A 55848-nucleotide genomic window follows, 5' to 3' on the forward strand; every position below is an offset into this window, starting at 1 on the left:
TCCCTCAGTCGGCGCCGACGGCGACCAGATCGAACTCGATCGCCAGGACGTCCTGCACCGCCAGCGCGCCGCCGAGGATCGAGAACGGCGCGATGCCGAAATCGCTCTGGCGGATCGCCAGACTGCCGCGCGCGCGCAGCCGGCCGTCGCCGCGTTCGACGTGCAGCGGCACGGTCTGCGTGCGGCGCACGCCATGCAGCGAGATCGCCACGTCGGCGACCAGCACCGGCCAGTCGCCGTGCACGGCGAGCGAACGGATCACGACCTCCGGATAGCGCGCCGCGTCGAGGCTCTTGAGCATGTTCCGGCGCGTGCCGTCGATGTCCTGCGCCGAGCGCGCGGACGCAAAGCTGCCGCCGGTCGCGGCGCGCTGCGCGGCATCGTCGATGCGCAGCGCATCGAGCGAGAAGCGCAGCGCGAACTGCGCAGCGCCCGCCGGGCCGTCCGGCACGCGCACCGCGCCTTCGAGCTGCGGCACGGCCAGCACGTGGTTGTGCCCGAAGCGCGCGGCACTGCCGCCGCGGAACACGTAGATCGCGACCCGCGACGCGGCGGCATCGATGCGGTACAGCGTCGCGCCGTCGGCCGGCAGCGGCGCATAGGTCTCGGCCGCACCCGGCGCCTCTGCCGGCTGCGGCGCCGGCACGGCGCAGGCCGCCGCCAGCAGCAGGACGGCGCCGGCGAGCAGCGCCCGCGCGCACGCCGGCCGGCGGCGGAACGGCGACACAGGACGGCTCATCGCGAGGGCCTGAACACGTAGAGCGACAGGCACAGCGCCGCGCCGAGCCCGTAGAGCAGCCAGGTGCGGTCGACGAAGTACGGATAGACGAGCAGCGCGACACCGATCGCGATCGGCTCCCAGGCCATCTGCCGGCGCCCGTAGCGGATCGCCGCCAGCCCGATCAGGCTGAACAGGATCATCGCGAACAGGGCGGCGGGCGTGGGCATGGCGGCGCACGGGAAGCGGCGGGTCTGGGCATCATCGCACAGGCAAAAAAAAGCCCGCCAGTGGCGGGCCGGAGTCGGGCAAACAGACCTTACCAACGCACGATGCCGGTCACGCCGAAGGTGCGCGGATCGTTGAAGTTGGCGACCGTGAGGCTGCTGAAGCCGGGACCGAAGTCGATGAAGTTGGTCGGCGCGTCCTCGTCGGTGAGATTGCGGCACCACAGCGCCAGCTCGCCGGTCGCAGTACCGCCGAGCTTCACGCCACCGAGCGACACGCGCAGGTTGAGCAGGCTCGTCGCCGGCACTTCCGAATCGCCGGCGACCTGCTTGCTCGGATCGGTCGGCCGCAGCTGATAGGCGTAGGTGTAGAACGCGCCGGTGTACGAATAGTCGAGCAGCGCGCGCAGCTCGCCGAGCTGCAGGCGCACCAGACGCAGGTCGAGGTAGACGTTCGCCGAGTTCTTCGGGGCATGTACGAAGGCGCGGTTGTCGGCGACGTCCTGGCCGGCGTCGATGAACTCGTCGTACTTCGGATGCAGGTACGCGTAGTTGAAGCCGAGGCGAGAACCCGACCACAGCGCGACCTGTCCTTCCAGTTCGGCGCCGTAGATCGTCGCCTTGCCGGCGTTGCGCACGCTCGATGCCGCCGCGCCGGTGCCGAGGAAGATCGACTCCTGCAGATCGCGCGCCTTGTTGTAGTAGACGGCGGCGTTGAGCACGACGCGGCGATCCAGCCACATCGTCTTGGTGCCGAGCTCGAACGAGCGCTGCTTTTCCGGCTTGAACGGCGTCTTGGTTTCGCGCACGTTCTCGTCCGGATCGGTTGTGTATGGATTGCTGTACTCGCCGTTGAAGCCGCCGCTCTTGAAGCCTTCGGCGTAGCGGAAGTAGGCGTTCAGGTCCGGCGTGAACTGCCAGGCGACGCTCGCCATCGGCGTGGTCGCGTCGAAGGTCTTCGACGCGTTCGTGCCGTCCGGAATCAGATAGACGTCCGGCGTGCCGAGAATGCCGAACGCACGCGACAGCTCTTTCTTCTCGCTCGTGTAGCGCACGCCGGCGGTCAGCGTCAGCGGATCGATCGGCTTGTAGTCGATCTGGCCGTAGGCCGAGTACGCATGCGTCTTCGTCGAGTACCAGGAGTCGTAGTTCGACTCGAACGGAGTCCCTCCGAAGAAGTGCTGCGGATTGTTGGTTTCGCCGTCGTCGCCGAAGTAGTAGAGGCCGGCGACCCAGTTGATGCGGTCGCTGTTGCCGAGCCACTGCAGATCCTGCGAGAACTGGTGGTAGTCGGTGAAGCGCTGCGTGAAGGCGACGTCGTATGGCGAGCCGTCGAGATCGAGCGAGTCGTCCCAGTTCATGGTGCGATAGCCGCTGATCGACTTGAGCTGGTTGTGCTCGTCGAGATCCCAGCTCAGCGTGAAGGCGTGGCCCATGATGCGCGCCTTCTCGAACATCGGCGCGTTGAGATCGGCGTGATCGAGCCGGTCATGCGAGGCGTAGTCGGGCAGCGTCGGATAGAAGCCGTAGAGGTCGCTGTCGATCCGGTACAGCTGGTCCCAGTTCGGCGTCTGGTCGACGATGCTGCGATCGAAACGGTACTGGCCGAGCAGCCCGGGCGCGAAGTCCATGTCGACCGCGAGGCGCAGGCCGTTGCCGTTGCGGTCGTTGAGCGCGCTGGTCGAGCTGTCGTTGCTGGTGTGGACCCAGCCGCTGCGCTGTTCCTGGCGGGCGGCGAGCGTGACGCTGAAGATGCCCATCTTCGGCAGGTCGACCGAGGCTTTGGTCGTCACCGCGTCGTAATTGCCGATCTCCAGGCTCGCCGTGCCGCCGAACTCGCCGGACGGACGCCGCGTCACCAGATTGATGGCACCGGCCAGCGTGTTGCGCCCGTACAAGGTGCCCTGCGGGCCGCGCAGCACTTCGACGCGTTCGAGATCGACGACGTCGAACACCGAGCCCTGCGCCTTGCCGATGTAGACACCGTCGACATAGATGCCGACCGCCGGGTCCCAGTAGATTGCCGGGTTGATCTGCGACAGGCCGCGGATCGTGATCTGCGAGATTGTCGAATTCGATGCGGTCTTGCTGATCTGCAGACCCGGCGCGAGCGCCGACAGATCGGTGACGTTCTGGATGCCGCGATCCTGGATCTGCTCGGCGCCGAGCGCGGTCACCGCGAGCGGCACTTCCTGCAGCTTCTCCTCGCGGCGCTGCGCGGTGACGACGATCTCGGCGATCTTGCCGTCGTCGGCGGCCGGCGCCGGATTCGCGGGGGATGGTGGAGGTGGGGCGGCCGTCTGCTGGGCCGAGCTTGAGAGGGTGACGAACAGCGGCAGCAGGGCCGCCGCAGCGCCGAGACGGCGCGGTCGATCGATACGGACCATGACTCTCCTCGTGTGTGTCGTCGGCGCCAGCTGCGGACACTCCTGTCCACTGGCACCACCGCGCGCCGTTCGTTGCGGCAGCGCTGGCCGATGTATCGTCGGCGCAACGCGCGGTCGCAGCCTTCGTCCGTAAGGGTGAGACGCGCGACGCGCTCGCACATTCGGACGAGGATGCGCGCGGCCCGGCGATGACACGATGCCGCATCGCGTCGCGTCGCGGCGCCGGCTGGAGCCCGCTTGCGCATGACGCTTACCGGACGCGTCGCCCTGGTTACCGGCGCCTCGCGCGGCATCGGCCGCGCGATCGCGTTCCGGCTCGCCGCGCATGGCGCGGCCATCGTCGCCAGCAGCAGCGCGCGTTCCACCGACGGCCTCGCCGAAACCGTCGCCGCGATCGTCGCCGCCGGCGGCCGCGCCGAGGCCCTGTGCTGCGATCTCGGCAACGCCGGCGAGCGCGACGGACTCGTCGCACGCGCGGCCGATGCGTTCGGGCCGATCGACATCCTCGTCAACAATGCCGCGGCGATTCCGGCCTATGCGCCGCCGAGCCGCATCGCGCTCGCCGCGCGCCTCGCCGGTTTCGCCGTCAACTTCGACGCGCCGGTCGATCTGATCCAGCAGGCGCTGCCGGCGATGCGCGAGCGCCGCTGGGGGCGCATCGTCAACCTCAGCAGCGAGATGGCACGGCAGCCGCCGATTCCGTATCCCGGCCCCGCCAAGCTCGTGCACGCGCTGACGCTGTACGGCGCCAGCAAGGCGGCACTGGAGCGCTACACGCTCGGACTGGCCGCCGAGCTGCACGGCAGCGGCGTGCACGTCAACGCGCTGGCGCCGTACAAGATCGCCGTCACGCCAGGCGCAACGGACGCCGCGCGCCAGCTCGCCGCGCAGCATCCGGACTGGCTCGAAGCGCCGGAGCTGATGGCCGAAGCCGCCTATCAGCTGATCGCCAGCCCGCTCACCGGGCTGTGCATCGGCAGCCGCGCGCTGCTGCAGATGCTGCAGGCGCCGCTGCACGCGCTCGACGGCCGCACGGTGATCGGCGACGCGGGCACGCTCGCCGCCGTACCGGCCTGAGCGCGCCGCCGCCGATCGCGAATGCACGAACACCACACGAGGAGAAACGCATGTCCCGCCTGAGAAACAAGGTCGCCATCATCACCGGCGGCGCCCGCGGCATGGGCGCCGCGACCGCGCGCCTGTTCGCCGCCGAAGGGGCGAAGCTCGTCATCAGCGACGTGCTCGACGACGACGGCGCCCGGCTCGCCGCCGAGCTCGGCGAACGCGCGCTGTTCGTCCATCACGACGTCAGCGACGAGAACGCCTGGCACGGCGTGCTCGATCGCGCGGTCGCGGCTTTCGGCGGCGTCGACGTGCTCGTCAACAACGCCGGCGTGCTGCTGTTCCGCACCCTCGCCGAGACTTCGAAGGCTGACTTCGAGCGGGTCATCGACATCAATCTGGTCGGCACTTTTCTCGGAGTGAAGATCGTCGGCCAGCACATGGTCGGCCGCCGCCACGGCAGCATCGTCAACATCTCCTCGGTCGACGGCATGAAGGGCGCGAACGGCCTCGGCGCGTACGCATCGAGCAAATGGGGCATTCGCGGCCTGACGCGCGTCGCGGCGATGGAGTACGGGCACAAGGGCGTGCGCGTGAACTCGGTCCATCCCGGCGGCATCGACACGGCGATGGGCAATCCGTACGCGGAGGCGCGCGCCGAGGTCAACAAGCGCTACGCGATGGTGCCGCTGCAGCGCGTCGGCGAGCCCGACGAGGTGGCGCGCACCTCGCTGTTCCTCGCCAGCGACGAATCCTCGTATCTGTGCGGCGCCGAGATCGCCGTCGACGGCGGCATGCTGACCGGCCAGTACTACGTCGGCTTTCCCGGCGCGCCCGGCGTGTGACGGCGATGGACGTCCGGGAAATCGGCGACCGCCTGGCGATCGAGGATCTGCTGGTGCGCTACTGCTACGCGCTCGATCGCCAGGACTGGCCGGCGTTCGAGCGCCTGTTCACCGCCGACGCGCGCCTCGACTTCACGGCCTTCGGCGGTCCCCGCGGCGATCCGGCCACGCTGCGCGCGTTCCTCGAACCAATCCTGCGCAGCCTGCACGGCGCGCAGCACGCGATCTCGACGCTGTGGATCACGCTCGACGGCGACCGCGCGCGCGTGCAGACCGCGGCGCAGGTCGCGCTGACCGCGCGCACCACCGAGGGCCGCCTGCAGACCACCTTCAGCGGCCTCTGGTACCACGACACGCTGCTGCGCGGCGCCGACGGCTGGCGCATCCACGAACGCGTGCAGCAGAAGAGCTGGACGTCGACCGCCATCGCGGTCGAGCCGCCAGCCCCCTAGATCTTCCGGCCAGGAGCCGCCGATGGACCATGCATCCGAGCAGATCAGCCCGACCGCCTACGCGACCGGCTATTTCTGGTACCGGCACGGGCTGTCGCACGAGGCGTTCGCGACGGCGCGCGGACGGCGCATCGACTTCGCATTCGAACTGCTCGCGCGCACCGCCCGCCTGTTCAGCGGCTACTCGATCGAGGCGCTGATGCTGGCGCGGCACAAGGGCATCGACGCGCAGCTGGCCAAGGCCATCGAATCGGGCCGCGTCGGCCAGGTCATCGAGATCGCCGCCGGCCTGTCACCGCGCGGCTGGTCCTTCATGCGCCGCTACGGCAAGCGCCTGCGCTATCTGGAAACCGATCTGCCGGCGATGGCGGAAACCAAGGACGCGATGCTCGAAGAGGCCAGCGCACGCTCGGAACGCCACCGCGTCGTCGTGCTCGACGCGCTCGCCGACAGCGGCCCGCACTCGCTCGCCGCCGTCGCCGCCAGCCTCGATCCCAAGGTCGGCACCGCGATCATCACCGAAGGCTTGATGAACTACCTCGACGCCGACACCGCGCGCGGCGTCTGGGAGCGGATCGCCGCGACGCTGCGCGGCTTCCCGCAGGGCGTCTATCTGAGCGACCTCTACTTCCAGGAACGCAAGGTCCATCCGGCGCTCGCGGCGTTCGGCGCGCTGCTCGGCAAGTTCGTCAAGGGCCGCATGCACGTCCATTTCGAAACGCCGGCCGACGTCAGCCGCACGATGAAGGCGGCCGGCTTCACCCGCGTGCGGGCGATCAAGACCGACGCGATCGCGGCAACGCGCGAGTACGCGCAAACGCGCGGCGGCGATGCCGTGCGCGTGCTGGAAGCCTGGGTCTGAAGCGGCGAGCGGACGCGGCGCACGGCGCCGCGCCGATCAGGGACGGTCTGCAAAACGCCGTCGTCGCGAGGCCGTGCAGCGGCCACGGCGATGCAGAGACGCCACCGGCGTCATGTACCGCGGGATGACTTCATCGCCGCGGCGCCTCGCCATGCCGATGGATGCGCTTTTTCAGAGGCTTCTAGCCGAGGAACGCCTGACCGCCGTCGGCGGCGATGCTCTGGCCGTTGATGTAGGCGCAGTCGTCCGAGCACAGCGTCGCGACGAAGCGGCCGATGTCCGCTTCGCAGGAACCGACGCGGTGCATCGGCACGGTGGCGACGAAGGCCGCCGCTTCGGCCGGCCGCTCGCGCGTCCACCAGGCCATCGCCGGCGAATCGGCGAGCGGCATCAGCACGTTGGTGCGAATGCCGTCCTTGCCCCATTCGCAGGCAGCGGCGCGCGACAGCTGGCGGATCGCCTCCTTGACCGCGCCGTAGGCTCCATAGCCGCTCATGTCCCAGCGCTTGGCGGCCGGCGAGCCGAGATTGACGATGCTGCCGCCGTTCTTCTTCAGATGCGGGTACGCGAGCTTCATCAGGCGGAAGGTCGCCAGCGGGCCCGACTCCCAGCCGGCCGCAAACGCCGCCTCGTCGATCTGCTCCAGCGTGCCGAGCGGCACCTCCTGAGCGTTGTTGACGAGGATCTGCAGACCGCCGAAGGCCTCGACCGTGCGCGCGACCGCACGCTGCAGCGAGGCCGCATCCTTGACGTCGCATTCGATTGCCAGCGCCGTGCCGCCGCGGCGGCCGATCTCGGCGACCGTGCTTTCCAGCTTGGCGAGCGTGCGGCCGGTGACGGCGACGCGCGCGCCTTCGGCGGCGAGCGCGTAGGCGATGCCCTGACCGACCCCCTGCCCGGCGCCGGTGACGAGCGCCGCCTTGCCGCTGAGTCTTTTCACGATGTCCTCTCCCGAAAGTCGCCGCATGATCGGCGCGCCGCCGCGCCGCAGCCTCATGCGCGCGGATGAGCCGCGCAGGCCCGGCGCCAGCGCGGATCATCGATACGGAACACGCGCGGCCGCAGGTAATCGTCGGGATCGCGCAGGTCATCGAGCTCGGGCGGATCGTCGAGCGTCGCCAGCGCCGCGCGCCACGGCCGTTCATACGCCGCCGCGCCGCCGCCGAGAACCGGCGCCCACGCGTCGTGGTGATTCGGCAGAAAGACCTGCGGATGCACGGCGGATGCACGGCGGCGACATACAGCAGCGAGTCGCGCAGGCCGCTGGTCAGGGTGCCGAAGCCGACGATGGCGCCGAGCTGCACGTCGACGCAGTCCGGCAGCTGCGCCAGCGCCGCCCGTATCGCCGGACCGTCCGGCGCGTCGTCGCCGGTCGGGCCGGCCGAGTCGTGTCACAGCAGGCTGAAATCGCCGACGCGCAGCTGATACGCCCAGATGCCGCCGGTCGGTTCGCTGACGCCGCCGTCGTCGAGCAGGGAGGCGGCGAACATCGCAAGCTCGCGCGGATCGGTATTCAGGTGCTCGACATAGCGCAGCAGCTCCGGCCTGTAGATCAGCGGCAGACCGCCGCTGAGCAGGTCCGCCGGATCCGCCGTCGAATGGACGTGGCGGATGACCTGCAGCGGCGGCAGGTCCTGCCAGACGTGCAGGCTCTGCACCGCGCCGGGCGGCGGCGTGTCGCCGTCGCCGACGACCAGGCAGGCGAACGGAACGCTGGCCTCGAGCCGGGCGGCACGGGCACGTGCCGTCGTACAGACCGTGCGGCTGCCGATCAGCGCGGCGCCCGTCTGTCCGGCGATGTAGCCCGCATCGGCGGCGTGATCGAAATGGCCGTGGCCGACGAAGATCGCTTCGGGCCGGAGCGCAACCAGCTCCTCGCGCCCGATCGGCACCTCATCCTTCTGCAGACCGATCGACTCCCAGGCATCGAACAGGAACAGATGCCCGCTGGCGGCGACGATGAAACCCGAGACGCCGTCCCACCACAGCTTGACGGTCGCCGGATCGGCCGCGTCGGCGCCGAGGATGCGCTCGCGCGCCGCCTGCACGTCGCCGCCGGGCTGGGGCGGCGGCAGCGGCTGCCAGGCCTCGGGCGCGACGTCGCCCTGGTTCGCCGCCGGGGCGCCGGACGGAGACTCGGCGACCGAACAGGCGGCGAGCAGCAGCCGCGGCGCACGGCGGCAAGCGCCGCCGCCGTCTTCAGGCTGCGGCCTTGACGCCGTCGGCCGCGGCCGACTGCTGGGCGAGATCGCGTACGGCGAGATAGCCGAAGGTCATCGCCGGGCCGAGCGTCGAGCCGGCGCCGGCGTAAGTCGGCCCCATCACCGCGGCCGAGGTGTTGCCGATCGCATAGAGGCCCGCGATCACGCTGCCGTCCTCGCGCAGCACGCGTGCCTGCGCGTCGGTGACGAGCCCGCCCTTGGTGCCGATCTCGCCCGGCCACAGCGGCACGGCGTAGAACGGCGGCTTGACGATCGGACCGAGGCAGGTGTTCGGCTGCACCGACGGATCGCTGTAGTAGCGGTCGATCGCGGTCTCGCCCTTGTGGAACTCCGGATCGACGCCCGTTCGCGCGTACTCGTTCATCTTCGCGATCGTGCTCTTGAGGCCGGCGGCGTTGACGTCGATCTTCTGCGCCAGCGCCTCGACCGTGTCGGCGCGGTAGTAGACCTTGTCGAGCCAGTCCTTCGGCAGCTTCGAATCCGGCTCGATCTGGCCGGGCAGGAAGATGCCCATCGGATACTTGTAGCGGAAGGTCGCATCGAACACGAGCCAGCACGGCACGCAGCCGTTGCCCTTGGCGTCGTCGGCGTACATCGCGTCGCGGAAGTCCGGGTAAGCGGCCGCTTCGTTGACGAAGCGGCGGCCCTTGCGGTTGACGGCGACGCAGCCCGGCATGCCGCGCTCGACGAACAGCGTGATCTGCTGCGCCGCGCCGGGCTTGCGCACGGTCGGCGAGCCCCAGACCTTGTCCATCAGCGCGAGTCCGGCGCCAAGCGCCTGGCCGGCGCGGATGCCGTCGCCATGGTTGATCGGCGGCGCCGCGGTCCACTCCGTGGTCGTCGGCTTGGCCAGATACTGCTCGCGCATCTGCTGGTTCGACTCGAAGCCGCCGCACGCCAGGATCACGCCGCGCCGCGCGCGGTAGCGCAGCGTGCGGCCGTCCCGGCGCACGGCCACGCCGACGACGCGGCTGCCGCCGGCAGACGGTTCCTCGATCAGCGCCTCCATGCCGGTGTTCAGCTGCAACGGCACGTCGTGCTGCATCATCGCGTAGCGCAGCGCCGCGACCATGCCCTGGCCGAGCACCTGGCGGCGGTCGCGATGCGTCTTCAGACGCCAGCCGAGGTCGAGCCAGTACTTGAGCACCAGCTTCAGCGTCAGACGGACCCAGCCCGGCCCGCGCGAGAACAGCGTGTGCGCCTCGATCTGATCCATCGCGATGCGGCCCATCAGCAGCGTGCCCTTGAAGGACTCGCGCTGGCGGTCGAACTCGGCGCCGAGCCTGGCCGCGTCGAACGGATCCGGCTGCATCGAGCGCCAGCCTTCCTTGCCGCCCGGCTGGTTCGGGTAGTAGTCCGGATACTTCGGCACGTTGTGGTAGTGCACGTCGAAGGTCTTCGCCAGGTAACGGACCATTTCCGGCGCGTGCTTCAGGTAGGCCTCGATGCGCTCCTGCGGGACCGCGGAACCGATCACCGTCTTCAGGTAGGTCAGCGCCTCCTCGTACGAGTCATGGCCACCGCTGCGGGCGATATCGTCGTTGCAGGGAATCCAGATGCCGCCGCCGGACACCGCGCTGGTGCCGCCGTACTGGTCGGACTTCTCGATCACCACCGACGACAGGCCCTGGCCCTTGGCGCACAGCGCCGCCGTCATGCCGCCGCCGCCGGAGCCGACGACGATGACGTCGTATTCCTGATCCCAGCCGCCCGCTTCGTTCACGCCCATGTCGCCACCTGCCTAATTTGAAAGTCCGCGCCAGGGATGGCGCGGTCTTGAACAGGACGTTCCAATCGACGTTCCACTCACAGAAACACGTCGGTGTTGTCGCGGCCGAGCAGCACGGCGCCGTAGTTGCGGCCGAACTGGTCCGGATTGTTGGCGTAGTGCCCGCGCGCCGCGTAGATGTCGAGCAGGTAGCGATGCAGCGGGAAGTCGGTGAAGATGCCGCGCCCGCCGCAGGCCGAGAACAGCTGGTAGACGTGCTTGGCGCAACGGTCGACGACCTGCGCCGCCTGATGACGGAAGTGCACGCGCTGCGTCATGTCGCTGAGCGGTTCGCCGGCGCGCACCTTGCCCATCAGCACATCGAAGTTGCGGTGCAACACCAGCTTCATCTCGTCGATCGCCACCGCGGTCTCGGCCGCCGCGAGCTGCGCCGGCGGCTGCTCCGAAGTCTTGTTGCCCATGTCGCCGACGCGCACCTTGGCGAAGTCGATGAAGGCGTTCAGCGCGCCCTGCAGGCCGCCGATCGCCGCCGACGACACCGCGCGCACGAAGATCTGCCCGAACGGCAGCTTGTAGAGATCGGCGGTGAACGTGTGGCGGCCCGGGTTGGTGCCCATGAAACCGTCGAGCCCCTTGTGCGTGCGGTACTCCGGCACGAACGCGTCCTTGACGACGATGTCCTTCGAGCCGGTGCCCTTCAGGCCCATCGTGTGCCAGGTGTCGACGATCTCGAAATCGGACTTCGGCAGCAGGAAGGTGCGGTACTCCGGCGGCTGGCCTTCAGAGAAGATCAGGCCGCCGAGGAAGATCCAGTCGCAATGGTCGCAGCCGCTCGAAAAGCCCCAGCGGCCGGAGAAGCGGAAGCCGCCGTCGACCGGCTTGACCTGCCCTTTCGGCATGTAGGTCGAGGCGATGCGCACGCTCGTATCGTCCTTCCAGACGTCGGCCGCGGCCTGCGGATCGAACAACGCGATCTGCCAGTTGTGCACGCCGATCACAGCGTAGATCCATGCCGTCGACATGCAGCCTTCGGCGAGCGTCATGACGATGTCGTAGAAGACCTGCGGATCCATCTCGTAACCGCCGTACAGCTTCGGCTGCAGCACGCGGAAAAACCCGGCGTCCTCCATCTCGCGCACGGATTCGACCGGCACCATGCGCTGCGCTTCGGTTTGCGCCGCACGGCTGGCCAGCACCGGCACCATGTCGCGTGCGCGCTGGACGAGCACGTCGGGGCTGATGGGAACGGTCTTGGGGGCTTGGTTCTGCACGATGGATCTCCTCGTCCGCCGCGAACGTCGGCGGCTTTGTTTGCGGCTGCCTTTTTCACAGAATTCGGCGCTCCGGGCCTCGTCCGAAATGACGAGCGCGCACGGCGACGCAAGCCGCGTCAGCGCGGCTCGATGCGGACCTCGACCTGCGTCGCGCCGTCGTCGTTGTCGAGCTCCAGCAGCGCGGCGTCTGGCGCCGAGCGCACGCGCGCACCGCTGAGCTCGACGCGGTAGCCGTGCGGATAGTGCACAGCGAGCGGCACGTAGATCTGCGTCGGCCCGGCGGCCGCGCGCGGCGTGTAGCGGTACTCGAACACTGCGGTGTCCGGATCGAACGACAGCGCCTGCGGGATGCCGGCGGTGGCCTGCGGATAGGTACGCACCAGCACGCGCAGCTTGTCAGCCTTGGCGCTCGCCGGATCGGTGTCGTCGGCGAACAGGCCTTGCGCGCCGCTGCCCTGCGAGGTCGTGGTCGGATCGCGCCAGTTCTTGTACTGCCAGTACTGCCAGCCGATCAGCTGCGCGTCGGCCGCGGCGGTGGTCTGGCGGAGGATGTCGAGATCGTCGGTGGCGCCGAACTCGGTCAGCAGTTCGACGCCGTTCATGCGCTCGGCCTGGTCGCGTGCTTCGCGCAGCGAGGCGCGCGCAAAGCCCGCGCAGGTGCCGGACACCGGCAACGCGTCGAGCAGGCCGAGCTGCACGGCCTGCGTCAGCGCCGCCAGCGGACAGTAGTAGTGGAACGAATAGCCGAGCTGCGTTTCGCCGTCGACCGGCACGAAGCCCTTCGGCGTGCCGAGACTGCTGCCCTGCGGCTCCGATTCGAACCAGACGAGCTGGTGCGGATCGACGCTGCGGATGCCGGCGAGCGCGTATTCGAAGAACGGCTGCAGCTCCTTGCGATCGTGGGCGGGACAGCCGAGCAGCGGGATCAGGCAGCTCGGGTATTCGAGGCCGGCCCAGGGCTCGTTGAACAGGTTGTAGCCCATCGAGTACGGCTGGTCCTTCCAGCGTCGCGCGACCGCGACCCAGGCGTCGCGGAAGCCGTCGCGCACCGCGCCGTCGTTCTTCCACAGATTGTCGAAGGACTGCGAGACCTGCGGCGTGAAGTAGTTGAACGGAAAGCCGAGGCTCGGCGCGCCGAGCAGCGCCGTGAGATCGCCGACGACGGCGTCGACCGCCCAGGGCGGCACGCCCTCGCCCTGGTAGATCGGCCCGAGCATGTCCTGGTGAAAGTCGAACAGCATCCAGATGCGGCGCGAGGCGAGCAGCTCGACGACCCGATGCCAGGCGTCGAGATACGCGTGGTCGACGACGCCGGGCGCGTCCGGCATGACGCCGGTCCACAGCACGCCGATGCGCGCCGCGTTGAAGCCATGTTGCGCGAGCCAGTCGGCGTCGGCGGCCGTGAAGCCCTCGGCATCCGCGGGCGGTACGTACGGCGCTTCCTTCCAGACCAGGTTGACGCCGTGCAGCAGCACGACGCGGTTCTGCGCGTCGACCAGGAAGCGTCCGTCGCGCCGCAGCTGCGGCGTCGTATCCGCGCTGCTCGCGCTTTCGCGGCTGGCGCCGCAGGACAGCAAGCCGGCGCACAACGCGAGCACGGCCACGCGAGCGATGATTCGCATGCGTTCTCCCCCCTTTTTTTCGTCCTGTTTGGCGCCGCGCCGCCGGATGCGTTCGCACCGCCGCGCGGGCTGCTTTTGTCGAACGAAACGCTAGGTTTGTCAGCGCTGCGTCACTTCGTTCAAACGGGTGATGTGACCCCTGGGGCCTGTGCCCACACTGGCCGCGACGATCGCCGTCGCGGCGATGCCCTATTTCGATTGCGTTTGAGCCAAGGAGCGCCGGCAGATGGCCTGCTCGAAAGACTACAACCTCGGTGAGTTCACCTTTCCGCGCGGCTGGTTCATGGTCGCCGAATCGGCGAAGGTCACCGACAAGCCGCAGGGCGTGCATTTCCTCGGCCAGGAGTTCGCGCTGTACCGCGGCAAGGACAGCGGCAAGGTGATCCTGCTCGATGCCTACTGCCCGCACATGGGCACGCATCTGGCCCGCAACAGCACGTCCTATGTCGCGCAGGACGGCGCGGTCGAAGGCGATTCGATCCGCTGCCCGTATCACGCCTGGCGCTTCGGCCCGGACGGCAAGTGCAACCACATTCCGTACTCGACCGGACCGATTCCGCCGGCCGCGAAGGTGCGCTCGTGGCCGGTCGTCGAAAGCATGGGCGCGGTCTTCGTCTGGCACGATCCCGAAGGCGGCGAGCCCGAGTGGGACGCGCCGTTCCTGCAGGAATGGAACGACCCGGCATGGACGCACTGGACCTTCGACGATCTCGGCAAGATCGACACGCACCCGCAGGAGATCGTCGACAACATCACCGACGCCGCGCACTTCGGGCCGGTGCATGGCTCGCGCACCAAGTTCTTCGAGAACGAGTTCCGCGGCCATCTGGCGATCCAGCGCATGGGCGGCGGCCACCGCACGCTCGTCGCGCAGGGCGGCCCGATGCTCGTCACCGAGGCCGTCTACCACGGCCCGAGCATCCTGATCACGCGCATGAGCGGTCTCTACGACTCGTACATCTTCATCGCCCATACGCCGGTCGATGACGGCTCCAGCTACGTCTGGCATGCCTTGCTCGTGAAGTCGACGAGCGGCGGCGCCGCCACTGCGGCCGATCACGCGGCCGCACGCCAGTACCAGGACATGGCGCTCGCCGCGTTCGCGCAGGACTTCGAGGTGTGGAAGCACAAGCGGCCGTGCATCCAGGGCATGTTCGTGCAGGGCGACGGCGCCTTCCGCAAGCAGCGCACCTGGTACAAGCAGTTCTACAACCCGCGCGCGCAGAAGCAGGAGTTCCTCAAGCAGGTCGAGGGCATTCACGTGCCGCGCGGCATGGAGCCGGCGCCGGACGCAATGCGCGCGCAGAGCGAAGCGAGTCTGCCGATGGTCGCCAACGCCTGAGCGCAGGCCGGCGCGGCAAACGAAAAAGCCCGCGGCAGGTCCGCGGGCTTTTTCGTGGACAGCAGTGTTTCGGAGAACCGCGCACGCTGCCGGACGCGTCGGACAGCAAGGGCCGCTAGAGCTTCTGCATCGCCTGCTTGAACGCCGCCGGCATGTTGAAGTCGTACGAGCGTTTCTCGCGACGCTCGCTGATGCGCCAGCCCGCCGACGTGCGCACGTAGCGATCGAGATACCAGAGGCCGAGGAACATGGTCTCGCCTTCGCCCGCCGTGCAGTCTGCTTTCGGCAGCACCATCGGATTGAAGCAGGCGATCTTGCCGCTCGCGGTGTCGCCGTCGATCTCGAACAGGAAGTTGCCGTTGAAGTGCATGTAGCCCGGAAACACGCCGAGCGCCTGCGGCAGCCAGTCGCGGATCTGCGGGTAGCGCCCGTCGATGCCGCCCATCGCGCGGTAGTCGATGTACGCGTCCGCCGTGAACACCGTATCGAGCCGCTCGAAGGCGCGCTCGTCGATCGCGTAGGCGTAGCGCAGCACGAGCTGCTCGAGTTCGCTGCGGTCGATCAGCTGCTGCAGGGCGGCGTTCATCTCACTGCCCTCCGATGACTTCCATGTCGCCCGGCGCCCAGTACGCGCGCATCGAGCTGAACTTGCCTTCGTCGTTGAACGTCATCACGTCGATGACGCGGATGATCGCCTGTCCTTCCGGCATCTTGAGCGCGACGTCGAAGGCCATCGCCGCGGCGTTGCCGTGCGAGCCGCGGATCGGCGCGGCGAGCTTGAGCTTGGCGCCGGTCGCGATCGACATCTCGTAGAACTTGGTGATCTCCGCCTTGCCGTGCCGGGGCTTGCTGCCGACCGGGTCCTCGACGCTCGCGTCGTCGGCATACAGGGCCGCGATCGCCTGCGCATCCGAGCGGTTGAAGCCATCGATATAGGCCTGCATGGCTTCCTTCATCGTCTTTTCGCTCGGCACTGCCTGCTCTCCTGATCGCGTATGGGGTTTGGCGGGCGAACCGTGCACCGCCGGCTTCGTGGTCGCCCGAATCCGCATGCTCGCGGCACGACCGCGGCGTGCGGATCGTCCGTCCGGACGAAGCCGCTAGTAAAACCGCCTCATCGCCGTCAGCCGCGGCGCCACGGCGCTTGACGAGCCCGCGCGATGGGTCTATTCATTGCCGGCCGGCCCGTTTCGAGAATCTATTCGCAAAAGTCCCGCAAGAGGACAGGCGAGAAGCGGGCCTAACACCAAATGGAGGAGGGAACCATGGCCGTATCCGCCGAACAGATGTCCGGCATGCGCAGCGTCGCCGCCGGCAAGCGTGCCGTCATCGGCAGCCGCCCGCGCAGCGCAGAACCCGTCCCGCTCGACCAGATCGACCAGTTGCTTGGCGCGATCTACGACGGTCCGACCGAGTCGCCACCGTGGCAGACCGCGATGATGAAGCTGCGCGACATGCTGCGTGCGGCGCACGTCACGCTGATGCTGCGTCCGCCGTCGTCGGACAGCACCGGCATCATGATCAACACCGGACCGACGACGGCACAAGGCGTCGAGTCATACGAGACGCACTTCTTCGCCGCCGATCCGTTCGTGCGCCTCGCCGAAGGCGATGTGTTCTCGGCCGAGGAGCTGATCGGCCCGCAATGGATGCAGAGCCAGTACTTCCACGAGTTCCTCGAACCGATCGGCGTGCGCCATCTGCTCGGCGCCGATATCTACACGAAGGACGGCATCGAGTGCCGCTTGCGCATCACGCGCGGTCCGGACGCCGCGCCGTTCTCGCCGGAAGACAAGTCGCTGGTGCGCCTGCTGCTGCCGCACCTCAAGCGCGCGATCCAGCTGCATGCGCGCCTGGATTTTCTGGAGTGTGAACGCGCGCTGTTCGCCGGCACCGTCAACCGCATGCTGCTCGGCATGATCAGCTTCGATCAGAACGGCAACATCGTCGAGACCAACCAGGAAGCGCGGCGCATCCTCGCCGAGCGCGACGGCCTCTGGCTGTCCGGCAACAACCTCTGCATCGAAAGCAGCCAGGAAAGCCGCGACCTGCAGCGCATGCTGCGCACGGCGCTCGCCGGCACCGGCGACGCCGAAGGCCCGGGCGTCGTCGAGGCGATGGCGGTCACCCGGCCATCGGGTCGCGCCAAGCTCGGCATCCTGGTGCGCGCGATTCCGCTCGGCCGCTGGTCCGAGAGCAAGCTGCGTCCGGCCGTCGCCGTGTTCCTGCGCGATCCTGAAGCCAACGCCGCGCAGCCCTCGCAGGAACTGGTGCGTCGCCTGTTCGGACTGACGCGCATGGAAGCTTCGCTGGCGCTGCTGCTGACCGAGGGCTATACGCTCGACGAAGCCGCCGAGAAGATGAGCGTGCGCCGCAACACCGCGCGTACGCATCTGCGCTCGATCTTCTGCAAGACGGGCGTGACCCGGCAGACGATGCTGGTCCGTTTGCTGCTGAACAGCGTGCTGAGTCTCGGCTGATCCTGACAGGTCCGAGAAACCCCGACGTCCGCGTGTCAGCATTTGCCTACACGCGATGTCGGTATTTGGTCATCTTTGGCGCGCAAAAAGAACCATTACAGTGCGTTCGGGGAGCGTGGCAGACCAAGGACGGTTCAGGCCGCATGTCGGCATCCACTTCGCTCCCGCCAGGGATTGGCGTTGGCCGGCAGGACGCGGTAGTGCACGTCCTGCCGGCCAAGCGCGGCGGTGGATAGGATCGACCCACCGCCGCGCCAAGGATGGCGAATGCGGCGGCAGCCGCTGTAATGCCAGGCCCGCCAGGGCTTTCGCGCTGACGCAGTCATTCCTTCCTGCAGTCATTCTTTCCTGATGGCCTCCGGACTTCCGCAATCCGCTGCGGCCGGCTCATGCGCCGGACCGCGGTGCGGTTTCCGGCAGGCGCTCCTGAATCTCGCGCAACGAAAAGCTCACCGCCCGACGACGGCATGCGTCGCTGCCGTCATTCGTCCTCGCCCATGCCGAGTTCCTTGATCTTGCGCGTCAGCGTGTTGCGCCCCCACCCCAGTCGCTTCGCGGCCTCCTGACGCTGGCCCTTGGTGGCCGCCAGCGCGACTTCGATCATCGTCCGCTCGAACAGCGGCACCGCGGTGCCGAGCAGATCGCTGTGTCCGGACGCCAGCTCGCGCTGCGCCCAGTCGTGCAGACTCAGATTCCAGCTCGCGTCGGCGGCTGGCGGAAGCGCCGTCGCAGCGGCCGGCGCAGCCTCGGCGACGACCGGCGCCGGCGCGGGCATCGCGACCGGCACCGGCCGCGCCGACGTCGGCGCCAGAGCGGGCGTCGACGCCTGCAACAGTTCCGGCGGCAGGTCCTGCACGTGCACGTCCTGACCCGGCGCCATCACCGTCAGCCAGCGACAGATGTTCTCCAGCTGACGCACGTTGCCCGGCCACGAGAACGCCTTGAGCTTCTGCAGCACATCCGCGCGCAGGCGCTTGGGCTCGGTCTTGAGCTCCTCGGCGGCGCGCAGCAGGAACGAACGCGCGAGCTGCGGAATATCCTCCGGGCGCTCGCGCAGCGGCGGAATGCGAATGCGGATGACGTTGAGGCGGTGATACAGATCCTCGCGGAAGCGGCCCTCGCGCACCAGCGCGTCGAGATCCTGGTGGGTCGCGGCAATCACGCGCACGTCGACCTTGACCGGCGCGACGCCGCCGACGCGGTAGAACTCGCCGGTCGACAGCACGCGCAGCAGGCGCGTCTGCAGATCGGCCGGCATGTCGCCGATCTCGTCGAGGAACAGCGTACCGCCGTCGGCCTGCTCGAAACGGCCCTTGCGCTGCGTCGCGGCGCCGGTGAACGAGCCGCGCTCATGGCCGAAGAATTCGGACTCGAGCAGATCCTTCGGGATCGCCGCCGTGTTGATGGCGATGAACGGTTTGGCAGCGCGCGGACTGTTCGTGTGCAGCGCGCGCGCGACCAGTTCCTTGCCGGTTCCGGATTCGCCGGTGATCAGCACGGTGATGTGTGATTGCGACAGGCGGCCGATCGCGCGGAACACGTCCTGCATCGCCGGCGCTTCGCCGATCATCGTCGCCGGCGGCTCGGCCGGCGTCTCGTCCGGCACCTCGCGCTTGCGTGCGGCGCGGCGCACGAGGTCGGCGACGCCGTCGACGTCGAACGGCTTCGGCAGATACTCGAATGCGCCGCCCTTGTACGAGGCGACGGCTGCATCGAGGTCAGAGTGCGCGGTCATGATGATGACCGGCAGTTCGGGATGGGCAGTACGCACGCGGCCCATCAGCGTCAGGCCGTCGACGCCGGGCATGCGGATGTCGGAGATCAGCACGTCGGGCGCTGCGTCTGCCAGCGCGTCGAGCAGCTCGGCGGCGCCCGGGAAGCTGGTGACCTGCATGCCGGCGCGGCTCAACGATTTTTCAATGACCCAGCGGATCGACTCATCGTCATCGACGATCCACACGTTGAGGGCGTTCATGCGGTTTCAATCGGTAGATAGATGGAAAAGACCGTGCAACCGGGCCGCGAGCGGCACTCGATCAAGCCGCCGTGGCTGTGCACGAGATATTGCGACAGCGGCAGGCCCAGGCCGGTGCCTTCGGCCCGCGTCGTCACCATGGGATAGAAGATTTTCTCGATCATGTCGGGCGGCACGCCGGGACCGCTGTCCTCGATGTCGATCTGCACCGCGAGCTTGTGCCGCGTCGGGCCGATCGTGAGCTGGCGCCGCGTGCGCGTGCGCAGTGTGATGGTGCCCTGCGCGCCGACCGCTTGCAGAGCGTTGCGCAGAATGTTGAGGACCGCCTGGATGATCTGCTCGCGGTCGACGACCAGCTCCGGAATGCTCGGGTCGTAGTCGCGCAGCACGGCGACACCTTCCGGCGCCTCGGCCTGGACCAGACGGCGCACGTGCTCGAGCAGTTCGTGAATGTTCAGCAGCGTCTTCTGCGGCGCCCGGTTGGGGCCCAGCATGCGGTTGACCAGGTTCTGCAGGCGGTCGACCTCACGGATGATGACGCGCGTGTACTCGCGGTGCTGCGAGTCCGGGAACTCATGCTCGAGCAGCTGCGCGGCGCCACGGATGCCGCCGAGCGGATTCTTGATTTCGTGTGCGAGGCCACGGATCAGTTCGCGGCTGGCATCGAACTGCGTCTGGAACAAGCCGTCGCGCGAAATGCGCAGTTGCCTCTCGACCGGCTGCATCTCCATCAGCAGGCCCGGCTTGCGACCGACGACGAACGGCGTCGTCGTCAGATCGACCGTCACCGCGGCGCTGCCGTTGCGGGTCAGCTTGGCTTCGCGCTCGATGAAGCCGGTCGAGGTATCGAGCGCGCGACGCAGACGCAGCTCGTGCGGCGCGAAGTGCGGCACTGCTTCGGCCAGCGGCGCACCCAGCGCCAGCCGGCGCGAGACTTCGAAAAGCCCCTCGGCAGCAGAATTGATCGTCGACACGCGCAGACCTTCATCGAGGGCGATCACAGCGGTGGTCAATCCATCGATGACGTCTTCCGCTGTGACGCGGCTACGAACACCCAGTTTCATCAGGCAAGCAACGCAAGATGCAGGCCATGGCCATGATCGCGGTGCGATAGGCTTCTCGCGGCGCGGATGCGCACCATTTTAGTTCAGTACGTCTTTTTTGGTGCAGACGCGGCCAGCCTGACCTCGCCGATCTCGAAACGCCCGGTTTCCGATCGCGCTATTTCCTGCCCGCGGGCGTCGAGCAGGACCACCACCAGCTCGTGCTCGCCGGGCGGCAATGCCGCCGCCGACACGCTCAGCGCGTCGACCGGCGCCGCACTGACGGATTTTCCATCCACCTGATAGACAAGGTGAAAACCGGAGACGAGCGCCGGCATCACGCTGGCCGCGAGAACCACGGCCGGCGTCCCCGGCGCGAGTCGCTGGCCCGGCGTCGGCGATTCGATGCGGACCGAGAAGCGAGCCGCCTGGCGCAAGGCCTCGGGCGAGTAGAACGCCTTCGCCGGCTTGCTCGTGGCGCCGGACACCGGTCCAAGACGCAGCGGCCGGGCGTGCCGATCCGGTGCGCGGTCGGTGTAGTGAACGACCCCGTCGGCATCGACGTAGCGGTAGACGGCGTCTTCGGCGGCGGCCGCTACGGCGAACGCGGACAGCAGGGCGGCAACGATCGTCTTTCGCATCGATGCAGCCTACGGGGCCGCACCCGAAAAAGAAAAGCCCCCGCCGATGGCAGGGGCTTTCCGGGAGACATCCGGCGGCGGAGGACACTCGGTCCGCCGCCGGCGGGGCACGCCTTAGAGCGAGTAGTACATCTCGAACTCGATCGGGTGCGTGGTCATGCGGAAGCGCGTGACTTCCTGCATCTTCAGCTCGATGTAGGCGTCGATCAGATCGTCGGTGAAGACGCCGCCGCGGGTCAGGAACTCGCGGTTCTTGTCGAGGTGCTCCAGCGCCATGTCGAGGCTGTGGCAGACGCGCGGAATCTTCTTGTCCTCTTCCGGCGGCAGGTGGTACAGATCCTTGTCCGCGGCTTCGCCCGGGTGGATCTTGTTCTGGATGCCGTCGAGGCCGGCCATCATCATCGCCGCGAACGCGAAGTACGGGTTGGCGGTCGAGTCCGGGAAGCGGACTTCGATGCGGCGGCCCTTCGGGTTCGACACGTACGGGATACGGATCGAGGCGGAACGGTTGCGCGCCGAGTAGGCGAGCATGACCGGCGCTTCGAAGCCCGGCACCAGGCGCTTGTAGCTGTTGGTGCCCGGATTGGTGAAGGCGTTGATGGTCTTGGCGTGCTTGAGGATGCCGCCGATGTAGTACAGCGCGAGCTCCGAGAGGCCGCCGTACTTGTCGCCGGAGAACAGGTTCTTGCCATCCTTGGCCAGCGACTGGTGGACGTGCATGCCCGAGCCGTTGTCGCCGACGATCGGCTTCGGCATGAAGGTCGCCGTCTTGCCGAACTGGTGGGCGACGTTCTGGACGACGTACTTCAGCTTGAGGACTTCGTCGGCCTTCTTCACCAGCGTGCCGAACTTGACGCCGATCTCGCACTGGCCGGCGGTGGCGACTTCATGGTGATGCACTTCGGTCGGCATGCCGACGGCTTCGAGCGTCGAGCACATCGCCGAGCGGATGTCCTGCAGCGCGTCGACCGGCGGCACCGGGAAGTAGCCGCCCTTGACGCCCGGACGGTGGCCCATGTTGCCTTCCGGATAATCGCGGCCCGAGTTCCAGGCGGCTTCCGAAGAGTCGATGTTGACGAAGCAGCCCGACATGTCCGAACCGTAGCGGACGGAGTCGAAGATGAAGAATTCGTTTTCCGGGCCGAAGAAGGCGGTGTCGGCGATGCCGGTCGACTTCAGGTAGGCCTCGGCACGCTTGGCGAGCGAGCGCGGATCGCGGCCGTAGCCCTGGCCGGTGGCCGGCTCGATGATGTCGCAGGAGAGCACCAGCGTGCTGTCCTCGAAGAACGGATCGATGAACGCCGAGCCCGCGTCCGGCATCAGGATCATGTCGGATTCGTTGATGCCCTTCCAGCCGGCGATCGACGAACCGTCGAACATCTTGCCATCGGTGAACAGCTCTTCCTCGATGGTGTGCGACGGCACGGTGACGTGCTGTTCCTTGCCGCGGGTATCGCAAAAGCGGAAATCAACGAACTTGATTTCCTTCTCTTTAATGGTCTTCAGAACGTCGGCGCCCGACATGGGTCCATCTCCTTAGGGATTTCCAGAATTCAATAGCCACCGGGATTCTCGCCGCCCGGCGCGCGCCAGAATGCAGCATGAAGCATGCCAGTGGCGCGCTCGGGAATCGAAACGGGGCGCGGTATCGTACCGACTTTCCTGCGCGGCGGCTTGGCCGCCGCGACAAGCCTCAGCGTTTGCCGCCGAGGATGCGCTCGACCGCCGCGGAATGGGCCGGTTCGAGCTCGTCGCGGCTGTTCACCGTCATGCCCAGATCGCGCAGACGGCCGTCCTCGAGCGCGTAGACCCAGGCGTGCAGGCTCAGCGTCTGGCCGCGCTCCCAGGCAGCCTCGACGATCGTCGTCTGGCCGATGTGCAGGGCCTGGTGCAGCACGTTCAGCTCGACCAGACGGTCGTGCTGGGTCTTGTCGTCCGGAATCGCGTAGAGCCGCGGCGCATGGCGGTCCGCCACGTCGCGCACGTGGCGCAGCCAGTTGTCGGACAGGCCGACGCGCTCCTGGCGCAGCGCCTTGTTGACGCCGGAGCATCCGTAATGGCCGACCACCATGATGTGCTTGACCTTCAGCACCTCGACGGCGAACTGCGTGACCGTCAGGCAGTTGAAGTCAGTGTGGACGACGACATTGGCGACGTTGCGGTGCACGAAGACTTCGCCCGGCGGCAGTCCGAGGATTTCGTTGGCCGGAACGCGGGAGTCGGCGCAGCCGATCCAGAAATAGTCCGGCTGCTGCTGGTTGACCAGCCGCTTGAAGTAATCCGGGTCCTCGGCCACTCTGCTGCGGGCCCAGGCTTCGTTGTTGACGAACAGCTGGTTTAGCGTACGCATGGCGGGGCGACTATAGCGGCAAGCGTGAAAATTGGGGAGCTTGCACCGCGCCGCGTTTCACGGCATGGCCCGCGATCTGCGCCGCCCCGCCACGCGCCCGCAGGCGCCTGCGCCATCCGCCGCCGTCGCGGCGTCGGCGCTGCGTCCTCGCCGGGCTCGCCAGACCGGCGTGCCAGACCCGACTGATATACTCGCGCCCCATTTTCGAAGCGCCGCACGGGCTGCCCATGACGTTCCAGGACATCATCCTCACGCTGCAGAAATTCTGGGCCGAGCAGGGCTGCGTCATCGTGCAGCCGATGGACATGGAAATGGGCGCCGGCACCTTCCACTGGTCGACCTTCCTGCGCGCGGTCGGTCCCGAGCCGTGGAATACCGCCTATGTGCAGCCGAGCCGCCGGCCGACCGACGGCCGCTACGGCGAGAACCCGAACCGCCTGCAGCACTACTACCAGTTCCAGGTGCTGATGAAGCCGAGCCCGGCCAACATCCAGGACCTTTATCTGCAGTCGCTGAGGCTGCTCGGTTTCGATCCGCTGACCCACGACATCCGTTTCGTCGAGGACAACTGGGAGTCGCCGACGCTCGGCGCCTGGGGGCTGGGCTGGGAGGTCTGGCTGAACGGCATGGAAGTCACGCAGTTCACCTACTTCCAGCAGGTCGGCGGGCTGGAATGCCGGCCGGTCGCCGGCGAGATCACCTACGGTCTCGAACGCCTGGCGATGTACGTGCAGAAGGTCGAATCGGTCTATGACCTGGTCTGGGCGCGCGATCCGCTGACGGGTCGCGAGGTCAGCTACGGCGACGTCTACCACCAGAACGAAGTCGAGCAGAGCGCCTACAACTTCGAGTACGCCGACGTCGAGACGCTGTTCGAGCGCTTCAACAAGTGCGAGGCCGAGTGCCAGCGTCTGCTCGCGCTCGACACGCCGTTGCCGCTGCCGGCCTACGAGCGCATGGTCAACTGCTCGCACGCCTTCAACATGCTCGACGCGCGCGGCGCGATCTCGGTCACCGAGCGTCAGGCCTACATCCTGCGCGTGCGCACGCTGGCGCGCGCCTGCGCCGAGGCCTATTACCAGGCGCGCGAAAAGCTCGGCTTCCCGATGCTGGCCAAGCCGGCGCAGGCCGCATAGCCGCCGCATGATCCTGTACGGCATGTACGATTCGCCGTTCGTGCGCCGCGTGGCGGTGACGATGCGGCTGTACGGCATGCCCTACGAGCACCGACCCTGGTCGGTCGGCCGCGACCAGCTTGCGCTGCGCGAGGTCAATCCCCTCGGCCGCGTGCCGGCACTGGTCCTCGACTCCGGCGAGACGCTGGTCGATTCGAGTGCGATCCTCGACTTCCTCGACGAACAGGCCGGCGCGGCGCGCGCGCTGCTGCCGGTCGGCGGCCCCGAGCGACGTCATGCCTTGCAGCTGATCGCACTCTCGCTCGGCGCCGTCGAGAAGGGCCTGCAGGTGGTGATGGAGTACGTGTTCCGCCCCGCCGAGAAGCGCCACGAGCCCTGGCTCGCGCGTTGCCGCGCGCAGATCGACGGCGCGCTCGCCGCGCTCGAACGGCACTGCGCGGATGTCCCCGCCGGCCGCTGGCTGCTCGGCGCCATGCCGACGCAGCCGGACATCACCCTGGCCTGCGTCTACACCTATCTGCGCGAGGCGACCGGCGTCGACTTCGCGCCGTACCCGGCGCTGCGTCGTTGCGCCGAACAGACGCTGGCCTTGCCGGCGCTGCGCGAGATCTACCTGCCGTTCGACGCGCCGGTCGGCACCTGAGCCGTCGTCCCGAGCGGCGCAAAGCCGCGATCCACGAAAAAGGCCGCCGGAATCCGGCGGCCTTTTGCCATGGCGCGAACGCCGCGCTGTCTGCCGACTACAGAACCCAGACCGCGAACAGGCCGACCAGGCCCAGATGCAGGGTCCACTTGCCGATCTTGTAGCCGACCGGGCTGCGTTTCTTGAGCGCCTTCATGCGCGCCTTGTAGCCGACGATCAGGCCGCTGAAGCGGTTGCCGAAACCCGACAGGCTGCTGTCGAGGTTGTCGATGTAGAACAGGCTGTTGAAGAAGCGCGCGAAGTAGAAATAGAACGTCTGCACGACACGCAGCCGCAGCGGCCGGTCGACGTCCGTCATCAGGATCAGACGCGGCACGTCGGTATCGTTGTAGGCGGCGTGCAGGTAGGTCTCGTCGAAGATGATGCCTTCGCCGTCGCGCCAGGTGTAGGGCTCGCCGTTGACCATCAGCCCGCAGCGGTCGTCATTCGGCGTCGACAGCCCGAGCGAGTAGCGGACGCTGAACGCGAACGGGTCGTGGTGCTGCGTCAGACGCTTGCCCGGCATCAGCACGGCGAACAGCGCGAGATTCATGCCCGGCACCTGATCGATCAGCGCGCAGGTCTTCGGCGCCAGCTTGCGCGCCGACGGAATGTCGTTGTCGTAGATCTTCAGGTAGAAGCTCTTCCAGCGATTGTCCTTGTAGAAATTGCTCGCCGGCAGGTCGGTCTTCACCGCGATATGGCCCATGCCGTACAGCGCGAGCGCTTCGTCGCGAATCGTCTGCCAGTTGTCCTGCAGCAGCTTGAGCTGCGGAAAACTCGACAGCGGCGGCCGCGCCGCGGTCGACACGCGCGACAGCAGATAGGCCGGAATGTTGAGCGGCACCACGAACGTCGAGAAATCCGTCAGCTGTCGCCCCCACGACAGGTGGGCGCGGTTGCGCAGGCGCACGAACGCCAGCGACCCGACGTAGATCAGGAACATGGAAATCAGGACGGTCACGGCGCACGCTCAAGCGGGAAAGGCGGAATCATAGTGGATTCGCCGCCCGCCCAGTGCGCAGCGCACAAACCTCGATCGCGCCAGACAAACCGATACGAAAGTGCCGCCGGAATCGCTGCCGACGGCACTTCATTCGCTGGCGGGCCGCTTGCCGGGCGGAGCGCTCCGCCGGGACGTCGAAACGCCGCCCGACCCACCCCGCCGTCGAGCGCGCGGGCGCTCAGGCCAGATCGAAGCGGTCGAGGTTCATCACCTTGACCCAGGCCGCGACGAAGTCGCGCACGAACTTCTCCCGGGCATCGGCACTGGCATAGACCTCGGCCACGGCGCGCAACACCGAGTTGGAGCCGAACACCAGATCGTTGCGGGTGGCGGTGTACTTCAGCTGGCCGCTCTTGCGCTCGCGGCCCTCGAAGCGCTCGGCGTCGTCGCCGACCGGCTTCCAGACCGTGCCCATGTCGAGCAGCTTGACGAAGAAATCGTTGCTCAGTACACCGACCCGGTCGGTGAACACGCCGTGCCGACTGCCGTCGAAGTTGGCGCCCAGCACGCGCAGGCCGCCGACCAGCACGGTCAGCTCCGGCGCCGTCAGGGTCAGCTGCTGGGCCTTGTCGATCAGCAGCGTTTCGGTGGACGTCTTGCCGTCGCCCTGACCGTAGTTGCGGAAGCCGTCGGCCCGCGGTTCGAGCAGCACGAAGGATTCGACGTCGGTCTGGTCCTGTCTGGCATCGACGCGGCCCGGCGCGAACGGCACGGCCACCGGCACACCGGCCGCCTCGGCCGCCCGCTCGACACCGACCACGCCGGCCAGCACGATCACATCGGCCAGCGCAGCCTTGCCGGATGCCTGCTGGATCGCCTGCAACTTCGGCAGCGCCGCGACCGCCGTACGGTTGACCGCCCAATCCTTCTGCGGGGCCAGCGCCAGGCGCGCGCCGTTGGCGCCGCCGCGCTTGTCGCCGCCGCGGAAGGTCGAGGCCGAAGCCCAGGCCACCGACACCAGCTCGCTGACCGACAGGCCCGAGGTGGCGATCGCCGCCTTCAGCTCGGCGATGTCGGCCGCGCTCGGCGCGTGCACCGGCGCCGGCAGCGGGTCCTGCCAGATCAGGTCTTCGGCCGGCACCTCGGGGCCGAGGTAGCGCGCCTTCGGGCCCATGTCGCGGTGCGTCAGCTTGAACCAGGCCCGCGCGAACGCCTCGTTGAACGCCTGCGGATCGTTGTGGAAGCGGCGCGAAATCTTCTCGAACGCCGGATCGAAGCGCAGCGTCAGGTCGGTGACCAGCATCGTCGGCTTGCGCTTCTTGGCCGGATCGAAGGGATCGGGGATCAGCTCCGGCGCGTCCTTGGCCTCGAACTGGATCGCGCCGGCCGGGCTGCGCACCTGCACCCACTCGTACTTGAACAGGTTCTCGAAGAAGTGGTTGCTCCACTGCGTCGGCGTCTGCGTCCACACCACTTCCAGACCCGAGGTGATCGCGTCGGCGCCGGCGCCGCTGCCGTGGGCACTGCTCCAGCCCAGTCCCATCTGCTCGATCGGCGCCGCTTCCGGATCGGGACCGACCTTGGTCGTCGGGCCAGCGCCGTGGGTCTTGCCGAGCGTGTGGCCACCGGCGATCAGCGCGACGATTTCCTCGTCGTCCATCGCCATGTTGCCGAAGGTGGCGCGAATCGCCGCCGCCGCGGAAGCCGGATCGCCGCTGGCGTTCGGCCCCTCGGGGTTCACGTAGATCAGGCCCATCTCGGTGGCGGCCAGCGGATTTTTCGCCAGAACCTCCGGATCACGGTGCGACAGCCAGGCCTTCTCGTCGCCCCAGTTCACGTCGAGGTCCGGCTCCCACACGTCCTCGCGGCCGGCGGCGAAGCCGAAGGTGCGGAACCCGCTGTTTTCGAGCGCGACATTGCCGGCCAGCACGATCAGATCGGCCCAGGAAATCTTCTGGCCGTACTTCTGCTTGATCGGCCACAGCAGGCGGCGCGCCTTGTCGAGGCTGACGTTGTCCGGCCAGCTGTTGAGCGGCGCGAAGCGCTGCTGCCCGCGACCAGCGCCGCCGCGGCCGTCGACCGTGCGGTAGGTGCCGGCGCTGTGCCAGGCCATGCGAATGAACAGGCCGGCGTACGTACCCCAGTCGGCCGGCCACCAGTCCTGCGAATCGGTCAGCAGCGCCTTCAGATCCGCCTTCAGCGCGGCGTAGTCGAGCGACTTGAACGCCTCCCGATAATCGAAGCGCGCGCCGAGCGGATTGGAACGCTCCGAATGCTGATTCAGCAAATCGACGCGCAGCTGCTGGGGCCACCAGTCACGATTCGTGGTGCCGGTACCGGCGCTGTGGTGGAACGGACACTCGGCTTTGCTCGACATGTTGCTCTCCTTCAGATGTTCAAGGCTCGTAGACACCGCACCGCGGTCCGTCGCGGCGGCCGCGAACCGGCGGATGAAAATGTGCGCGGATGCGCCGGCGCCTTCAGTGCGCCATGGCCCGTACGGTCGGCGCACTGCCGCTCACGGCCACCGTCGCAGCGTCGTAGACGGCCAGCACCGCCAGCGCCAGAACCAGCGGTGCGGTGAAGCGGCGCACGCCACGCGGACGGGTCGCGGCCACCGTTGCAACCATCGTTTGCAAACTCATGATCAGGGCTCTCCGGCGAATCTGGCTTGTACGTTACGCGCAGTTTCTTGATTAATGAAATTGATTGTTTCTTTTGCGTCGATAGCAATTACCAAAGCGAAAGAAGACTTCCGCATCGCGCAAGTTGGCGAAAAAGCAGCGATCCCCGACAATTGCGGGCTCTTCAAGCCCTCGCCGCACGCCCCCCTCATGTCACGCGCCTTCCTGCTGGAACTCGGAACCGAAGATTTGCCGGCCCGCTATGTCGTACCGCTGGCCGAAGCGCTGGCGCGAGGCGTGACCGAAGGCCTCGCGCGGCGCAAGGTCGGTTTTCGCGCGCACCGCATCCTGGCGACGCCGCGCCGCATCGCCGTCATCGTCGAGGACCTCGCCGAGCGCCAGCCGGACCAGACGGTCGAGCGCCTCGGCCCGGCGCTCGCCGCCGCCTACAAGGACGGCCAGCCAACGCCCGCCGCGCTCGGCTTCGCCCGCTCCTGCGGCGTCGACTTCGCGGCGCTCGGCCAGAAGGACGGCAAGCTGCACTACGCAAAGGCCGAGCCCGGCAAGCCGACGCCGGCGCTGATCGCCGATATCTTCGAAGAGACGCTCAAGCAGATGGACGAGCTGGTGCCCAAGCGCATGCGCTGGGGCAGCAGCGACGAAACCTTCGTGCGTCCGGTGCAATGGATCTGCTGCCTGTATGGCGCCGACGTCGTGCCGCTGCAACGCTTCGGCCTCGCCAGCGGACGCCTGACGTACGGCCACCGCTTTCACGCGCCGGGCGCGATCGAGCTGTCGACGCCGGCCGACTACGAACCGCGCCTCAAGCACGCCCACGTCTGGGCCGACGTCGCCTCGCGCAAGGCCGAGATCCGCCGCCAGATCCTCGCCGAGGCCGCCAACGCCGGCGGCCACGCGCGCATCACCGACGATCTGCTCGACGAGGTCACCGCGCTGGTCGAATGGCCGGTGGCGATCACCGGCCACTTCGAAGCGCGCTTTCTGGAGCTGCCGCCCGAGGTGATCGTCGCCACCGTCGAGACCAACCAGCGCTACTTCACGGTCTTCGAGGATGCGGCGCAGACGCGGCTGACGAACGCCTTCATCACCGTCTCGAACATCGAGTCGCGCGACGTCGCGCAGGTCATCGCCGGCAACGAGCGCGTCGTACGCCCACGCCTGACGGATGCGCTGTTCTTCTGGCAGCAGGACCTCAAACTGCCGCTCGCCGCCTACGGCGAGAAGCTGGCCAGCATCACTTTCCAGAAAGAGCTGGGCAGCATCGCCGACAAGGTCACGCGCATGTGCGCGCTGGCCGTCCAAATTGCCGATCGGGTGAAGGCGACTGGCACCGCAGTGTTCCACGACCTCGATAAGGAGAGCGCGCTTATTCATAGCGCCGAGCGTGCCGCCTCGCTGTGCAAGAACGACCTCGTCACCAAGATGGTCTACGAGTTCCCGGAGCTGCAGGGCTTGATGGGCGGCTACTACGCGGAAAAATCCGGCGAAGCGCCGGCCGTCGCGCTGGCGATTCGCGAGCACTACCTGCCGACGCAGCAGGGCACGCCGATTCCGTCGAGCCGCGAAGGCCAGATCGTCGCGCTCGCCGACAAGCTCGACACGCTCGCCGGCATCTTCGCGATCGGCCAGAAACCAACGGCAAGCAAGGACCCCTACGCGCTGCGCCGCGCCGCGCTCGGCGTGCTGCGCATCTGCCTCGAGGCCGAGCTGCCGCTCGATCTGCCGTCATTGCTGCACTACGCGCTGCAACAGCAGCCGGCCGGCAAGCGCGATGCCGCAACGCTCACTGAGCTGGTGGACTTCGTGCAGGAACGCCTGCGCGCCTATCTGGTCGGCCAGAGCTTCGACGGCCGTCCGGTGACGGTCGAGATGTTCGAATCGGTGCGCGCGCTCGGCGTCACACAGCCGCTGGATTTCCTGCGCCGCCTGCGCGCGGTGCATGCCTTCGTCGCCAACGCCGCGGCACCGAACCTCGCCGCCGCCAACAAGCGCGTGCGCAACATCCTCAAGCAGGCCGGCGAAGTCGGCGACACAATTGATGCCGCCCGTTTCGAACACGCCGCCGAGCGCGCGCTGTTCGCCGGGCTCGACGACGTTCACGCCCGCAACGGGACGTCCCGCGACTATGCGCAGCAGCTCGTGAACCTGGCTTCGCTGCGCGAACCGATCGACGCCTTCTTCGACGGCGTGATGGTCAATGCCGACGATCCGGCCGTGCGCGCCAACCGCCTGGCGCTGCTGCAGCGCTTCGACGCCGCCTGCCGTTCGGTCGCCGATCTGTCGCAGCTGCCGGGCTGAGCCCGCGCGTTGCCGCGGCGTCTTCAGCTGCGCTCACACCCGACCTGCCCGTGCCGCACCGGCAAGGCAGGGGCGGGCCGTGAGCTGGTCGGGAACGCTGCGAGCGACGCCGGGCTCGACCTCCGCACGCACCTCGTCGTGGCGCGCTAGAGTGAGGCCATGAAAATCGTCATTCTCGACCGTGACGGCGTCATCAACGAAGACGCCACCGAGTACGTGAAATCGGTGGCGGAGTGGCGGCCGATTCCGGGCAGCCTCGAGGCGATCGCCAAGCTCTGCCAGGCCGGCTATCGCGTGTTCGTGGCCAGCAACCAGTCCGGCCTCGGCCAGGGCCTGTTCGACTACGACGCGTTCTGCGCGATGAACGATCGCCTGCAGCAGTTGCTCGCCGAGTTCGGCGGCCGCGTCGACGGCATCTTCTTCGCGCCGGACCATCCGCAGCGCGCGACGCCGGACCGCAAGCCGTCGCCGGGCATGCTGCTCGATCTCGCCAAGCGCCTCGGCGTCACGCTCGAACAGGTGCCGATGGTCGGCGATTCACTGCGCGACATCGAGGCCGCGCGCGCTGCCGGCGCGCGGCCGGTGCTGGTGCGCACCGGCAACGGCGGCGAGACCGAGCGTCGCAATGCCGGCCGGCTCGACGACGTCAGCGTCTACGACAATCTCGCGGCGTTCACGGTCGCCCTGCTCAGCGGCAGCGAGGCCGTCGGCCGCGCGACCGTCACTCAGCGGCCGCAGACCGCGTAGTCCTCGCGACGGCGATCGATCTCGACGCCGACGCTCTTCACGCCCGCCACCGCGCCCGGCTTGTCGATGGCCAGCTTGAGGCTGGCGATCGGATACGCCTCGAACAGCGCGCGGGCGATCTTCTCGGCAAGCGTTTCGAGCAGCGCCGGCTGCAGCGTCGCCGCGATCTTGCGCACCGCCTGCGTCACCGCGTCGTAGTCGACGGCGTCGCGCACCTGATCGCTGGCCGCCGCGTCGCGCGTGTCGACGCCCATTTCCAGCGACAGCACCAGCGGCCTCGGCAGCTGCCGCTCCCAGCCGTGGACGCCGATGATGGTCTCGAGCTCGAGGCTGCGGATGAAAACCTTGTCCATGGAATAGCCGTGTCAGGAAACGGGGGGAACGGAAGCAGAAGGCGGACGCAGCTGCGCCAGCGGCCAGCGCGGCGTCGTGAACAGGCCGGCGTCGGCGTGGCGCCCTTCGCTGCGGCGCGCCCAGCCGGCGTACGCGACCATCGCGCCGTTGTCGGTGCAGAACGCCTGGCGCGGGAAGAACAGCGCGAAGCGCTCCTGCTGGGCCAGCGCCGCGAGCTTCTCGCGCAGGCGGCGATTGGCTCCGACGCCGCCGGCGACGACGAGCTGGCCGTAGCCGGTCGCGTCCAGCGCGCGGGCGCACTTGATCGCCAGCGTGTCGGTGACCGCTTCCTGGAAGGACGCGGCGAGGTCGGCGCGATCCTGCGTAGCGAAGCCGGGCCGCGCGCCCGCGTGCGACGCCGCGTCCGCGCCACCATCGGGCTTGAGCGCCGTCAGCACCGCGGTCTTCAGGCCGCTGAAGCTGAAGTCGAGACCGGGCCGGTCGATCATCGGTCGCGGGAACTTGTAGCGCCGGCCGTCGCCCTGCTCGGCGAGGCGCGCCAGTTCCGGACCGCCGGGATACGGCAGGTCGAGCAGCTTGGCGGTCTTGTCGAAAGCTTCGCCGACCGCGTCGTCGAGGCTCTCGCCGAGCAGCTCGTACTGGCCGATGCCGCGCACGGCGACCAGCAGCGTGTGGCCGCCGGACACCAGCAGCGCGACGAACGGGAACGTCGGCCGCGACGGCTCCAGCATCGGCGCGAGCAGATGCGCTTCCATGTGATGCACCGGAATCAGCGGCAGGCCGAGCGCGAGCGCCAGACCCGAAGCGACCGCGCCGCCGACCATCAGCGCGCCGATCAGACCGGGGCCGGCGGTATAGGCGATGCCGCCGAGTTCGTCCGGCCGCAGCTGCGCCTCGCGCAGCGTTGCCGCGACCAGATCGTGAATGCGCGCCACGTGATCGCGCGACGCCAGCTCCGGCACCACGCCGCCGTATTCGGCGTGCAGGCGGATCTGGCTGTGCAGCACGTGCGCCAGCAGGCCGCGCTCGCCGTCGTAGATCGCGCAGGCGGTCTCGTCGCAGGATGTTTCGATGCCGAGGATCGGGCGATCGGCGGAAGCAGCGGCGGCAGTCACGACGGGCATCCCGTTATTGTATGCGGCGCCCACGCGTTCGTTTGCAGAGTTTTCGATCGCAAGCTAGAATCGCCGCCCCTTGCCGGGGCTTTGGCCCTTTTTTGCCCAAACATCTTTTAGCGAGAGTGATCTGAATGCCTTCCGTCCGCGTTCGCGATAACGAGCCTTTCGAAGTGGCGCTGCGCCGCTTCAAGCGCACCTGCGAAAAGGCCGGTGTGCTGACCGACCTGCGCAAGCACGAGTACTTCGAAAAGCCGAGCCAGGAGCGCAAGCGTATGCGCGCCGCGGCCGTGAAGCGTCAGGCGAAGAAGGTACAGCGCGAGTCGAACCGTCGCATCCGCCTCTACTAAGCTTTTCGCTTAGTCAGGCGGTCGCGGTTTCGCGGCACCCGATGACCCCGGCCTCAAAACCGGGGTTTCGTCGTTTGTGTCGCCCCACGCGGGTCGCGCAGCGGCCCGCCGAGTCACCCGAGGAATGCACCCCATGTCCGAACTGAAAACCCGCATCGCCGACGACGTGAAGAGCGCGATGAAGGCCGGCGAGAAGGATCGCCTGTCGGTGCTGCGCATGCTGCAGGCCGAGCTCAAGCAGCGCGAGGTCGTCGACAGCATCGAGCTGACCGACGCCGTCGTGCAGGCCGCGGTCGAGAAGATGATCAAGCAGCGCCGCGACGCCGAAAGCCAGTTCCGCAGCGGCAATCGCCCGGATCTCGCCGACAAGGAAGCGGCGGAGATTACGGTGCTGATGGCCTATCTGCCGCAGCAGCTGAGCGACGCCGAAGTCGACGCGCTGATCGTGCAGGCGATCGCCGAGACCGGCGCCGCCGGCGGCAAGGACATGGGCAAGGTGATGGGCTGGATCAAGCCCAAGGTCCAGGGCCGCACCGACATGGGCAAGCTGTCGGGCCTGATCAAGGCCAAGCTGGCCTGAGCGCCGGCATGCGAATGTCCGGCGGACATTCGCCCGCGGCACGCCCGACCCGCACGCGCGGCGCCGGCCCCTGCCCGGCGGCGCCCTGCGCGCGCGCCGGGGATGGCATCATCATCGCGACGGCAGGCAGCTGAGCGGCATGGCGCGCATCCCCGATTCCTTCATTCACGATCTGCTGGCGCGGACCGACATCGTCGAGCTGATCGGCTCGCGCGTCGACCTCAAGCGCGCCGGCAAGGAAATGAAGGGCCTGTCGCCGTTCACGAGCGAGAAGTCGCCGTCGTTCTTCGTCTCGCCGCAGAAGCAGATGTTCTTCGACTTTTCGTCCGGCAAGAACGGCACGGCGATTTCCTTCCTGATGGAGTACGACCGCCTGTCGTTCGTCGAGGCGGTCGAGGAACTCGCCAAGCGCGCCGGGCTCGAAGTCCCGCGTGAAGGCGGCTTCGAGCCGAAAGTCGTGCTCGACGGCCCGCTCGACGCGCTCGCCGCCGCCCAGCGCTTCTTCACCGAGCGCCTGCGCCAGTCGCCGCCAGCGGTCGAATATCTGAAGAAGCGCGGCGTCAGCGGCGAGACGGCGAAGCGCTTCGGCATCGGCTACGCACCGGACAGCTGGGACGCGCTGAGCCAGTTCCTGCAGAACACCCGGCACGGCATCGACGCCGGCCTGCTGATCGAGCGCGAACCGGGCTCCGGCCGCGCCTACGACCGCTTCCGCAACCGTGTGATGTTCCCGATCCGCGACACGCGCGGGCGGGTCATCGGCTTCGGCGGACGGACCCTCGCCAACGATCCGGCCAAGTATCTGAATTCGCCGGAAACGCCGCTGTTCCACAAGGGCCGCAACCTCTACGGCCTGTACGAGGCGCGCACCTCGACGACCGGCGCATTGCCGTATCTGATCGTCGTCGAAGGCTACATGGACGTGGTGATGCTCTCGCAGTACGGTATCCGCGAGGCGGTCGGCACGCTGGGCACCGCGACCACGCGCGAACATCTGCAGCTGCTGTTCAAGTCGACCAGCAAGATCGTGTTCTGCTTCGACGGCGACCGCGCCGGCCGCGCCGCGGCCTGGCGCGCGCTGGAGCAGGCCCTGCCGGAAACGCACGAGGGCCGCGAGTGCGCGTTCATGTTCATTCCGGAAGGCCACGACCCGGACACCTGGGTCCAGGAGATCGGCGCCGAGGCCTTCCGCGAGAAGATCGCCGAAGCGGCGCCGCTGTCGCAGTTCCTGCTCGACTCACTCACCAAACAGGTCAACCTCGGCTCGCTGGAAGGACGTGCGCGCCTGATCGCCCTGGCCCGCCCGCATCTCGACAAGCTGCCGGCCGGCGCGCTGCGCACCCTGCTGATCGACGAACTGGCACGCCGCGCGCGCCTCGGTCGCGACGACGTCGAGGGCATGCTCGGCGCCGCGCAGACCGGCGCCGCGCCGCCGTCGGAGGCTGCGGCCGCCGAGCCGGCGCGGGCGGCGCCCGGCGCCTCGCGACCGATCCGCCGCGCGATGCAGCTGCTGCTGGAGCGTCCGCGGCTGGCCGAACAGGTCGAGCACATCGATCTGCTGGCGCAGGCCGGCGTGCCGGGCGTCGACGTGCTGATCGAGGCGATCGACTTCTTCAACGCCCACCCGGACGCCCGCGCGGCGCAGCTGGTCGAAACCTGGAAGGACACGGCCAAGGGCCGCGGCGTGCAGAAACTGCTGGCGCAGGAAGCGCCGCTCGTCGACGAAACGATTGAAACCGAGTTTCGCGACACCATAAATCGCTTGACGTTCAGGGCGCTCGAGGCCGAGGCGACGCGCCTGCTGGAAGAATCCCGGCACCGAGAGCTGACGCGCGCGGAATTGGGGATCATCGAATCCCTGCACCGCAGCCGCCCGCCCAAATCCCGGCGATGATGGAACTCATCGTCGCCAAAACCGTCAGACTGGCCGTATAATAGCCAGTTCTCCGCCTGATCCGCCGCTCGCCGGCGCTATGTGAAGAGTCCCGCATGGCCAACACCAGCAATTCCGCCGCCAATTCCGACCGCGCCGACAAGACGGCCGCCGAGAAGCAGGCTCAGAAGCAGTCGCAGATCAAACTGCTGATCGCGCTCGGCAAGGAGAAGGGCTACCTCACCTACGCCGAAGTGGCCGACCATCTGCCGGAAATCGTCGATACCGAGCAGATCGAAGACATCATCAGCATGATTCAGGCGATGGGCATCCCGGTGCACGAGGAAGCCCCGCAGGAAGACGAACAGCTGTTCTCCGAACCGGCGGTCGTCGCGACCAACGAGGAAGAGGAAGACGCCGCCGAGGAAGCCGCGGCCGCGATCGCCGCGCTCGACGACCAGTTCGGCCGCACCACCGACCCGGTGCGCATGTACATGCGCGAGATGGGCTCGGTCGAACTGCTCGACCGCGAGGGCGAAATCCGCATCGCCAAGCGCATCGAGGAAGGCCTCAACGAGGCCATGTTCGCGATGGCTCAGTATCCGGAAACGGTCGCGATCCTGCTCGAATCGCACGAGAACGCCAAGCAGGGCAAGAAGCGCCTGGCCGACATCGTCAGCGGCTTCTTCGATCCGAATGCCGCAGAGGCCGCGCCGGAAGAACTGCCGGAAGAGGACGCCGAAGAGGAAGAAGAGGACGAGGCCGAGAACGGTGACGACGACGGCGAGGAAGAAGCCGTCGACACCGGTCCGGACCCGGTGCTGACCGCCGAGAAGTTCGCGGAACTGCAGTCGCTCTACGACCACGCCTGGGATTCGCTGCTCAAGCTCGGCGCCGGCCACCCGAAGACGCAGGCCAAGCGTGAAGCGGTGGCCAGCCACATCATGACCTTCAAGCTCTCGCCGAAGATCGTCGACGAGATCACGCAGAACCTGCGCGCGAAGATCGAGATGATCCGCGAGACCGAGAAGTCGATCATGCGCATCTGCGTGGTCGACGCCGGCATGACGCGCGAGGAATTCATCAAGATCTACCGCGAGTCCAACGGCGCGACCAGCCCGGACTGGGTGCAGAAGCTGATCCGCGCCAAGCGCAAGTACTCGTCCGAGCTGAACACCCGCCAGGAAGAGATCTATGCGCTGCAGGAACATCTGCGCAAGATGGAAGGCGACAACCTGATCTCGCTCGACGAGATCAAGGACATCAACCGCCGCATGAACGTCGGCGAAGCCAAGGCCCGCCGCGCGAAGAAGGAAATGGTCGAGGCCAACCTGCGTCTCGTCATCTCGATCGCCAAGAAGTACACGAACCGCGGCCTGCAGTTCCTCGACCTGATCCAGGAAGGCAACATCGGCCTGATGAAGGCGGTCGACAAGTTCGAATACCGCCGCGGCTACAAGTTCTCGACGTATGCGACCTGGTGGATCCGTCAGGCCATCACCCGCTCGATCGCCGATCAGGCGCGCACCATTCGCATCCCGGTGCACATGATCGAGACCATCAACAAGCTCAACCGCATTTCCCGCCAGATGCTGCAGGAGATGGGCCGCGAGCCGACGCCGGAAGAGCTGGCGAAGAAGATGGAGATGCCCGAGGACAAGATCCGCAAGGTGCTCAAGATCGCCAAGGAACCGATCTCGATGGAAACGCCGATCGGCGACGACGAGGATTCGCACCTCGGCGATTTCATCGAGGACACCGCCGCGGTTTCGCCGCAGGAAGCGGCGACCTCGCAGTCGCTGTCGGAAGCCACGCACCAGATCCTCGCGTCGCTGACGCCGCGCGAGGCCAAGGTGCTGCGCATGCGCTTCGGCATCGACATGAATACCGACCACACGCTGGAAGAGGTCGGCAAGCAGTTCGACGTCACCCGCGAGCGCATTCGCCAGATCGAAGCCAAGGCACTGCGCAAGCTGCGCCACCCGTCGCGCGCCAACTACCTGCGCAGCTTCCTCGACGAGTAAGCGCGACGCCGAGAGCGTTGCAGCGCCTGTAAACAAGAAGGCCCCGCCGAGCGGGGCCTTCTTCGTTGTCGCGGTGCGGTTTCTCAGCGCGCGCCGATCGTCAGGCGCAGTCCCAGGCGCAGGTCGTCGAGCTTCAGCTCGTCGCCGCCGTCCTTCAGGTCGGTCACACGATAGTCGGCGAACAGGCCGAACCACGAGTTGACGCTGAACGCCGCGCCGACCAGGTACTCCAGGCCGTCGCTCGAATCGCCGTCTTCCTCGACCTTGACGTAACCGACCTGCCCGTACAGCTGCAGCTGCGGCAGCGCGTCGTACTCGACGCGGCCATGCAGCCCGTAGCCGTCCGGCTTGACCTCGATGCTGCCGTAGCCGTCCGGCTTGACCTCCAGGTCCAGCGCGACGTATTCGGCCATCACACCCAGCCGCAGCGCGCCCGGCGACAGCCAGCCGGCACCGGCGCGCCATTGGTCGACGTCGATCTTGCCACCATCATCGTCGAGGGTCGCGGTCTGGTATTCGCCGCTGAGGCGGAAGCCGGAAGCGGACAGCGGCAGCTGCACCCGCACGCCGAAGCCATCACCGTCGATGTCCCCGCTGTCGCCACCGCTGTCGATCTCGAGCTTCGATTGCGCAAGGTAATAGACGTCGAAGACTTGCGACGGCGGCGGCGCGGCGGCCTGCGCGAGCGCCGGCGCCAACAGCAACGGCCATGCGGCAAACTTCACGATCTTCATGAATTCTCCCTGGCTTGTTCTTGCCTGTTTGTTGTCGTCTGTCGATGCGCCCCTCCCTGAGGAACGCCCGCAGATTCTAGTCGGCCACGCCGCGAGCCCGACGCCGAGCGGCGCACAAAAACCGCCGCAGCCGACGCAAAAGCCCCGCTCGCGGCGGGGCTGGCGGGCACGGCGCGCAAAGCGTCCGCGGCGAGTGCGTCAGTTTTCCCAGGCGTAGCCGAAGCTCAGCAGGCCGGTGAACGAGTTCGCGTGTTCACGAATGCCATTGTCGAACGACATCTCGTCGGTCCCGAGCATCCAGCGCGCATCGAAGGCCGCCACCAGATGCCGCGCGAAATGCAGCTGCACGCCGGTGCTGAGGACATAACCCAGGCTCTGTTCGTTGTCGTCGTGGTCGTGGTGATAGTCGTCCTCGTAGGAAACGTAGACGCTGGTGCCGGCCAGGGCGGCGCCGACGTAGGGCCGCAACAGGCCCTCGGGCCGCATCAGCCGCAGGCCGACGGCGGCATCGATCACCGAGAAGCTGCCGTCGTAGACACCGAGATCGGGGCGATCGAAATCGTCGGCCGAGATCTGCACGCTGCCCGTGGCGTAGAGCGGCAGCTCGCCGAGCTGCACGTCGGCGAGCACGCCGGCGGCGGCCTGGGAGCGAACGTCGTAGACCGCCCACTGGCTGCCATCGAGATGGCGCCAGCCGAGCCCGCCGCTGACCGAACCGCCCGCTTGCGCGAGCCCCGCGAGCGTCAGTGCCGACAGCGCGGCGATGAACTGCAGGTAGCGCATTTCTCCTCCCGAAGCGATGAACGTGCGCCGGCGGCGCCGCGCGAGTATAGAGACCGATGCGCGCCGCAAAAAAAGACGCGGCGCACAATGGCGCCGCGTCTTCGGGTGAAGCGCCGCTGCGAGCGGATCAGGGCTGCTGCCCGTGCCCCACCACCGACGGCGTGTAGAGCGGCCCGTCCTGGACGGAGAAGTAGTGCGCGAGCGCCTTGATGTCATCGTCGGCGAGCGAGGCGGCCTGCGCCGCCATGATCGGATTCTTGCGCGCGCCGCTCTTGTACTCATGCAGCGCGTGTTCGAGATAGTTCGCGTACTGACCGGCGAGCACCGGATAGGTCGGCGCGATCGGCTTGGCGCCACGCTCGCCGTGGCAGGACGTGCAGACGGCGGCTTTCTGCGGGGCGGCAGCATCGGCCGCGAGCGCCGGAGCAACGGGCATCAGGCCCAGCACGGCAATGGCAATCGAACGCTTCATGAGTCGACCTTTACGGATGCTTGGGCGCGGTGGCGAGGAACGCGGCGATGTCGGCGATGTCCTGATCGGACATGCTCGATGCCTGCGCGTGCATGGTGCCGTGCGGGCGGTTGCCGGACTTGTACTCCTGCAGCGCCGCCGCGAGATACTCGGCCGGCTGGCCGCCGAGCTTCGGCACGCGGTAGGTCGGATACGCGTTGTTGTACTTCGGAATGCCGTGACAGCCCATGCAGGTGTTGGCCTTGACGCGACCGGCCTCGGCATTGCCTTCCGCGGCCTGTGCGGCCGGTGCGGCGAGCGCGAGGGCGAGCGGAGCGGCGAGGGCGAGAACACCCCAACGCGCAGACTTCATGATTTGCTCTCCCCGTAACTGATGATGAAGCGGACAAGTTCAGTCTTACTTATAAGCCGCCCTATGTTCCGGAAATTGCCGGCGCCGGTCAACGCAGCATCCCGCCGCGCCGTCGCGCTGTGCCAAGTCTGGAGCAGGCCGCCGGCGAACTGCTACCCTCGCTCCCCGTCAACCCGTGAACGCCCGCCGTCGATGACCACTCCCCGCTTCCCGCAGGCCGACCGGGCATGGTGAGCCTGATGCGCCTGCCGCGCCCGGCGCGCAATCGCGCGCAGGAATTCGCCGCGGTCGATCTGGGATCGAACAGCTTCCACATGCTGGTCGCACGCAGCGACGGCGGCGAACTGCAGATCATCGACCGCCTGCGCGAACCGGTGCGCCTCGCCGCCGGTCTCGAAGCCGACCGCCGCCTGAGCCCGGTGGTCGCGGCGCGCGCCCTCGCCTGCCTGCAGCGCTTCGGCGAACGGCTGCGCGGCATCCCGTCGTCGCAGGTTCGCGCCGTCGGCACCAACACCATGCGCAAGCTCAAGACCGGCAGCGATTTCGTGCCGGCCGCCGAGGCCGCGCTCGGTCATCCGATCGAGGTCATCGCCGGGCCCGAAGAAGCGCGACTGGTCTACGGCGGCGTCATCCACGGCCGCGGCCGCGCCAGGCCGCGGCGGCTGGTGGTCGACATCGGCGGCGGCAGCACGGAACTGATCATCGGCCGCGGCGAGGAGCCGCGCCTGCTCGAATCGGTCTCGCTCGGCTGTGTCGTGCACACACAGCGCTTCTTCGCCGACGGCCGCATCACGCCGACGCGCTTCGCGCGCGCGCGACTGGCGGCCGCGCTCGAACTGGAATTTCTCGCGCAGCCGTACCGCTACGCCGGCTGGGATCTGGCGATCGGCTCATCGGGCACCATCCGCGGCATCTGGCGCGTGCTGCGGGAGCGCGGCTGGATCGACGAGGACATTACCCGCGCCGGGCTCGAACAACTGATCGAACTCGTGCAGCGCCGCCGGCACGTCGAGGAAATCGATTTCCCGGCGCTGCGCGAAGACCGCCGGCCGGTGTTCGTCGGCGGCCTCGCGGTGCTGGCCGGCGTCTTCGACACGCTGGCGGTCGAGCGCATGGAAAGCTCGGACCGCGCGCTGCGCGAGGGCCTGCTCTACGACCTGCTCGGCCGCCTCAGCAACCAGGACGTCCGCGACGCCGCCGTGCAGGCGATGGCGCGCCGCTACGGCGTCGATGCCACGCACGCGCACGATCTTGAGCGCACCGCGCTGCGCATCCTCGGCCAGGTGTCGCCGGCCTGGAAGCTGGAAGCGCCGGCGATGGCGCAGTTCCTGCGCTGGGCCGCGCAACTGCACGAGGTCGGCCTGGCGATCACGCACAATGGCTACCACAAGCACAGCGAGTACATCGTCCGCCACAGCGACATGCAGGGCTTCTCGCAGACCGACCAGCAGGTGCTCGCCGCGCTTGTGCGTCTGCACCGCGGCAAGTTCGCCGACGACGTGCTGCTGGAACTGCCGGCCAACTGGCTCGAACCGACGCGACGCCTAGCGATCGTCCTGCGCCTGGCCTACCTGCTGCACCGCTCGCGCGCGCCCGGCCTGCGCCTGCCGATTCATGTCGAGGCGACACGCAAGAGCATCGCGCTCGGCTTCACGCGCGACGGCTGGCTGGCACGGCACCCGCTGACGCAGGCCGACCTCGAACGCGAACAGGAATATCTGTCGGCCCAGCCGCTCAAGCTGCGCCTGATCTAGGCCCGCGGCCGGACCGGCCGACGCCACGGGCCGGCTCGGCGTGCGCAGCGCGCGCTACTCCTCCATCAGGCGCTGCTGGATCGGCTTGCCTTCGATCTTCTCGGCGCGCTGGTACGAGCCGTCGGCCTGCAGGAACCAGCTCTGCGCGGTGTCCTGCAGATAGCCGTGCAGGTCGCCGACGATGCGGTCGCGCAGGCGGCGATCGGCGATCGGGAACGCCACCTCGACGCGCTTGAACAGATTGCGCTCCATCCAGTCGGCGCTCGACAGGTAAAGCTCGGGCTCGCCGCCGTTGGCAAAGAAGTAGACGCGGTGATGCTCGAGGAAGCGGCCGACCACCGAACGCACCGTGATGTGCTCGGACAAGCCCTTCACGCCGGGCCGCAGCGAGCACATGCCGCGCACGATCAGGTCGACCTTCACGCCCGCCTGCGAGGCGCGGTACAGCGCCTGGATCATTTCCGATTCCACCAGTGCGTTCATCTTGGCGATGATCTGCGCCGGCTTGCCCTTCTTCGCCAGCTCGATCTCGCGCTCGATCTTGGCGTGAACCTGCTTGGCGAGCGTGAACGGCGACTGCAGCAGGCGGGTGAGCTTGGTGACCTTGCCGAGGCTGGTCAGCTGCAGGAACACCGCGTGCACGTCGTGGCAGATCGCCGGATCGGCGGTGAACAGGCCGTAGTCGGTATACATGCGCGCGGTGCGCGGATGGTAGTTGCCGGTGCCCAGATGCGCGTACTGGCGCAGCCCGCCTTCCTCGCGCCGCACCACCAGGCACATCTTGGCGTGCGTCTTGTAGCCGACCACGCCGTAGACGACGTGTGCGCCGACATCCTGCAGCTGTTCGGCGAGATCGATGTTGTTGGCCTCGTCGAAACGCGCGCGCAGTTCGACGACCACCGTCACTTCCTTGCCGTTGCTCGCCGCCTCGATCAGCGCGTCGACGATCGCCGACTTGTCGCCGGTGCGGTACAGCGTCTGCTTGATCGCCAGCACCTTCGGATCGCGTGCCGCCTGGCGCAGGAACTCGACGACCGGCGCGAACGAATCATACGGATGATGCAACAGCTGATCGCGCTCGCGGATCGCCGCGAACAGATCGGGGCCGGCGAGCGCCTTGGGCACGCGCGGCGTGAACGGCGGGTACTTGAGGTCCGCACGATCGACGAGGTCCGGAATCGCCATCAGGCGGTTGAGGTTCACCGGCCCGTTGACCTGGAACACATCGTCCGGCGTCAGCTGCGCGACGTCCATCAGGTACTGCCACATCTGCTCGGGGCAGTTGTGCGCGACTTCGAGGCGCACGATGTCGCCCCACTGGCGCTGCGAAAGCTCGCCTTCGAGCGCCTCCATCAGATCCTTGGCTTCTTCCTCATCGACCAGCAGGTCGGAGTTGCGCGTCAGGCGGAACTGATAGCAGCCGCTCGCCTCCATGCCGGGGAACAGCTCGTCGACGTAGGCGTGGATCACGCTCGACAGGAACACGAAGTCATACGGCCCGCTGCCGGCGACGTCGCGCGGAATCTGGATCAGGCGCGGCAGTGCGCGCGGCGCCTGCACCACGGCGAAGCCGGTATTGCGGCCGAACGCATCCTTGCCCGACAGCTGCACGATGAAGTTCAGCGACTTGTTGAGAATGCGCGGGAACGGATGCGCCGGGTCGAGGCCGAGCGGCGACAGCACCGGCGCCAGCTCGTTCTGGAAATAGTTGCGCAGCCAGGCATCCTGCTCGGCGCTCCACTCGCTGCGACGCACGAAGCGGATCTTTTCGCGCTCCAGCGCCGGAATCAGCACGTCGTTGAAGACGCGGTACTGCTCGGCGACCAGCGCGTGCGCACGCGTGCTGATCGCCGCCAGCGTCTCGGCCGGCGACATGCCGTCGGCGCCGCGGTTCAGCGGATTGAGCTCGGCCATCTGCTGCAGGCCGGCGACGCGAATCTCGAAGAACTCGTCGAGATTCGAGCTGGAAATGCACAGGAACTTGAGCCGCTCGAGCAGCGGCACCGTCTCGTCGAGCGCCTGCGCGAGGACGCGGCGGTTGAATTCGAGCAGCGACAGCTCGCGGTTGAGGAACAGGTCGGCGCTCTGGAAGCTCAGTTCGACGGGAAGTTCGGGCGGGGTCTTGCTCATCGGCGTTTCCGCGGTCGGGCTGCGGGGCGGCAGAGCGCCCGGATGCAGCGGGAATCGCCAGTCTAAGACAAAGAAGATGAAGGCGGCGTGACGCCGCCGCCGGCGCAAATCGTTGTTTTCCCAGCGCCGCTCAATCCTTGGCGAGCGCGCGGCGGGTCAGGCCCGGATAGCGCGCAAGCAGCCAGCGGTGCTGCATCACGTAGCGCGCGACCTTGGCGATGTCGTGAACGTAGCCGGCGTTGACGGCGCCGCCGATCGCCGCGCCGATCACCGGCACCAAGCCAAGCCCGGAGGCCGAGCGCCGGCCGAGATTGAAGCCGATGCGGTTGGCCAGCGTCTTGAGGCTGAACTGCGCCGCCTCCTTGGCGATCTGGCGTTCGGCGACGCGCTCGATGCCGTCGCGCCACGCCGCCTCCAGCAGATCCGAGGCATGCGTCAGCGCGAACCAGGCGTCGCGCTTCTCTTCGAGCGAGTTCGCCGAGGCCAGCGCGAACACGCCGATCGCCAGGCCCTTGCGCTCCTGCGCCCGCCAGTCCTCGCCGTAGCAGTAGGCGGTGCGGTGGATCGTGCGCAGCGCCACGCCGAGCAGGGCCGGAATGTCGGCCGCGATGCCCGGTGCGCCGGCGAAGCCGAACAGCGCGCCGGCGCTGCCGCCGAGCGCCATGCCGCGCCACTCGACGCGGCGCGCGAGGCGGTCGCATTCGTCGAGCGGCGCCGTGCGCAGCGCGGCCAGATCGTCGACGCCGGCGGCCTTGAGCACGTCGCGCTGCGCCGCGCTCCAGCCGGCGGCGTGATCGAGCCCGTGCAGCACGGCGCGCAGCGCGGCGACCGGGACCAGATGTTGCGCCGCGTAGGCGGCGACCCGGCTCGGCCCGGACAGCACCTGCGTGCCCCAGTCCGGGCTCGCGGCGCGCCAGCGCTCGATCGTGTCCCACTGCGCCTGTTCGTAGGCGTCCGGCTTCCTGCGCTTGCTCATGCGATCACCGTCGGCGTTTTCGCCGATTGTGCCGCGCACGGCGGTTGACCGCACGACGAGGTCTGGCCGATCCTGCATTCCATGTGCCTGATCGCCCTCGCGCTCGACGCGCATCCCCGCTATTCGCTCGTGCTCGCCGCCAATCGCGACGAGTTCCACGCCCGGCCGACGGCGCCTGCCTCGTGGTGGGACGACGCGCCGCAGATCTTCGGCGGCCGCGATCTGCAGCAGCACGGCGGCTGGCTCGCCGCGAGCCGCGACGGCCGCTGGGCAGCCGTCACCAATGTGCGCCGCATGGAGCTGCCCGACCCGGCCGCGCCGTCGCGCGGCGCGCTGATCGCCAACTACCTGCGCGCCGAGACCGGCGCCCAGGACTACGGCGCGTCGCTGGCGGCCGGCGCGCGGCGCTACGCCGGCTTCAACCTGCTGCTCGGCGACCGCCGCGGCGTCTGGTATCTCAGCAACTGGCCGGAATTCACGATGCAGCCGCTCGCCGCCGGCGTGCACGCCGTCAGCAACGCCAGCCTCGATACGCCGTGGCCGAAGCTCGTGCGCCTGAAGTCGCGCGTGTCGCAGTGGTGCGCGGACGCCGAAACCGACACCGGCAGCCTGTTCGCCGCGCTCGCCGACCCGCGCCGCGCCGCCGACGAGGACTTGCCGGATACCGGCATCGGCCTGGAACGCGAGCGCTTCCTGTCGGCGCCGTTCATCCGCAGCGCCGCCTACGGCACGCGCAGCAGCACGGTGCTGACGATCGACGCCGGCGGCCACGCCGGCTTTCACGAGAAGCGCTACGGCCCCGACGCCGCCTATGCCGGCGAGACGCTCGAATACCTGCAACTCGGCTGAGCGCGCGATGGCGAATGCCTCCGCACTGTACTCGGGCGTGCTCGACAGCCCGCTCGGGCCACTGCACGCGGTCGCCGGCGACGCCGGGCTGGCGCTGCTCGAGTTCGCCGAGCCGCAGCGTCTCGACGCCCAGCTCGCCGCACTGCGTCGCCACTTCGACATCGAGCCGCAGCCCGGCGCGCATCCGCTGCTGCGCCATCTCGCCGGCGAGCTCAATGCCTACTTCGCCGGCCAGCTGCGCGCCTTCACGACACCACTGCAGCTGCCGGGCAGCCCGTTCCAGCGCCGTGTCTGGGCGGCGCTGCTGCAGATCCCGTACGGCCAGACGCGCTCGTACGAAGCGCTCGCGCAGTCGCTTGGCGACGGCGCGGCGACGCGCGCCGTCGGCAGCGCCAACGGCGCCAATCGCCTGGCGATCGTCGTGCCCTGCCATCGCGTGCTGAACAAGAGCGGCGCGCTCGGCGGCTACGGCGGCGGCCTGTGGCGCAAGCAGCAGCTGCTGGCGCTCGAGGCGCGCACCGCCTTCGCGCTGCGCGGCTGAGCGGCTGAGCGGCGCTCAGTCAACCGACAGGAACAGGATCGCGCCGACGTAGGTCGAGGTCGTCTCGAAGAACTGGCCGAACGGCACCGCGCCGTAGAAGCCGGTCAGCGCGAAAGTCGCCGAGGGCTGGCCGGGACGCTCGCCGCCCCAGCGCACGCCGGCCAGCGCGCGCAGCTGCGGATCGTTGTCGAAGGCCTCGGCCCACTTCACGTCGAGCGCGGCGAGCCAGTGGCCGCGCAGCACCTTGCGCGCCGGCGCCAGATACTCGATGCCGCCCTGCGCCCCGAGCGCGCCGAGTTCGTCCCACTGCTTGCGCAGCACCCAGACGCCGCCGGCATAGGCGCGCCAGCCCGGCGCCAGCGCGTAGCCGAGCAGCAGATCGGCCGCCTCGTAGCTCAGATCCTGGCGCGGCGGCGCTTCGCCGCTGAGGATGAATTCGTCGCCCAGATGCGAGCTCTGATGGAACAGGCGCAGGCGCGCCGACCAGGCATCGCGCTGCCAGCTGAGCGGAAAGCCGACGTAGTAGTCGCTGTTGACCAGCGCCTGATTGCTGGTGTCCATGTTGAACTGCGACTGGAATTCGGCGAACAGGCCGAGCTGCCAGGCGCCGCCGTGGCCGTCGTCGCGGCGATAGAAGCCGAAGTCGTTGCCGACCGCGACCATCGCGATATTGATCGAACCGGACGCGTTCGAATCGAAATTCACGTACGAGAGATAGTTCAGCGCCTCGATCGTCGCCGCCGCCGGCGCCGCGAACGGCTCGCCGTCCGGCAGCCACTGGCCGTCGGCCGCCCGCGCCGCGAGCGGCGCCGCCAGCGCCAGCAGCGCACCGATCGCGAGAAGACGATGTTGCATGCCGTGAGACTCCCTTCCCGTGGAAGATTTCAGCGCAGGCGCAGGCCGCCGTCGACCGGCAGGATCGCGCCGGTGATGTAGGCGGCGTCGGCGGACAGCAGGAAGCGCACCGCGCGCGCGATCTCCTCGGCGCCGCCGAGACGGCCGAGCGGGATGCGCGCCAGCTCGCGCGCCTGCTCGTGCTCGGCGATGCCGCCGGACTCCGCCCACAGCATGTGCCCCGGCGCGACCGCATTGACGCGCACGCGCGGCGCCAGCTCCAGCGCCAGCGTCTCGGTCAGCGACCACAGGCCGGCCTTCGCCGCGTAATAGGCCGGATAGCCCGGCTGCGGATGCCAGAGCTGCGCGTCGACGATGTTGACGACCGCCGCATCGGCGCCGAAATGCCGCGCGCAGGCCTGCGTCAGCAGCAGCGGCGCGCGCAGGTTCGACGCCAGCAGCTCGTCGAGCCGGGCCGCGCTCAGCGTGCCGAGCGGCGTCGCGAAATAGCTGGAGGCGTTGTTGACGAGCGCGTCGAGCCGGCCCCAGGCCGCGTGCGCGGCGTCGGCGAGCCGGTCCAGCGCGCCGGCGTCGCCGAGGTCGGCGGCGAGCAGGCGCGCCGAGTCCGCGCGCCCGGCGTTCAGCGCGTCGACCAGCGCCTGTGCCTCGTCGCGCGAGCGGTGCGCGTGCACCAGCACGTTCCAGCCGGCGGCGTGCTGCAGGCGCGCGATCGCCGCGCCGATGCGCCGTGCGGCGCCGGTGACGAGCACGACCGGCGCATTCGTGCGCGAATCGTCGAGCGGTTTCATGTCCTGTCCTTTATTCTTGCGCGTCACTTTCACTCCCGTCCGGCTCGCGCATCGTGGAATCCCTGCTCAACGTCATCTGGCTCGGCATCATCGAAGGCATTACCGAATTCCTGCCCATTTCCAGCACCGGCCATCTGCTGATCGCCGAGCACTGGCTGGGGCATCGCTCGGACCTGTTCAACATCGGCATCCAGGCCGGCGCCATGCTCGCCGTCGTGCTGATTTATCGTCAACGGCTCTGGGACCTGACGCTGCACTTTTCGCAGCCCGACAACCGCGACTACTTCCTCAAGCTCAGCGCCGCATTCCTGATCACCTGCGCCGGCGGCTTCATCGCCAAGAAGCTCGGCCTGACGCTGCCGGAAACGGTCGCGCCGGTGGCCTGGGCGCTGATCGTCGGCGGTTTCGCGATCCTGCTGATCGAGCGCCTCGCCGAGCGCATGCCGCTGCGCGAGGACGTGACCTGGAAGATCGCGATCTGGGTCGGCCTCGCGCAGATCCTCGCGGCGGTGTTCCCGGGCACCTCGCGCTCGGCGGCGACGATCTTCGCGGCGATGCTCGCCGGTCTGTCGTCGCGGCCGCGCGCCACCGAGTTCGCGTTCCTGGTCGGCATCCCGACCATGTTCGCGGCCACCGGTTACGAAATGCTGAAACTGGCCAAGACCTCCGCCTTCGGCGAGGAGAACTGGACCGAGTTCTGGGTCGGTTTCTTCGTCTCGGCCGTGGTCGCCTTCATCGCCGTGAAGTGGCTGCTGCGCTACGTGCAGGTGCACCGCTTCACGATCTTCGCGTGGTACCGCATCGTGCTCGGCGCCGGCCTGCTGCTGTTCCTGCCGGGCTGAAGCCGCCGGCGCAGCGTGAAAAAGGGGTCCGGAAACCGGGCCCCTTTTTCGTGGCGCCTCAGTCGGCCGCCGCCGCGTGCACCGGGCCGTGCGGGCGACGCGCCATCCAGACGAAGACGATCGAGATCAGACACAGCCAGCCGCAGATCCAGAAGAAGTCGAGCGCCGACATCAGATAGGCCTGGCCGCCGAGCACATGCGTCAGCGCGCCGAGCGCCTGCGGCTCGCTGAGGCCGCCGGCCTGCAGCGTGCCCAGCGCCTGCGTGAGGCTCGGATCGTAGACGCTCGACGCCTCGGCGAGCCGCGTCTGGTGCAGCGCCGCGTGGCGGTCCCAGAACGTGGTGACGATCGAGGTCGAGAAGCTGCCGGCGGTGATGCGCAGGAAGTTCGACAGGCCCGAGGCCGCCGGCACCTGCGCATCCGGCACGCCGTCGAGCAGGATCGCCAGCATCGACACGAAGAACATCGACATGCCGATGCCCTGCACCAGCAGCGGCATGACGTAGGCGCCGAAGCTGGCGTCGGCGGTGTAGCCGGCGCGCATGAAGTACGAAATCGCGAACACCACGAACGCGGCGGTCGCGAACAGACGTGCGTCGAACTTGCCGATGTTCTTGCCGATCAGCGGCGACAGCAGCACGGCGACGACGCCGCTCGGCGCGGCGACGAAGCCGGCCCAGGTGGCGTTGTAGCCGAGCCAGGTCTGCATCCACAGCGGCTGCAGCACGACGGCGCCGAAGAAGATCGCGTAGCCGAGACACAGCGCCAGCGTGCCGATCGCGAAGTTGCGGTTCCTGAACAGCGACAGGTCGATGATCGGATGCTTCTCGCCGAGCTCCCAGATCATGAAGGCGATGAAGCCGACCAGCGCCACGACCGCCAGCACGACGATGAACGTCGACGCGAACCAGTCCTCGTCCTTGCCCTTGTCGAGCATGATCTGCAGCGAGCCGACCCAGACCACGAGCAGCGCCAGACCGATGCTGTCGATCGGCAGCTTGCGCATCGGCGTCTCGCGATGCTTCATGCCCTGCCAGCAGACGAAGGCGCAGAACAGGCCGACCGGCACGTTGATCAGGAAGATCCACGGCCAGGAGTAGTTGTCGGATATGTAGCCGCCGAGGATCGGTCCGCAGATCGGCGCGACCAGTGTCGTCATCGACCACACGGCGAGCGCGGCGCCTTTCTTGTGCGGCGGGAAGATCGAGATCAGCAGCGCCTGCGAGCCCGGAATCATCGGCCCGGACACGGCGCCCTGCAGGACGCGGAACGCGATCAGCGACGGCAGGCTCCAGGCGATGCCGCAGAGGAACGAGGCGATCGTGAACAGCAGCACCGACACGACGAAGGTGCGCACCACGCCGTAGCGCTGCATCAGCCAGCCGGTCAGCGGCACCGAGATGCCGTTGGCGACCGCGAACGAGGTGATGACCCAGGTGCCCTGATCGCTCGATACGCCGAGATTGCCAGCGATCGTCGGAATCGAGACGTTGGCGATCGTCGTGTCGAGCACCTGCATGAAGGTGCCGAGCGCGAGCGCCGTCGCGATCAGGCCGCGCGCGCCGTTGAGATCGGCGGCCGGCGCCGGACTGGCGGCCGCGGCGCTCACGGCGCGGCGCGGCCGCCGTTGCGCGCGATGATCCCGGCGATGCGCTGGTCGACCGCCGCGTCATGCTCTTCCGAGGCGATGACCTGCTGCGGACCGCTGCGCACCTGCGTCGCCACCAGCGTGCCGGAGGTATCGTGCAGATCGACGGTGGCGGTCATCGACAGGCCGACGCGCAGCGGATGCACGGCAAGCTCCTGCGCATCGAGCGCGATGCGCACCGGCACGCGCTGCACGATCTTGATCCAGTTGCCGGACGCGTTCTGCGCCGGCAGCAGCGCGAACGCGGCGCCCGAGCCGGCGCCGAGGCCGGCGACCTTGCCGTGATAGCGCACGCTGCGGCCGTAGAGGTCGGCGTGCAGCTCCACCGGCTGGCCGATGCGCATCTGCACCAGCTGCACTTCCTTGAAATTGGCGTCGACCCAGGCGTTGGCGAGCGGCACCACCGCCATCAGCGGCGCGCCGGGCGCGATGCGCTGGCCGACCTGCACGCCGCGCCGCGCGACGACGCCGCTGACCGGCGCGCTGATCCGCGTGCGCTTCAGCGCCAGCGCGGCCTCGCGGACTTTGGCGGCGGCGGCGAGCACCTGCGGGTGATCCTCGACCGTGGTGTTCTCGGTCTGCGCGATATTGGTCGCCAGATCCTCGCGGCTGGTCGCCAGGGCCGCTTCGAGCTGCGCGACCTGATCGCGAGCATGCTGCAGTTCCTCGGCCGAGACGCCGCCGTCGGCGGCCACTTCAAGACGGCGCTTGAGATCGCCGCGCGCGGCCTGCAGGGCCACCTCGCGGGCGCGAATCTGCGCGCGCAGCCCTTCGGACTGCGAGTACAGGCCGCGCACCGAGCGCACCGTGCGCGCCAGCTCGGCCTCGGCGCCGGCCAGCGCGACTTCGGCGTCGGCCGGATCGAGCTCGACGAGCACCTGACCGCGCTCGACGTGCTGGGTGTCGTCGACGTGCAGCGCCGTCACCGTGCCGGCGACTTCGCTGGTGATCTGCACCAGATCGGAGGCGACGTAGGCGTCGTCGGTCGACTCGTAATAGCGGCCGTGCACGAACCACCAGGCGCCGTAGCCGCCGAGCGCGAGCACGACGATGAGGGCGAGCACCAGCATCCGTCGGCGGCGGGCGCCGTTGGCCGGCGAGGAGGAAACGGGATTCGGCTGATTCATGACGGGACTCCGGCGGCGACGTCGGTGTTCGGCGGGGCGGGATTGAAGCTGCCGCCCAGCGTCAGCAGCAGCGAGACGCGGGCGATGACGAGGTTGGCGTTCAGGGTGACGAGTTCGCGACGCGCGTCGAGCACGCTCGACTCGGCGTTGAGCACGACGAGCTGCGACGACAGGCCGGCGCCGTAGCGACGCTGCGCGAGCGCGTAGGCCGCCTCGGTCGCGTCGAGACGCGCGCGCGCCTGGACGATCTGGCGGCCGAGCGAATCGACCAGGCTGAGCTGGTCGGCGACGTCGCGCACCGCGCTCAGCACGGTGTCGTTGTACCGGGCGATCGCGTCGTCGAGTTCGGCGCTCGCGCCGAGATAGCCGGCCTTCAGACGCTGCGCATCGAAGATCGGCAGGTGCAGCGCCGGGCCGACGCCGTAGACCTTGCTGCCGGCATCGAACAGATCGTCGAGGCCGACCGCCTGATAGCCGGCGAAGGCCTTGAGGCTGATGTCCGGAAAGAACGCCGCCCGCGCCGCAGTGCGGCCGGCGGAAGCGGCCTCGACGCGCGCCCTGGCGGCGAGCACGTCGGGCCGGCGCGACAGCAGATCGAGCGGCAGCGCGTCCGGCAGCGGCAGCGCCGCGTCGAGCGTCAGCTGCGGCCGGCCGATCGCCGCATAAGCATCGGCGCCGTGACCGGCGAGCGCGGCCAGGTTATGGACCGCCAGCTCGCGCTGGCTGTCGGCCTGCAGACGGGCGCTGCGCGCCTGCGGCAGCGCCGCTTCGGCGGTCTTCAGCTCGACCTGCGTATCGAGGCCGGCGCGCACGCGGCCCTGGGTCAGCTTCAGCAACGTCTCGCGCTGGCGCAGCGCCTGCCCGGCGATGTCGGCGAGCGCATAGGACTGATAGAGCTGCACGTAGGCGTGCGCGATCGACCCGGACAGCGCGAGACGCGCCGACACCGCGTCGAGCTGCGCGGCCCGCGCCTGCGCGCGCGCCTGACCGAGCAGCGCCGCCTGGCGGCCCCAGAAGTCGAGATCCCAGTTCAGATTCAGGCCGACCTGGCCGAGCCAGGCCATGTTGCCGCCGCTGGCGGCGAAGCCGTACTGCGCCGGCGGGTAGATGTAGTTCTCCGACAGGCGCTGGCGGCTTTCATCGCCGTCGAGCGTCACGCCCGGACGCAGCGGTGCGCCGGCGGCCAGTGCCTGCGCCTGCGCGCCGCGCACGCGCGCCAGCGCTTCGGCGAGGCTCGGATGCTGCGCCAGCGCCTGCTCGACGAGGCGGTCGAGCTGCGGGTCGCCGAACACCGTCCACCAGCCGTCGGCGGCGTGCGGCGCGGCGGCGCCGGCCAGGCCGAGATCCGCGGCGGCGAGCGCGGTCGGCTGCGGCGCGTCGTCCTTCGGCGGCAGCACGCAGCCGGCGGCGAGCAGCACGCCGGACAGCGCCACGGCGCGCCAGGGCAGAGGGGTCATGTCGAATCTCCGGCGACCGGGTCCGGCAGGGCATTGCAGGCCTGCAGTCCGGTCAGCAGCTTGTTGAGCAGGCGCGTCAGCTCGGCGAATTCCGCCCCGCTGAAACCGCTGGCATTGAGAACATCGTTGAGGCGCGCGACGACCTGCGGCAGCAGTTCGTCGAGCTTGCGCTCGCCGGCTTCGGTCAGCCGCAGCTCGACGACACGGCGGTCCTGGCGGCTGCGCCGCCGCTCGACGTAGCCGTGCTCTTCGAGATGATCGAGCATGCGCGTCACCGCGCCGTTGTCGTGGCACATCGAGCGGCACAGATCGCTCGCCGTCAGCGCCTGCCCCTCGCGCAGCTTCAGCAGCGCGATCCACTGCACGAAGCTGATGTCATGCTGCGCGAAGATCCGATCGCCGCAGCTGTGCATTTGCGTGTGCGCCATCTTCAGCAGATAGCCGAGACTGGCGCGCGACGTGAAGCTGGCGGGGTCGTAGAACATCGTGCTCATCGGGTTTTACCGCTGCAGGGCAGTCTTTGCTCCGGCAATGTTTGCCGCGGCAAATACTGCACTCGCAGGAATTTAGCTGTCAAGTCTGACAGCTTCGCCTCAGGAGCCCGCGCTTGCGCCCTGGCATTTGCGTCGGCATTCGCACCGGCGGAGGCGCCGGCGGACGCATCGACGAAAGCGGCATCCGGCCAGTCCCGGGCGATCGCCCGTGTGGTGCGCATGAACTCCGCGGACGCTCGCCTTCCCTGCGCGCATTCGCCGCGCCAGGCGACGCCGATGAAGCACCTGGCAGCTCCCGCACGCTGCCGCGCCAGACACGCCAGACGCGGCGGACGCGGCGGACGCGGCGGACGCGGCGGACATCGAGCCGCCGCCGGCGTTCCGCGTCGAGCAGATCGAAGCCGGGATCGTCGCGCTGGTGATGGGCTATCTGCAGCCGTCCGGCTTCAGGCCGGCGGCGCCGCCCGCGCCGTCCGCCAGCGCTTGAGCGCGGCCGCGCGCAGTTCGCGCAGGCGCGCGCCGATCGCCGGCCCCTGCAGATCCGGCGCCTGCGCCAGCACGTCGCGCGCCTGCAGCGCCGCGGCGATCGCGCGCGCCTCGCGCAGGTACGGCGCCTGCGGATAATCGGCGTCCTCGAAGCCGAGCCGACCGCGCGCGTCGGACAACGCCGCCTGCAGCACCTGCTCGAAGCGCTCGCCGGGACGGAACGCGTGCAGGCGTTCGAGCAGCTCGACCAGCGTCATCGGCCGCAGTTCCAATGCGCGATGGATCAGCAAATGCTCGCGCGTGTGCACGACGGCGAGATCGCGGTATTCGGCCGGCACCCGCAACCGCGTCGAGAACGCCTCGACCAGCGGCACGCCGCGCACGTCGTGCAGGCGGTGCGACGGCCATTCCGCGTGCGGTGTCAGCGCCTTGCCGAGGTCGTGGACCAGCGCCGAGTAGCGCACCGGCAGGCCGTAGCCGAGCCGTGCGGCGACGTCGATGCACAGCAGCGTGTGCACGAGGCTGTCGACTTCCGGATGGTAATCGGCACGCTGCGGCACGCCGGACAGCGCCGCCAGCTCCGGCAGCACGCGCGCCAGCGCGCCGCAGTCGCGCAGCGTGGTGAAGAACACGCTCGGCGCGGCGGTCGCCAGCGCCTTCTTCATTTCCTGCCAGACGCGCTCGGGCACCAGGTGATCGACCTCGCCGCTGGCGACGATCTGCCGCAGCAGCGCCTGCGTCTCCTCGGCGACGTGGAAGCCGAGTGGCGCGAAGCGCGCCGCGAAGCGCGCCAGGCGCAGCACGCGCACCGGATCTTCGACGAAGGCTTCGGAGACGTGGCGCAACTGGCGCGCCTGCAGATCGCGCAGGCCGCCGTACGGATCGACCAGCGTGCCGTGCTCGTCCTCGGCGATCGCGTTGACGGTCAGATCGCGGCGGCGCAGGTCGTCCTCGAGCGTGACGTCCGGGCCGGTGTGGAAGGCGAAGCCCTGGTAGCCGCGCCCGGACTTGCGCTCGGTACGCGCCAGCGCGTGCTCCTCGCCGGTCTGCGGATCGAGGAACACCGGAAAGTCCTTGCCGACCGGCTTGTAGCCGCGCGCCGCCATGTCCTCGGGCGTGCTGCCGACCACGACCCAGTCGCGTTCCTGGACCGGCAGGCCGAGCAGGCGGTCGCGCACCGCGCCGCCGACCAGATAGCGGCGGAAGCCCGCGCTCACGGCCGGCGCACCGGCTGCAGCAGCTCGTCGAAATCGCGAATGCGGCCGGTGGTCTGCCAGTCGTGGACGGCGATGTGCCAGGCGATGCGCTGCACGTAGCCGCGCGTCTCGTTGTACGGCACGTTCTCGATCCACACGTCGGCATCCATCGGCGCCGGCGGCAGCCAGCGCGCGACCGCGTTCGGGCCGGCGTTGTACGACGCCACCGTCAGCACGAACTGGCCGTCATAGCGGTCGGTCATCTGCCGCAGGTAGGCGCTGCCGAGGGTGACGTTGAGCTCGGGATCGAACAGGTCCTCGCGGTCCGGCTTGTGCAGGCCCAGCTTGCGCGCGACGTCGCGCGCGGTGCTGAGCTTGAGCTG

Annotated in this window: 53 protein-coding genes (1 of these 53 running past the window's edge); 18 read left to right on the top strand and 35 right to left on the bottom strand. The window is 68.5% G+C overall.

Annotated elements, in window-relative coordinates:
• Positions 1-4: 4 nt before the first annotated feature.
• The 3 genes from K343_RS22465 to K343_RS0115585 all read right to left on the bottom strand — a co-directional run bounded on the left by K343_RS22465 (position 5) and on the right by K343_RS0115585 (position 3332).
• Positions 5-739 (bottom strand): YceI family protein, encoded by a 735-nt coding sequence (locus K343_RS22465; protein ID WP_051278544.1) that lies wholly within the window; start codon positions 737-739, stop codon positions 5-7.
• On the bottom strand, positions 736-948 hold the full coding sequence (locus tag K343_RS0115580) for a hypothetical protein (protein WP_028008866.1): 213 nt from the start codon (positions 946-948) through the stop codon (positions 736-738). The genes K343_RS22465 and K343_RS0115580 overlap by 4 nt, the downstream gene beginning before the upstream one ends.
• A gap of 89 nt (positions 949-1037) precedes the next feature.
• Positions 1038-3332, bottom strand: coding sequence for a TonB-dependent receptor (locus K343_RS0115585; RefSeq protein ID WP_028008867.1), 2295 nt, complete (start codon positions 3330-3332; stop codon positions 1038-1040).
• Positions 3333-3575: 243 nt separating this feature from the next.
• Here K343_RS0115585 and K343_RS22470 point away from each other — a divergent pair, with 243 nt between their 5' ends.
• From K343_RS22470 to K343_RS22475, 4 genes are read left to right on the top strand one after another with little or no spacing between them, the layout of a single operon-like run.
• Positions 3576-4409, top strand: coding sequence for an SDR family NAD(P)-dependent oxidoreductase (locus K343_RS22470; protein ID WP_043112918.1), 834 nt, complete (start codon positions 3576-3578; stop codon positions 4407-4409).
• Positions 4410-4459: 50 nt separating this feature from the next.
• A complete protein-coding gene (locus K343_RS0115595; protein WP_028008868.1) occupies positions 4460-5239 on the top strand; it encodes an SDR family NAD(P)-dependent oxidoreductase in 780 nt (259 codons plus the stop codon).
• Positions 5240-5244: 5 nt separating this feature from the next.
• Complete coding sequence (locus K343_RS0115600) at positions 5245-5691, top strand: nuclear transport factor 2 family protein (protein WP_028008869.1); 447 nt, start codon at positions 5245-5247, stop codon at positions 5689-5691.
• Between the two features lie 22 nt (positions 5692-5713).
• On the top strand, positions 5714-6553 hold the full coding sequence (locus K343_RS22475; RefSeq protein WP_043112921.1) for a class I SAM-dependent methyltransferase: 840 nt from the start codon (positions 5714-5716) through the stop codon (positions 6551-6553).
• A 181-nt stretch (positions 6554-6734) separates the two neighbouring features.
• Here K343_RS22475 and K343_RS0115610 read toward each other — a convergent pair whose 3' ends face one another.
• The 6 genes from K343_RS0115610 to K343_RS0115630 all read right to left on the bottom strand — a co-directional run bounded on the left by K343_RS0115610 (position 6735) and on the right by K343_RS0115630 (position 13400).
• The gene (locus tag K343_RS0115610) at positions 6735-7493 is read right to left on the bottom strand and encodes an SDR family NAD(P)-dependent oxidoreductase (RefSeq protein WP_028008870.1); all 759 of its coding nucleotides are present in this window, start codon (positions 7491-7493) and stop codon (positions 6735-6737) included.
• A gap of 53 nt (positions 7494-7546) precedes the next feature.
• Positions 7547-7771, bottom strand: a complete 225-nt coding sequence (locus K343_RS23610) for a hypothetical protein (RefSeq protein ID WP_051278546.1) — start codon at positions 7769-7771, stop codon at positions 7547-7549.
• Positions 7772-7944: 173 nt separating this feature from the next.
• A complete protein-coding gene (locus tag K343_RS23615; RefSeq protein WP_051278548.1) occupies positions 7945-8601 on the bottom strand; it encodes an MBL fold metallo-hydrolase in 657 nt (218 codons plus the stop codon).
• A 151-nt stretch (positions 8602-8752) separates the two neighbouring features.
• Positions 8753-10504 carry an FAD-dependent oxidoreductase gene (locus tag K343_RS0115620; RefSeq protein WP_028008871.1) on the bottom strand — a complete coding sequence of 584 codons (1752 nt, stop codon included), beginning with the start codon at positions 10502-10504 and terminating at the stop codon, positions 8753-8755.
• 77 nt (positions 10505-10581) lie between these two features.
• Positions 10582-11709, bottom strand: coding sequence for a flavin-dependent monooxygenase (locus K343_RS0115625; RefSeq protein ID WP_051278550.1), 1128 nt, complete (start codon positions 11707-11709; stop codon positions 10582-10584).
• 185 nt (positions 11710-11894) lie between these two features.
• A complete protein-coding gene (locus tag K343_RS0115630; protein ID WP_245585215.1) occupies positions 11895-13400 on the bottom strand; it encodes a cellulase family glycosylhydrolase in 1506 nt (501 codons plus the stop codon).
• Between the two features lie 226 nt (positions 13401-13626).
• Here K343_RS0115630 and K343_RS0115635 point away from each other — a divergent pair, with 226 nt between their 5' ends.
• Positions 13627-14742, top strand: coding sequence for a 3-ketosteroid-9-alpha-monooxygenase, oxygenase component (locus tag K343_RS0115635; protein ID WP_028008874.1), 1116 nt, complete (start codon positions 13627-13629; stop codon positions 14740-14742).
• Between the two features lie 115 nt (positions 14743-14857).
• Here the strand turns inward: K343_RS0115635 and K343_RS0115640 are convergent, their stop codons facing one another.
• Positions 14858-15328 carry a nuclear transport factor 2 family protein gene (locus K343_RS0115640; RefSeq protein WP_028008875.1) on the bottom strand — a complete coding sequence of 157 codons (471 nt, stop codon included), beginning with the start codon at positions 15326-15328 and terminating at the stop codon, positions 14858-14860.
• Position 15329: 1 nt separating this feature from the next.
• On the bottom strand, positions 15330-15716 hold the full coding sequence (locus K343_RS0115645; RefSeq protein WP_020649979.1) for a steroid Delta-isomerase: 387 nt from the start codon (positions 15714-15716) through the stop codon (positions 15330-15332).
• A gap of 291 nt (positions 15717-16007) precedes the next feature.
• On the opposite strand from K343_RS0115645, the gene K343_RS0115650 reads away from it, so the two are divergent.
• Positions 16008-17222, top strand: coding sequence for a helix-turn-helix transcriptional regulator (locus tag K343_RS0115650; protein ID WP_245585216.1), 1215 nt, complete (start codon positions 16008-16010; stop codon positions 17220-17222).
• Between the two features lie 481 nt (positions 17223-17703).
• On the opposite strand, the gene ntrC is transcribed toward K343_RS0115650, so the two are convergent.
• The 5 genes from ntrC to can all read right to left on the bottom strand — a co-directional run bounded on the left by ntrC (position 17704) and on the right by can (position 23231).
• A complete protein-coding gene (ntrC, locus tag K343_RS0115655; RefSeq protein ID WP_028008877.1) occupies positions 17704-19197 on the bottom strand; it encodes a nitrogen regulation protein NR(I) in 1494 nt (497 codons plus the stop codon).
• Complete coding sequence (gene glnL / locus K343_RS0115660; protein ID WP_043112923.1) at positions 19194-20261, bottom strand: nitrogen regulation protein NR(II); 1068 nt, start codon at positions 20259-20261, stop codon at positions 19194-19196. The genes ntrC and glnL overlap by 4 nt, the downstream gene beginning before the upstream one ends.
• 83 nt (positions 20262-20344) lie before the next feature.
• Positions 20345-20881 (bottom strand): DUF4124 domain-containing protein, encoded by a 537-nt coding sequence (locus K343_RS0115665; protein ID WP_028008879.1) that lies wholly within the window; start codon positions 20879-20881, stop codon positions 20345-20347.
• Positions 20882-20995: 114 nt separating this feature from the next.
• The gene (glnA, locus tag K343_RS0115670) at positions 20996-22405 is read right to left on the bottom strand and encodes a glutamate--ammonia ligase (protein WP_028008880.1); all 1410 of its coding nucleotides are present in this window, start codon (positions 22403-22405) and stop codon (positions 20996-20998) included.
• 169 nt (positions 22406-22574) lie between these two features.
• Complete coding sequence (gene can / locus K343_RS0115675; protein WP_028008881.1) at positions 22575-23231, bottom strand: carbonate dehydratase; 657 nt, start codon at positions 23229-23231, stop codon at positions 22575-22577.
• A gap of 227 nt (positions 23232-23458) precedes the next feature.
• On the opposite strand from can, the gene glyQ reads away from it, so the two are divergent.
• Together glyQ and K343_RS0115685 are read left to right on the top strand one after the other, a co-directional pair.
• Entirely contained in the window at positions 23459-24367 is a 909-nt protein-coding gene (gene glyQ, locus K343_RS0115680) for a glycine--tRNA ligase subunit alpha (RefSeq protein WP_028008882.1), read from the top strand.
• A gap of 7 nt (positions 24368-24374) precedes the next feature.
• Complete coding sequence (locus tag K343_RS0115685) at positions 24375-25010, top strand: glutathione S-transferase family protein (protein ID WP_028008883.1); 636 nt, start codon at positions 24375-24377, stop codon at positions 25008-25010.
• A gap of 97 nt (positions 25011-25107) precedes the next feature.
• On the opposite strand, the gene K343_RS0115690 is transcribed toward K343_RS0115685, so the two are convergent.
• The 3 genes from K343_RS0115690 to K343_RS24660 all read right to left on the bottom strand — a co-directional run bounded on the left by K343_RS0115690 (position 25108) and on the right by K343_RS24660 (position 28640).
• Complete coding sequence (locus tag K343_RS0115690) at positions 25108-25995, bottom strand: aspartyl/asparaginyl beta-hydroxylase domain-containing protein (RefSeq protein WP_043112950.1); 888 nt, start codon at positions 25993-25995, stop codon at positions 25108-25110.
• A gap of 238 nt (positions 25996-26233) precedes the next feature.
• Positions 26234-28372, bottom strand: a complete 2139-nt coding sequence (gene katG / locus K343_RS0115695; RefSeq protein WP_211226316.1) for a catalase/peroxidase HPI — start codon at positions 28370-28372, stop codon at positions 26234-26236.
• Between the two features lie 103 nt (positions 28373-28475).
• Positions 28476-28640: a hypothetical protein gene (locus K343_RS24660; RefSeq protein ID WP_154662613.1), complete on the bottom strand. Its 165-nt coding sequence runs from the start codon at positions 28638-28640 to the stop codon at positions 28476-28478.
• 189 nt (positions 28641-28829) lie between these two features.
• On the opposite strand from K343_RS24660, the gene glyS reads away from it, so the two are divergent.
• Both glyS and gmhB read left to right on the top strand, forming a co-directional pair.
• Positions 28830-30938: a glycine--tRNA ligase subunit beta gene (gene glyS, locus K343_RS0115705; RefSeq protein WP_028008886.1), complete on the top strand. Its 2109-nt coding sequence runs from the start codon at positions 28830-28832 to the stop codon at positions 30936-30938.
• 159 nt (positions 30939-31097) lie between these two features.
• Positions 31098-31685 carry a D-glycero-beta-D-manno-heptose 1,7-bisphosphate 7-phosphatase gene (gmhB, locus tag K343_RS22485; protein ID WP_043112924.1) on the top strand — a complete coding sequence of 196 codons (588 nt, stop codon included), beginning with the start codon at positions 31098-31100 and terminating at the stop codon, positions 31683-31685.
• Here gmhB and folB read toward each other — a convergent pair.
• Entirely contained in the window at positions 31664-32038 is a 375-nt protein-coding gene (gene folB, locus K343_RS0115715) for a dihydroneopterin aldolase (protein ID WP_028008887.1), read from the bottom strand. The genes gmhB and folB overlap by 22 nt on opposite strands.
• A gap of 12 nt (positions 32039-32050) precedes the next feature.
• Positions 32051-33163, bottom strand: a complete 1113-nt coding sequence (tsaD, locus tag K343_RS0115720) for a tRNA (adenosine(37)-N6)-threonylcarbamoyltransferase complex transferase subunit TsaD (protein ID WP_051278552.1) — start codon at positions 33161-33163, stop codon at positions 32051-32053.
• 125 nt (positions 33164-33288) lie between these two features.
• Between tsaD and rpsU the strand changes: the two genes are divergently transcribed.
• From rpsU to rpoD, 4 genes are all read left to right on the top strand, one after another.
• Positions 33289-33504 (top strand): 30S ribosomal protein S21, encoded by a 216-nt coding sequence (rpsU, locus tag K343_RS0115725; RefSeq protein ID WP_026353118.1) that lies wholly within the window; start codon positions 33289-33291, stop codon positions 33502-33504.
• A 133-nt stretch (positions 33505-33637) separates the two neighbouring features.
• A complete protein-coding gene (locus K343_RS0115730; RefSeq protein ID WP_028008889.1) occupies positions 33638-34084 on the top strand; it encodes a GatB/YqeY domain-containing protein in 447 nt (148 codons plus the stop codon).
• A 139-nt stretch (positions 34085-34223) separates the two neighbouring features.
• A complete protein-coding gene (gene dnaG / locus K343_RS22490) occupies positions 34224-35978 on the top strand; it encodes a DNA primase (protein ID WP_043112926.1) in 1755 nt (584 codons plus the stop codon).
• A gap of 95 nt (positions 35979-36073) precedes the next feature.
• Positions 36074-37981, top strand: coding sequence for an RNA polymerase sigma factor RpoD (rpoD, locus tag K343_RS0115740; protein WP_084615932.1), 1908 nt, complete (start codon positions 36074-36076; stop codon positions 37979-37981).
• Between the two features lie 83 nt (positions 37982-38064).
• Here the strand turns inward: rpoD and K343_RS0115745 are convergent, their stop codons facing one another.
• The 4 genes from K343_RS0115745 to K343_RS0115760 form a co-directional block, all read right to left on the bottom strand.
• Positions 38065-38715 (bottom strand): outer membrane beta-barrel protein, encoded by a 651-nt coding sequence (locus K343_RS0115745; RefSeq protein ID WP_028008891.1) that lies wholly within the window; start codon positions 38713-38715, stop codon positions 38065-38067.
• A 198-nt stretch (positions 38716-38913) separates the two neighbouring features.
• Positions 38914-39498, bottom strand: coding sequence for an outer membrane beta-barrel protein (locus K343_RS0115750; protein ID WP_028008892.1), 585 nt, complete (start codon positions 39496-39498; stop codon positions 38914-38916).
• Positions 39499-39625: 127 nt separating this feature from the next.
• Positions 39626-39970, bottom strand: a complete 345-nt coding sequence (locus K343_RS0115755) for a c-type cytochrome (protein ID WP_028008893.1) — start codon at positions 39968-39970, stop codon at positions 39626-39628.
• Between the two features lie 10 nt (positions 39971-39980).
• Positions 39981-40322, bottom strand: a complete 342-nt coding sequence (locus K343_RS0115760; RefSeq protein WP_028008894.1) for a c-type cytochrome — start codon at positions 40320-40322, stop codon at positions 39981-39983.
• A gap of 239 nt (positions 40323-40561) precedes the next feature.
• On the opposite strand from K343_RS0115760, the gene K343_RS0115765 reads away from it, so the two are divergent.
• Positions 40562-42076: a Ppx/GppA phosphatase family protein gene (locus K343_RS0115765; RefSeq protein WP_043112954.1), complete on the top strand. Its 1515-nt coding sequence runs from the start codon at positions 40562-40564 to the stop codon at positions 42074-42076.
• A gap of 54 nt (positions 42077-42130) precedes the next feature.
• On the opposite strand, the gene ppk1 is transcribed toward K343_RS0115765, so the two are convergent.
• The gene (gene ppk1 / locus K343_RS0115770) at positions 42131-44206 is read right to left on the bottom strand and encodes a polyphosphate kinase 1 (protein ID WP_051278554.1); all 2076 of its coding nucleotides are present in this window, start codon (positions 44204-44206) and stop codon (positions 42131-42133) included.
• A 130-nt stretch (positions 44207-44336) separates the two neighbouring features.
• Complete coding sequence (locus tag K343_RS0115775; RefSeq protein ID WP_161628907.1) at positions 44337-45182, bottom strand: EcsC family protein; 846 nt, start codon at positions 45180-45182, stop codon at positions 44337-44339.
• 81 nt (positions 45183-45263) lie between these two features.
• Here K343_RS0115775 and K343_RS0115780 point away from each other — a divergent pair, with 81 nt between their 5' ends.
• Entirely contained in the window at positions 45264-46031 is a 768-nt protein-coding gene (locus tag K343_RS0115780; RefSeq protein WP_028008898.1) for an NRDE family protein, read from the top strand.
• 7 nt (positions 46032-46038) lie between these two features.
• Positions 46039-46572, top strand: a complete 534-nt coding sequence (locus tag K343_RS25215) for a methylated-DNA--[protein]-cysteine S-methyltransferase (protein ID WP_051278556.1) — start codon at positions 46039-46041, stop codon at positions 46570-46572.
• 15 nt (positions 46573-46587) lie between these two features.
• Here the strand turns inward: K343_RS25215 and K343_RS23620 are convergent, their stop codons facing one another.
• Positions 46588-47427: a DUF1207 domain-containing protein gene (locus tag K343_RS23620; protein ID WP_028008899.1), complete on the bottom strand. Its 840-nt coding sequence runs from the start codon at positions 47425-47427 to the stop codon at positions 46588-46590.
• Positions 47428-47456: 29 nt separating this feature from the next.
• A complete protein-coding gene (locus K343_RS0115795) occupies positions 47457-48215 on the bottom strand; it encodes an SDR family oxidoreductase (RefSeq protein WP_028008900.1) in 759 nt (252 codons plus the stop codon).
• A 53-nt stretch (positions 48216-48268) separates the two neighbouring features.
• Between K343_RS0115795 and K343_RS0115800 the strand changes: the two genes are divergently transcribed.
• Entirely contained in the window at positions 48269-49057 is a 789-nt protein-coding gene (locus K343_RS0115800) for an undecaprenyl-diphosphate phosphatase (protein ID WP_028008901.1), read from the top strand.
• A 58-nt stretch (positions 49058-49115) separates the two neighbouring features.
• On the opposite strand, the gene K343_RS0115805 is transcribed toward K343_RS0115800, so the two are convergent.
• The 6 genes from K343_RS0115805 to K343_RS0115830 all read right to left on the bottom strand — a co-directional run.
• Positions 49116-50666 carry a DHA2 family efflux MFS transporter permease subunit gene (locus K343_RS0115805; RefSeq protein ID WP_028008902.1) on the bottom strand — a complete coding sequence of 517 codons (1551 nt, stop codon included), beginning with the start codon at positions 50664-50666 and terminating at the stop codon, positions 49116-49118.
• Entirely contained in the window at positions 50663-51832 is a 1170-nt protein-coding gene (locus K343_RS0115810; protein WP_028008903.1) for an HlyD family secretion protein, read from the bottom strand. The genes K343_RS0115805 and K343_RS0115810 overlap by 4 nt, the downstream gene beginning before the upstream one ends.
• A complete protein-coding gene (locus K343_RS0115815; protein WP_028008904.1) occupies positions 51829-53289 on the bottom strand; it encodes an efflux transporter outer membrane subunit in 1461 nt (486 codons plus the stop codon). Before K343_RS0115815 ends, K343_RS0115810 begins: the two co-directional genes overlap by 4 nt.
• Positions 53286-53783 carry a MarR family winged helix-turn-helix transcriptional regulator gene (locus tag K343_RS0115820; RefSeq protein WP_028008905.1) on the bottom strand — a complete coding sequence of 166 codons (498 nt, stop codon included), beginning with the start codon at positions 53781-53783 and terminating at the stop codon, positions 53286-53288. Before K343_RS0115820 ends, K343_RS0115815 begins: the two co-directional genes overlap by 4 nt.
• A gap of 446 nt (positions 53784-54229) precedes the next feature.
• Positions 54230-55486 carry a multifunctional CCA addition/repair protein gene (locus tag K343_RS0115825; protein WP_028008906.1) on the bottom strand — a complete coding sequence of 419 codons (1257 nt, stop codon included), beginning with the start codon at positions 55484-55486 and terminating at the stop codon, positions 54230-54232.
• Positions 55483-55848, bottom strand: partial view of a lytic transglycosylase domain-containing protein gene (locus tag K343_RS0115830; RefSeq protein ID WP_028008907.1) — the 3' portion only. 1572 nt of this gene lie beyond the right edge of the window; the window shows 366 of its 1938 coding nt (coding positions 1573-1938); the start codon falls outside the window, past its right edge; its stop codon occupies positions 55483-55485. Before K343_RS0115830 ends, K343_RS0115825 begins: the two co-directional genes overlap by 4 nt.

Origin of the sequence: Solimonas flava DSM 18980, from assembly GCF_000426685.1 — a bacterium.
GTDB classification, from domain to species: Bacteria; Pseudomonadota; Gammaproteobacteria; order Nevskiales; family Nevskiaceae; genus Solimonas; species Solimonas flava.

Excerpts from the sequence above, each read along its gene's own strand:
- K343_RS22465 (WP_051278544.1), bottom strand. The coding sequence starts at position 739 with ATGAGCCGTCCTGTGTCGCCGTTCCGCCGCCGGCCGGCGTGCGCGCGG.
- K343_RS0115580 (WP_028008866.1), bottom strand. The coding sequence starts at position 948 with ATGCCCACGCCCGCCGCCCTGTTCGCGATGATCCTGTTCAGCCTGATC.
- K343_RS0115585 (WP_028008867.1), bottom strand. The coding sequence starts at position 3,332 with ATGGTCCGTATCGATCGACCGCGCCGTCTCGGCGCTGCGGCGGCCCTG.
- K343_RS22470 (WP_043112918.1), top strand. The coding sequence starts at position 3,576 with ATGACGCTTACCGGACGCGTCGCCCTGGTTACCGGCGCCTCGCGCGGC.
- K343_RS0115595 (WP_028008868.1), top strand. The coding sequence starts at position 4,460 with ATGTCCCGCCTGAGAAACAAGGTCGCCATCATCACCGGCGGCGCCCGC.
- K343_RS0115600 (WP_028008869.1), top strand. The coding sequence starts at position 5,245 with ATGGACGTCCGGGAAATCGGCGACCGCCTGGCGATCGAGGATCTGCTG.
- K343_RS22475 (WP_043112921.1), top strand. The coding sequence starts at position 5,714 with ATGGACCATGCATCCGAGCAGATCAGCCCGACCGCCTACGCGACCGGC.
- K343_RS0115620 (WP_028008871.1), bottom strand. The coding sequence starts at position 10,504 with ATGGGCGTGAACGAAGCGGGCGGCTGGGATCAGGAATACGACGTCATC.
- K343_RS0115625 (WP_051278550.1), bottom strand. The coding sequence starts at position 11,709 with ATGGTGCCGGTGCTGGCCAGCCGTGCGGCGCAAACCGAAGCGCAGCGC.
- K343_RS0115630 (WP_245585215.1), bottom strand. The coding sequence starts at position 13,400 with ATGCGAATCATCGCTCGCGTGGCCGTGCTCGCGTTGTGCGCCGGCTTG.
- K343_RS0115635 (WP_028008874.1), top strand. The coding sequence starts at position 13,627 with ATGGCCTGCTCGAAAGACTACAACCTCGGTGAGTTCACCTTTCCGCGC.
- K343_RS0115640 (WP_028008875.1), bottom strand. The coding sequence starts at position 15,328 with ATGAACGCCGCCCTGCAGCAGCTGATCGACCGCAGCGAACTCGAGCAG.
- K343_RS0115650 (WP_245585216.1), top strand. The coding sequence starts at position 16,008 with ATGGCCGTATCCGCCGAACAGATGTCCGGCATGCGCAGCGTCGCCGCC.
- ntrC (WP_028008877.1), bottom strand. The coding sequence starts at position 19,197 with ATGAACGCCCTCAACGTGTGGATCGTCGATGACGATGAGTCGATCCGC.
- glnL (WP_043112923.1), bottom strand. The coding sequence starts at position 20,261 with ATGAAACTGGGTGTTCGTAGCCGCGTCACAGCGGAAGACGTCATCGAT.
- K343_RS0115665 (WP_028008879.1), bottom strand. The coding sequence starts at position 20,881 with ATGCGAAAGACGATCGTTGCCGCCCTGCTGTCCGCGTTCGCCGTAGCG.
- glnA (WP_028008880.1), bottom strand. The coding sequence starts at position 22,405 with ATGTCGGGCGCCGACGTTCTGAAGACCATTAAAGAGAAGGAAATCAAG.
- can (WP_028008881.1), bottom strand. The coding sequence starts at position 23,231 with ATGCGTACGCTAAACCAGCTGTTCGTCAACAACGAAGCCTGGGCCCGC.
- glyQ (WP_028008882.1), top strand. The coding sequence starts at position 23,459 with ATGACGTTCCAGGACATCATCCTCACGCTGCAGAAATTCTGGGCCGAG.
- K343_RS0115685 (WP_028008883.1), top strand. The coding sequence starts at position 24,375 with ATGATCCTGTACGGCATGTACGATTCGCCGTTCGTGCGCCGCGTGGCG.
- K343_RS0115690 (WP_043112950.1), bottom strand. The coding sequence starts at position 25,995 with ATGTTCCTGATCTACGTCGGGTCGCTGGCGTTCGTGCGCCTGCGCAAC.
- katG (WP_211226316.1), bottom strand. The coding sequence starts at position 28,372 with ATGTCGAGCAAAGCCGAGTGTCCGTTCCACCACAGCGCCGGTACCGGC.
- K343_RS24660 (WP_154662613.1), bottom strand. The coding sequence starts at position 28,640 with ATGAGTTTGCAAACGATGGTTGCAACGGTGGCCGCGACCCGTCCGCGT.
- glyS (WP_028008886.1), top strand. The coding sequence starts at position 28,830 with ATGTCACGCGCCTTCCTGCTGGAACTCGGAACCGAAGATTTGCCGGCC.
- gmhB (WP_043112924.1), top strand. The coding sequence starts at position 31,098 with ATGAAAATCGTCATTCTCGACCGTGACGGCGTCATCAACGAAGACGCC.
- folB (WP_028008887.1), bottom strand. The coding sequence starts at position 32,038 with ATGGACAAGGTTTTCATCCGCAGCCTCGAGCTCGAGACCATCATCGGC.
- tsaD (WP_051278552.1), bottom strand. The coding sequence starts at position 33,163 with ATGCCCGTCGTGACTGCCGCCGCTGCTTCCGCCGATCGCCCGATCCTC.
- rpsU (WP_026353118.1), top strand. The coding sequence starts at position 33,289 with ATGCCTTCCGTCCGCGTTCGCGATAACGAGCCTTTCGAAGTGGCGCTG.
- K343_RS0115730 (WP_028008889.1), top strand. The coding sequence starts at position 33,638 with ATGTCCGAACTGAAAACCCGCATCGCCGACGACGTGAAGAGCGCGATG.
- dnaG (WP_043112926.1), top strand. The coding sequence starts at position 34,224 with ATGGCGCGCATCCCCGATTCCTTCATTCACGATCTGCTGGCGCGGACC.
- rpoD (WP_084615932.1), top strand. The coding sequence starts at position 36,074 with ATGGCCAACACCAGCAATTCCGCCGCCAATTCCGACCGCGCCGACAAG.
- K343_RS0115745 (WP_028008891.1), bottom strand. The coding sequence starts at position 38,715 with ATGAAGATCGTGAAGTTTGCCGCATGGCCGTTGCTGTTGGCGCCGGCG.
- K343_RS0115750 (WP_028008892.1), bottom strand. The coding sequence starts at position 39,498 with ATGCGCTACCTGCAGTTCATCGCCGCGCTGTCGGCACTGACGCTCGCG.
- K343_RS0115755 (WP_028008893.1), bottom strand. The coding sequence starts at position 39,970 with ATGAAGCGTTCGATTGCCATTGCCGTGCTGGGCCTGATGCCCGTTGCT.
- K343_RS0115760 (WP_028008894.1), bottom strand. The coding sequence starts at position 40,322 with ATGAAGTCTGCGCGTTGGGGTGTTCTCGCCCTCGCCGCTCCGCTCGCC.
- K343_RS0115765 (WP_043112954.1), top strand. The coding sequence starts at position 40,562 with ATGCGCCTGCCGCGCCCGGCGCGCAATCGCGCGCAGGAATTCGCCGCG.
- ppk1 (WP_051278554.1), bottom strand. The coding sequence starts at position 44,206 with ATGAGCAAGACCCCGCCCGAACTTCCCGTCGAACTGAGCTTCCAGAGC.
- K343_RS0115775 (WP_161628907.1), bottom strand. The coding sequence starts at position 45,182 with ATGAGCAAGCGCAGGAAGCCGGACGCCTACGAACAGGCGCAGTGGGAC.
- K343_RS0115780 (WP_028008898.1), top strand. The coding sequence starts at position 45,264 with ATGTGCCTGATCGCCCTCGCGCTCGACGCGCATCCCCGCTATTCGCTC.
- K343_RS25215 (WP_051278556.1), top strand. The coding sequence starts at position 46,039 with ATGGCGAATGCCTCCGCACTGTACTCGGGCGTGCTCGACAGCCCGCTC.
- K343_RS23620 (WP_028008899.1), bottom strand. The coding sequence starts at position 47,427 with ATGCAACATCGTCTTCTCGCGATCGGTGCGCTGCTGGCGCTGGCGGCG.
- K343_RS0115795 (WP_028008900.1), bottom strand. The coding sequence starts at position 48,215 with ATGAAACCGCTCGACGATTCGCGCACGAATGCGCCGGTCGTGCTCGTC.
- K343_RS0115810 (WP_028008903.1), bottom strand. The coding sequence starts at position 51,832 with ATGAATCAGCCGAATCCCGTTTCCTCCTCGCCGGCCAACGGCGCCCGC.
- K343_RS0115815 (WP_028008904.1), bottom strand. The coding sequence starts at position 53,289 with ATGACCCCTCTGCCCTGGCGCGCCGTGGCGCTGTCCGGCGTGCTGCTC.
- K343_RS0115820 (WP_028008905.1), bottom strand. The coding sequence starts at position 53,783 with ATGAGCACGATGTTCTACGACCCCGCCAGCTTCACGTCGCGCGCCAGT.